Here is a 49538-nt window from a genome sequence, read left to right as displayed (position 1 = left end):
CATTAATAACTTCCAGTTTATTTGCAGCCCCGATTTCAAGAAACTCCCCAATAGATACTCGGTAGTAGTCTGATTTCCCATTAATCATCCTATATAGCGTAGTTACTTGTGGTTCCTCAACACCAAGTTTAGTTAGGTCCTTGACCATTGCCCTATGTGGTTCATCATCGATGTATATGGTTCCATCCTTAAGGCCAATAACCCTATCCACCATGCCAATAACCCTCTCAACCCTATGCTCACTCATGATTATTGTAAGCCCCTCATCATTAAGCCTCTTAACGAGGCTAAATATCTGCTCCGCACCAACGGAATCAAGCATTGACGTTGGTTCATCAAGGATTAGAATCCTGGGTTTAACCGCTAAAACACCAGCAATAACAAGCCTCTGCTTCTCACCACCACTTAGTAGGAATGTTGGATGCTTCATCTTATGGGCAAGATTAACCAATTTAAGGGATTCAATAACCCTCCTCCTCATTTCCTCAGGCTCAATAGCCCTATTCTCAAGCCCAAAGGCAACGTCATCATCAACGATCAGCGAGAATATTTGGCTCTCCGGTATTTGATATACAGTGCCAACTATTGTGGCCATTTCATGAACGGGGGTTTTCCTTGGATCACGATTAGCAACATTAATTGAACCCCTGACAGTGGCGCTTATTATGTTCGGTATAACACCGTTTATTACATTAAGTAATGTGGATTTCCCAGAGCCTGTCCTACCCACGAGAAGTATAAACTCACCCTCCTCGACCTCAAGTGATAGGCTCCTAAGGACAGGCTTATTATAACCAAAGTAACGAACAAAAAGATTATTAATTTTAATAATCTTAGCCATATATCCCCCTAAGCCAGTACCTTCTTAATGTAGTAAATGAATGGCGCCACAACAAGTCCAAGAACAACACCAGCACCTATACTGGTTATGGTTGTTATGAACCAGAAGCTTGGTGTGAATGATATACCCAAGACAAATGGACCCCAGAAGCCCCTCCACCAGAATGGATATGCAATTGAGATAGTAACGCCGCCCAATATAGCATCAACAATGAATAATAACCTAGCAGGCTTTAATTCCTCCTCCAACTCCTCACTAGCTATGGATCCATCTTCAGTAGCCTTGTAATCAGCTGAACTCTTAAAAATACCCTTAAATGGCATTAAATAATACTTCCCCCTATATATTAGCCATATGTCAATTATCGCTGCATATGATGTAACTTCATAGAGGAACCAGAAGGGTTCACCACCAAAACCGTAATGAATAATGTCGGAGAGGAGGGTGTAAGTGAATATTACTAAACCAGCGGAACCAGGTTTACCAACCAATGATGCAGCTAACATTACTAAGAACATTTCACCAATAATTGGGTAATAGAAGTACGTTGTTACTGTACCAACCTTAGGTATTAATGGCGATATGAAGAAATTGTACACGATAAGCAACGCAGCTATTAATGCTATATAAACGAAATCAATAGTCTTAAAATTACCGAAAGGCTTACCCTCCCTGGGCCTCCAGGCCCATGCTAATAGAGCGAAGTAAAGTAACGTCCATATGAAGATAACGTACCAGGGCATTATGGTGTTTAAGTTAAAGTGTACGCCATTCCAAACCATGTACTCACCAAGGGATACTGACGGGATTATTTAAAAAATTTACGTAGGTACTGCAACTATACTATTTAGAAGAATATATACCACGACAATATAATTTTAAAGTATGAAGACTCCAGTAATTTCATTATACTCATTAAGTGAAGGGGGTTAAATATAACTTCACTAGTGTACTTAAAGTCTCTCAATACTGGGATCTTTTACGCAACTTCAGGATAATTCATTTCAGCGGCCTTCTGAATATACATTAAATTCCTAATTAACCTTACCTAATTTATTAATTAAGATTTAAATATTAGGTGCTGAGCTGCCTACAGATCTCTCCGTAACAAAACACTTGAATAATCCTATTACACTAAATGCCTCTATCTCCTTTCCAAGCAATTGTAGTACTTGAGGTAGTGCATACTAGTATTATGCTTCTTCATTCAAGTTCACTATGAGGCTTTGCATAAGCTTATTACTGAAGGTCCGCCCTTTAGGGTGGAGGTCAAGTGAAGTATATTGAATACTCATTGCTTAAGCATCTTTAAGGCTATTTCCCTTAACCCAAGCTTCCTATCCTTAAATAATTCAGGCTCCATCTGCCTTATATCCCTAGATAACTGTGGCTTAAACTCCATCTTACTTAAAATATCCTTCTCAATGTCTACACCCGGTGCATATTCCTCAAGCAGTAACCCCCCTGGTGTTAACCTGAATACTGCCCTTTCAGTGATGTAAAGTACTTCCTTACCAGCCTTTAGGCCTAATTCAGCATTGAAGGCTATCTTATAGGGCTTCTTAACGAACTTAACAATATCCCCATCCTTCCCAATAATCAGCCTACCGTTCTCAACCCTAATATCCCTCTTACCTGCGGTGAAGGCTCCGGCGAAGTATATTCTGGGTGCACCATGAACTATTGATGGGAATCCACCCGGTCCAGGGAGCCTCTCAGGTAGGAAACTTGGATTAACGTCACCCCTCGGTCCAATCTGCATGAACCCCAGTGAAGTGGCGTTAATTGCCCCACCCTCATATATTGTGAATTGGTCAGGCATTGGTATTACGGCGAATGGAGCTATGGCTACCCCAAAGTCATCACCGTTTAAGGCTATTCCACCCCATGGGCCTGACTCAACGGTGGTGAAGATTAAATCCCCAAGCCCCTCCTCACTAATAACCCTAGCCACTGTTGATGGTATTCCAATGCCTAGGTTGACTATAAGTGGCTTACCCACCTTACCAAGTAGGTTAACTAACTCAACGGTAACCCTCCTGGCTATTACCTTCTCCAAGTCTAGTTTACCATCCTGCTGGAGGCAAATGTTACTTGGGGTAATGCGCCCACATACCCTTGGGTCATATTTTATTGATGCTGATTGAGGGTGGTACTCCATGGGTGCCTCAATCACGTAGTCTATTAATGGCCCTGGGACGTGAACAACCTTAGGCCTTATTGAACCAGCCTTAGTAACATACATTACCTGGGCTATTACCACGCCTGGGTTAGGCATTGCCTTAGTGGCTTGGGTTATGGCTAATACAGTGCCGTATATTGCCTCATCCTCCATGCTTAAGTTACCTAACTCATCAGCTGTTGAACCCCTTATTAAGGCGGCATTGGGCTTTGGGCAATCATACATTAAGTACTCCTCACCCTTAATCTCAATTAACTCAACCCTACACACTTTACGCTCCCTAGCTAATTCATTAAGGTAAATACCGTCATACCTAGGATCAAGGAAAGTACCTAAACCAACCTTAGTAATCACAGGTAAGCCAAGTGCCTTACTCCTAAACCAATGCGCTGATACGCCTATTGGCCAAGTGTACGCCTCAACCCTATTCTCAAGGGCTAAGCGTTGAAGCCACGGTGATTGACCTAGGAATGGAAGCATGAAGCCCCTAATGAAGTTGAAGTCACCCTCATCGTACATTGACTTAGCTACTAAGTCAAGGCCGCGATTATTAGCTGCAGGTAACGTGTCCGATATTACGAATAAACCACTGGGATGCCCGGTCCTCCTGTATATGTCAAAGAGCTTTACTATAAGGTATTCAGGCATTGTTGCCGCGTTGAAGCCTGAAATAGCCACCACTGAATTATCCTTAATACTACTTAATGCCTCCTCAGCATCAGTAATCTTAGCGATAGCCATTTAACCCCTAGCTGAGGTTAGATGTTCAAGCTTAAATCACCTATTTCATTTTATATTAACCAAGAATAAAACGCATATTAGGCAAATGTCGGATACTAAAAACCCCACTCACATTTACTCTAACCTAACACTTAATAAGAGTGCACTTTAAAAACCCTCCCATATGATTAAATCCCTATTACTCGAGTTTAACCTCATTAATATTAATCCTCTCCGGTATCCTAGCCCTCTCGAACCTCAAGGCATCCTTACTTAATGGCCTAGTGGCGTCAATACCCATCTTCGTTGTTAAGCCTATTGATTGATCAATCGCCGCTGGGTCAAGGCTTGAACCCCTAGCACCCTCAATTATCACTAAGTCCTCGTCAGCCCTAAACCTCGTTGCAATAGCCCACTCAACCTCGCTTAAATCATCAATGTTAATATCATCATCAACAACCACAACATGCTTTAAGCTTGGGTGAGCGGCGAAGGCGGCTAGTATTGCGTTCTTACCCTCACCCTCAATGGTCTTCCTAATAGCCACAATGGCGTGAAGCCAACCCCCACCACCCCTAGTTAACCTAACAGCCTTAACATCAGCCACAGCCCTAACAGCATTCCATATCCTAGCCTCCTTCTCAAAACCCATTAAAACTGAATTCTCCGCATCACCTGCAATAAGCACGTGGACTATTGGGTTAGGCTTAACGTAGACTGCGGTTATTTTAACAATGGGCTGCCTCCTAACTACATCATACGTACCCATTACGTCAACGCATGGCCCCTCATCATGCTCAGCATCCTTAAGAATGAAGCCCTCCATAACCACCTCAGCATCAACTGGAACTGGAATACCGTTACTCAGCCTAAAGACCCTTAATTCACCGTTCATGAGCCTATTAGCAACACCTAATTCACTGACGCCATATGGTGGTGAGGAGGCTGAAGCTAATAGGAAGGCTGGGTGAGTGCCCCAGACTATGGCTATTGGCGTATCACGACCCTTAGCCTTATTATCATTAAAGATCCTGTATAGGTGCCTTGGTACAAGCCTAATCACGAACTTATCCCTATCAATAACTGTGAGCCTATGAAAGGAGGCATTAACGTAATCGCCTAAGCCAAGAACCACACCACTGGTTAAGCATGGCCCAGGCTCCCTCTCAAAGAACCTTGGTATTGGGAGTTTACGTAAATCAACCTCACTTAACCTAGTGAGCGGGAAGTCGTTAACCTCCCTTGGTTCAAGGGGATTAGCCTCAGCGTTAAGGAGCTTAATATAAGCCTCCTCTGCACTGTTGGCTTTTAGGGCCATCATTAACTTAACCCTAGTATCCAGTATGTTAGCCACAGCCCTGAAGCCTGGGTGATCCTTAATATTGCTGAAGAGTAACGCTGGCCCCATGCCACTGAACCTATGGGCTATTAGCGGTATGTCAAACTCCACCGCCATGGGTGAATTAACAACCTTAAGTAAGCCGGCTCCCCTTAATTCACTAAGGTAATTGCTCAAGTCCATTAAACACGCATCTAAAGGATACTTAATTAAACATTAACCGCATTACGTAAATGATCAACTATACGTGCATTATTTGGGGCATGTAGAGGTTTAGCACGTAGTTAAGCGCCACAGCCATTATGGTCATTATTGATGAGTGCATTAAACCAACGCTGAGGTTCCTGTAAACCACCTTACCAATTATCATACCTGTGAAGAGCGATTGGATCATTATACTGTAGACGAATAAGGTGTTGATGACGTTAACGCTTAGGCTACCGAGTGATATTAGGCCAGTGGGTAGGGAGCTTGCTATTGTTGATGCAGTTGAAATTAACCTCGGTATTAATATGGCTAATATTACTGATCCTAGGAATACGTACACTACTATTATAGTATAGGCTAATGCAATGTAGGGTTTAAGGGCATTCACTTTATCAAGCTCATTAATGACAACATTATCCAACTCCCTATAGGCTAAGTCAAGAACATCAGTAGCCTTAGCGCCACTCCTTAGGGCTGATTCAAGAACTATCGAAACTAATTCAAGGTACCTATTGTTAAGCTCATGGGCGAGGCTCATTAAGGCATTACTTAATTCACTTGGCCCTATTACACTTAACCTAAGCCTACCACTAAGCTCCCTAACTAAGACGCTACCATGCCTAAAGGTTAAGTTAATAGTCTCTGTTATGGTTAAGCCAGTGCTTAACCCATCCCTAATCATCCTAATGAATGTGGGTAACTCACCTGTAATGTAATTATTAATCCTCCACCTATTGAATCCAGGCATTGATGCAACCAATATTACTAAGGCCGCTGAGATTACGTATACTGATACATAAATATAATTACTGGGTAATGCCAAGTTAAGTGAAATATTCATGGCGCTTAAAGTAACCACCACCTTAGGTGATGTTAAGTAACTGAGTACAATAATTACTAATACCACCAGTACAGTAATGGATCTAGTGATTGCACCTAGCTTAACCATTAATGTATTAACCCTTAAGCGCCTTATAAACGTAATACTCATTGGATCTAAAGTAAAGGATTAAAAATACTACTGTAGTATTAGTATACCTAATGTATGTTAATGATTACGCCATATTAGATGGGCTAGTGCATGTATCAATACTTGTGAATAAGGATGGGCAGCATGTCTACTGGGTGGAGGAGCCTAAGTTAAGTAAGGAGGAGGAGAATATACTCATGAGGGTAAGGGATGAATTAGGGAAATTAATGAGCGCTAGGAATGCCCCATCAATATACGATTATGGTAACGTTAGGGAGTACGTTAAGGGTATTGCTGAGTCATTGATTAGGCGCCACGCACCCAATATTAGTCCTGAGGGGGCTAGAAGAATAATGTACTACGTATTGAAGAATACGGTAGGCTTCGGCCCCATTGAGCCCCTTGTTAATGATCCCAGGGTTGAGGATGTCCACATTAATGGCCCAGGTAGGGGCGTTTACGTGTGGCATAATAAGTATGGCCACATTAAGACTAACATCAGCATTACTGATGATGAATTAAGTAGACTAGTAACCCTCCTCTCCCAGAGGATAAGGAGAAACCCCAGTTCAGCATCACCAATACTTGAGGGGCTACTAATGCCTGAGAACTTCAGGGTTGAGATGCTACTTAGGGATGTTGCCTCAATAGGCCCAATTCTAACTATTAGGAAGTTTAGGGAGATTCCATTAACCGTGGTGGAGATGATTAAGTTAGGCACATTAAGCAGTAAGTTGGCTGCCTACCTATGGTTCATGCTTGATCACAGCGTCAGCATACTCATAATAGGACCCACTGGTGCAGGGAAGACAACGCTACTTAATGCCCTACTCTTCCTTGTTAGGAATGGGTTTAGGATAATTACGATTGAGGACGCTAGGGAATTGTACCTACTTCACGACCATTGGGTGCCCTTAGTGGCTAGGACCTCAGAGATGCCTGGGGTCGCTAATGTTGATTTATACGAATTAGTTAAGGTATCCATGAGGCTTAGGCCGGATTACATTGTTGTTGGTGAATTAAGGGGTGAGGAATCATACGTCTTCTTCCAGGCATTGGCAAGTGGGCACACTGGCTTATCCACATTACACGCATACTCAGCTGAAATGGCCATTAGGAGGCTGTTATCTAAACCCATGGAGATACCTGCAACCCTATTAACATCACTGGGCGTTATTGTGCAGATAAGTGTCGTGGCTAAGGGTGATGAAATAACGAGGAGGGTTACTAGGGTTGAGGAGGTTATTGATGTTCAGGAGGATAGGCCAATACTTAATAGGGTTTTCGAATGGAGGAGGAGCGATGATAGTATAGTTAATGTTAATGATTCAGTACTGATAAATAGAATTATTGAGAACCATGCACTGCAACCCAATGAGGTTAAGGCTGAGTTGAGTAGGAGGGAGAAGCTCATAGAACTCATGGTTAAGAGTAATGTGTTATCCCCCAGCAGCGTCTTTGAGATTATTAACAAGTATTACGTGAACCCTGATGAAGCCTTCAATGAGTTAAATGAACGTAATGCCGGTGAAGGTAAGTGATGTTTAGTAACCCCATTACGGTGCTTAAGAATTGGCTTGACTCATACTCACACCAAGTCAGCATTAAGAGCGGGTACACTATATCATCTGACTTAATTAAATTTAGTATGCTTTACTTATCTGCCCAGGCAATAGCATCACTTACCTTAGCCATTATTCTAATTAGGCTGGGGCCTAGGGTTTCACTACTCTTTATCCTAATTTCAGCATCATCATTAACGGCAATAGGCATGATTAACGCCTACATTGTGATTAGGCTTAGGTCAAGGGCTAGGAAATTCGACAAATCAATGGTTACAATACTGTTAACAATTATACCATTAATGGCTAGTGGAGAACCATTAGTTAACGTATTCAATTACCTAGCCTCCATTAAAATTGAACCTGAGGTTAATGGTGAATTCAAAAGACTAGTAAGCGAAGTTTACAGCGGCTTCGACATAGTGAGCGCGGTTAAGAGGAGTATTGAGAGGGTTCCATCCAAGATGTATAATGACGTAATGGGCATAATTATTGAATCATATGGGGTAAGTAGCAGTATAGCTGATGTACTTATGCTTAAGTTAGATTCAATAATAAGGGGGGAGCAGTCAACGTTTAGGTCAAAGACGCAGGCATTATCATTAATGATGGAGGTTTACGTGGTTTCAGCTCAACTACTGCCAATACTGCTCATAATATTAACCATATCACTAGCCCCATTAGGCTCTATTCCAATAAGCCCAGAAGCTCTAATACTACTCATGTTCCTAATCTACATACCGGTAGTCGGCTCAGTATTCTACATAGTAATAAGTGGGCTACTGGATTAGTGAATAAGCCATTAGGGTAAAGCATAAATACTAAGCCTGGGAGCCATGAGTATGGCCTACTGGGGTGTATTGGCTGCTGTACTTTTCCTAGCATTCATAGGACTGGTGGTGGATGGGGTAATACTACTCATTAGGAGGATAATTAAGGTTAGGGTAACAAACCCAATTAAGGTCATGAGGTTTGAGGCTGGTAATGCACCGGTAGGTCCTGTGAGAAGTACCTTACCTATGCAGTACGTTGGCTTCCTACTCATGTTCCTAGCAGTAGAACCCATTGTGGCGCTTCTACTGGCCTTATCAATAGCCTTCACAAGCCCCTTAAACATGGGTTATGCACTGCTTTTCACAGCCTTCATTTTAACCTACTCACCATTAATCTATGTAGCCTACAGTGACGTTAAGTACATGGCCTACGAGGCTCCTCGTAGAGTTATTTTAAGTGGAAGCAGTGAATAGTAATTTTTAAAAACGTAACAAGTCCAATAGGTTGTGAGTAATTATGGGTAATACAACTGTTAACACGTTGAAGATAACGTTAAAGACCATTGGAATGGATATTAAGCTGCTGCCGGATTCATTAGCTAGTTGGGGTACTAAATTCTCAATATGGCCGGCCCACTTGGTTACAGCATGTTGTGGGGTGGAGTTTGCGCATACATCAGCCCCAGGCTATGATGCAGAGAGGTGGGGGTTCTTACCCATATTTGGACCTAGGCAAACAAACGCAATAGTAATAGAGGGTACTGTAACTAGGAAGATGGCTAAGGTTGTTAAGACCGCCTATGAGCAGATGCCTTACCCCAAGTTCGTCATAGCCATGGGTTCATGCGCAATGGAGGGTGGGGTATTCTGGAACTCATACCATGTTGTTAGAGTTAATGAGGTTATTCCCGTTGATGCATGGGTTATGGGTTGCCCACCAACTCCTGAAGCTGTGATTAAGGCTATTAGGATGGTTCAGAATAAGATTGAGGGTAAGGAGGTTAAACCCAACATAAGGCCTAACCCAGTTGACTTATCTAAGGTACTTAAGCCTGATAAACCCCAAAGGCCACCTAACCCACCCCACAGGATTGAGTTTGAATTAATTAAAGATATTAATGTCTGTAAACCAGCGGCCAGCGTTAAGTGGGAGCTTGGGCAGAAGCTTATTGATGGTGTTAAGGAGTCCTTGAAGGATGGCGTTAAGAATGCCGCCGTAAGGGGTGTTAATGACCTATGCATTATGCTAAGTAACCAGAATCACCTTAAGGATGCCGTACTCTCAGCCTTTAAACTGGGCTTCGACCACGTTAAGTCAATTAACGTAATAGACCTCATAAATTCTGGCGTCTTTAGGATGGAGTATGTGCTTGGCTCATACTCAAGTAAGGAACTGCAACCAGTCCTATTAACAATATACTTTGATGTACCTAGGGATGAGGCTAAGGTACCCTCAATAATTGATGTTTACCCTGGCGCTGATTACCAGGAGAGGGAGCTTCATGACTTATTCGGCGTCTGGTTTGATGGTAATCCATGGATGGGCAATAACTTTATCCTAGACCCAGACACGCCTGTTAAGTACCCACTTAGGAAGGAGTATAGGATCCCCTCACTTAAGGGAGTTGTGGTGGAGAGGTGATTAATATGGCTGAACGAGAAGTCTCAATTAACGTACCCGTGGAAGTGCCAACTGAGGTTAAGTCACTCTTCCTACCTATTCCCAAGAACCTGGTTGAGGAGGCTTATAAGTCGGATGAGTATCTAGTCCTCATTGGCCCAGCTCACCCAGGCAGTGGACACATGAGGATTATCTTAAGGTTAAAGGGCGATTACATTGTTGAGGCAATACCAGACCCAGGTTACGTGCATAGGGCTGTGGAGAAGCTTGCCGAGACGAGGCTCTTCGTACATAATATACCGCTTGTGGAGCGCCCTACAATAGCTGAGTCATCAATAATGGACCATGGTTACGTTAGGGCTATTGAGGAGTTAGGCCAACTAGATGTACCACCAAGGGCCCAGTACCTTAGGGTTATTATGGATGAGTTAAGTAGGATAGGTGACCACCTCTACGATACAGGGATACTGGCAGTATTCCTAGGCCACTCCACAGGCTACATGTGGGGTTTTGGGCTTAGGGAATTCATAACGGACGCCTTAGCTAGGATGACTGGAGCTAGGATAACGGTATCCTTTGTAATACCTAGTGGTGTGAGGTGGGATGTTCACCCAGATGCCTTAAGGTACATCTATAACATGACCTTCTTCATTGAGAAGAAGATTGATGAACTAGGAACAATATTCACCAAGAACCCAGTAACGGTAAGTAGGATGAAGGACGTGGGCGTCTTAACTAAGGACCAGTGCATTAAACTGGGGGCTGTTGGACCATTCCTAAGGGCCTGTGGCGTCGAGTATGATACTAGGAAGGCTAGGCCATACGCCGTTTATAATCAATTAGAGTGGGAGGTACCTGTGGCTGATGAATGCGACTCTTACTCAAGGTTCCTGGTTAGGGTTGAGGAGATTAGGCAAAGCCTTAACATAATAAGGCAGGCGGTTAAGAATATTCCCGAGGGGCCGGTGATAGGTAATAAGTTAATGGCTAGGGTACCGCCTAAGGAGAGGGAGAGGGTTGCTAAGGATATTAGGAATTACTTATTTAGGCTATTAATAGGGTTAACGCTACCTGAGGGGGAGGCCACCACATTAACTGAGGCAGCCAGGGGGACTCTACTCTACTCCCTTGTGAGTGATGGGAAATCCAACGTACCCTATAGGCTTAGGATGATTACACCATCATGGTATAACCTTAGGCCATTTATGGAGAGCCTAAGGGGCTATAGGTTAATGGACTTACCAGCCATATATGGTTCATGGGGTTACTTCCCACCTGAGGCTGATAGGTAACGTTAACTTTAACTTAAAACTAGTTCCTCCATCATGTGGAAACGCTTTAAAGGGGTATGGGTAATGGCGCCTTATGGCCATTGAGAGGACACTCGTAATAGTTAAACCTGATGGCGTGAGGAGGGGGTTAATAGGTGAGGTTGTTTCAAGGCTTGAGAAAGTTGGCCTTAAGATCGTGGCCATGAAGATGGTTTGGGCAAGTAAGGATAAGATTGAGGGATTTTACCCAAGTAGTGCTGATTGGCTCAGGAGTGTTGGTAATAAGACTCTTAATAGTTACAGGGAGATGGGTATTGATGCGAAGGCTGAGTTAGGTACTGATGATCCTGTGGAGATTGGTAAATTAGTTAAGAAGTGGCTAGTGGATTACATGACTGAGTCACCCATAGTCCTCATGGTTGTTGAGGGTAATCACGCTGTTGAGGTTGTTAGGAAGCTTGTAGGTAATACACTACCATATAAGGCTGAGCCAGGGACAATTAGGGGTGACTACTCAGTGGATAGCCCCGACCTAGCTAATAAGGAGAAGAGAGCTATAAGAAATATTGTACACGCCAGCGACAGCCCTGAGGAGGCTAAGAGGGAGATAAGCCATTGGTTTAGAGAAGACGAAGTGTATAATTACTAAGCCTGCTTTCAAATTCACTGAGCAGGTGAATGAAAATTGGCCTTAAGGGAAATATTAATTATGCTGAGGATGTTAAGTACATGAGAAAAGGAGGAAATAAGGGATTAGTTACTTGTGCTTTCATTATAAATAATTCATCTATGCCCGAAGACTGGTTTTGGTTTGTATGGTTCCTCAAGGTACTTTACCTCATCATCAGTTAGCTTAATGCTAATAGCACCTACAGCCTCCTCCACGTGTTCTGGTTTAGTAGTACCTATTATTGGTGCTGTAACACCCTTATGCAGCAGCCATGCGTATGCTATTTGAGCTGGTGTTGCCCCCTTATTCTTAGCAACCTCAATAACCCTCCTGAGGATCTCAGCATTCTCAGGAGGCTCCACGTAAATCCTATAGTCACCACTACCTGGCCTAACCCTAGTCTCAGTTTCAGGTACAATTATTTTACCATCCTTATAGTACTTACCTGACAATATGCCGGCCGCGGTTGGGCTCCATGGTATTATGCCAATACCATGGGCCTTACAGAATGGTATCATTTCCCTCTCCTCCTCCCTATAAAGTAGGTTGTAGACGTTCTGCATACTTATGAACTTCTCATAGCCCTTCATTTCAGCAATATATATGGCTTTTGCGAATTGCCATGTCCACATGCTTGATGCTCCAATGTACCTTACTTTTCCTTGGTGTACTAGGTCTGTTAGTGTGGATAATGTTTCCTCAATTGGCGCCTCGTAATCCCACCTATGAATCTGATACAAGTCAACGTAATCAGTATTAAGCCTCCTAAGCGAAGCATTAATCTGCCACATAATATGCTTCCTAGACAAACCCCTACCATTAGGATTATCACTCATCTGCCCAAAAACCTTAGTGGCAATAACAACATCATCCCTCATACCCTTAACCAATTCACCAACAATTTCCTCACTCCTACCCCTGGAATAGACATTAGCAGTATCAATGCAGTTTATACCCAGATCCCAGGCCTTCTTCCAAACCTTCCTAGCATCCTCAAGCTCAACCATCCATGGAGCAGTATTACCGAACTGCATGGCGCCAAGGCATATTCTCGATATTTTCAAACCTGTATTACCTAAGTTAACGTACTCCATACTAGTTCTAGGAGGGTTAATTAAGTTAATTTATAAAAGTTGCCGTTAATTAAAATTAATGAAGCAATACTTATAAGTAGTACTTAATTCAGGTCTTAGATAAGTATGTCATCAACATCCACCACGCCTCAGGTTGTGAAGGTTGGTTTCGTGGGTTGCGGTGGTATTGTTCAGGGTGCTCACGCACCTAGTTTGGCCCAATTACCTAATGTTAAGCTTGTGGCCTGTGCTGATGTTGATAAGGCACGTGTTGCTGAATTCCTTGATAAGTATAAGCTTAACTTCTACACTGATTATAAGGAGATGCTTGCTAAGGAGGTCCCTGATGCAGTGGTAATAGCTACACCCAATGCCCTACATGCCCCAGTAGCCATAGATGCCTTGGAGAGCGGGGCACATGTGTTGACTGAGAAGCCCATGGCCATTAATGTTGATGAGGCTGTTAAAATGGTTGAGGCTGCTAGGAGGAGGCAGAGGGTGCTTATGGTTGGGCACCACATGAGGTTTGAGAGGAGTATTCAAGTTGGTAGGAAGTTTATAACCAATGGTAGGTTAGGTAAAATATACCACATTAGGGCCCTTCACCTTAGGAGGAGGGGTATTCCATCAACAGTAACCTTCCTCCAGAGGAAGTACTCTGGGGGTGGGCCAATGTGGGATATTGGTGTTCACACTATTGATGCAACAATGTTCATGGCCAACTTCCCTAAGCCAGTGGCTGTGGTTGGTAAGGTTTACTCAGCCTTCTCGGATAAGGCTTACATGAGGATGAATTACCCAGTCCCAATGACCTCTCAATTCGCCTATACAGCACCAATGGATGTTGAGGACTTTGCAATGGGTTTAGTTAAGTTTGAGGATGGTTTAACAATGTACATTGAGGCTACTTGGGCAACATACATTAGGGAGGATAGGCATGAGATAGCCATAATGGGTACTGAGGGGGGCATTCATTATGAGGGTGGTTCATTAAGTTATATCCACAGCATTGATGAGGAGTTCATAACATCAACACCCCTAATAGGCCAACAGCAGTCAGCCTACGCCCAGGAGGATAAGGCATTCATAGACGCCATAACCAAGGGTGCTGTTAAGGCTCCTTACCCAGCATGCACTGGTGAGCAGGGTGTGTTAGATGTGGCTATTATTGAGGCTATTTACAAGTCCGCTGAAAGTGGTAGGGAGGAGGCTGTTAATATTCCTAAGTCAATCATTGAGGCAATGGGGTGGTGAGCATGGGTGGCTTTAGGATTGCCCTACAGCTTTACTCACTTAGGGATGACATGCCCAAGGACCCATTTGGCACCGTTAAGGCTGTTGCCGAAGCCGGCTTCGACGGTGTTGAGTTCGCAGGCTTCTACGGTAAGTCGGCATTAGAGTGGAGGGAATTCCTTGATAAGGTTGGTTTAGAGGTTGCTGGAGCCCACATTGGTGTGAACAGCTTCATTGGTGATGAATTAAATAAGACTATTGAGTACAATAGGCTGCTTTGGAATAGGAACCTAATCATACCGGGTGTACCCGAGGAGTGGAGGAGGGGTAAGGCTGGTTGGTTGAGGTTCGCCAGTATGCTTAATGACTGGTCTAGGGTATTAAGGGCCTATGGCATGAGGATTGGTTACCATAATCACTGGCTTGAATTCCAGCCTATTGAGGGGGAGTTACCCTTCCACTTAATCTTCAGTAACACTGATAGTAGCGTTATGGTTCAAATAGACATAGGCCACGCCTATAGGGCTGGCTTAAGTAATAATGATATTATTGAGTTAATTAAGAGGTATAGTGGTAGGGTAATTACAGTGCACATTAAGGATTACTCAAAGGAGAAGGGGTATAATTTAGCCGTGGGTGAGGGGGAGTTAAATTGGCCTGAAATACTGAGTGCATTAAGGAAGTATGGGGGGACTGAATGGTTAATAATTGAGAATGAGGAGTACCCGTATAAGCCACCCATTGAGACTGTGAAGGTTAGTATAAGGAACCTAAGAAGTGCATTAAGTACAGTTAGTTAATTTTAAACTATTCATTAAGACCCCTTATTTCCTTAAATTAAGCACCTTATCAGCAACCCCAAGTTCACTTAGAATACTCACAATACCCCTAAAGGACTCCCTAGTCCCCTCCTCCTTACTACCACTGGGTGGTACGTAATGTGTTTCCAGGGAGACCACACCACTGTAACCGCTACTTAGAAGTGCCTTGAATTGGCCACGGTAATCAACCATACCCCCACCCACTGGCTTCCAGGTGTAGTGGCCATTCTCCACTGCAGCATCCTTAACGTGAATATGCATTATTAAGTCCTTAACAGCATCATAACCATATGGGTAAGGCGTCTCACGGGCGAAGAAGGCGTTGCCTGGATCCCAAAGCACTCTAACATACTTGCTCCCAAGCCTATTAATGAATTCCCTAGCCTCCTTACCCGTACCCACTATGCAACTGTACTCATTCTCAACAACTAGGTGGAAGCCCTCCTGCTCCGCTAATTCAACCACTGGTTGGAAGCGTTCAATTAATTGATTCAAGTAATTACTCAACTCCCCCTGCCACCAGAATGTGAATATCCTAGTGTACTTTAAGTCAAGCTTCTTGGATAATTCAATAACTCTCCTTAAGGTATCAATATGCCTCCTATGGGATTCGGAGTCATTGATGTATGTTTTAAATATGAATGAGTCGAGGTTAGATATCTCTAAGCCATACTTCCTAACTAGGTTACTTACCTCATTAATCTCCGAATCTGATAATTGGGAAACATTACGCCCCCAAAGATCCCTAACCTCCACGTGGGTTGCCCCCAGTTCTGAAATAACCTTAAGTGAGTGCTCAAAGTCCTGGGAAACCTCATCTGAGATTACACCAAGCTTAAACATACTGACCTACTTTAAGTATACAGCCCTGTTTTAATAAGTATAGTCTAACAATTTTCCACAAGCATCATAATGCAAATGTCAAGTATTATAATTAAGTGAACTTTTAACCGCTGAATAATGCTTTAAAGTGAATACAGTAATTATCAGTATGCCCGGTAAGTTAGGTGTCGGTGTTGTTGGGCTGGGGGCTATTGGTGTGGTTCACGCAAGAGCAATTAAGGAACTGGAGCAGGAGGCTGGGTGGATTAAGCTTACTGCAGTTGTTGATCAGATTAAGGCTAGGGCTGATGAAATTGGTAGGCAATTTGGGGCTAAGTCATACTACACGCTGGATGAATTAGTGAAGGACCCTGACGTTGACGTAGTCACCATAGCTACCCCATCATACCTACACGCTCCCCAAGCCATGTATGCAATGGAGTATCATAAGCACGTTATCGTTGAGAAACCAATGGCAGTCACACTGGCTGGGGCTAGGGAAATGATTATGAAGGCTGAGAGGAATCACGTTAAGCTTGGCGTAATCTTCCAGGAGAGGTATGCTCCAGATATTATTAAGGCTAAGTCAATAATCAGTAGTGGGGGGTTAGGTAAAGTATTCCTAGTTGAGGCTAAAATGATGTGGTGGAGGGATGAGAGGAATTACTACAATAGGGATGAATTAGCCAGGAGTTGGAGGGGAATGTGGGAGACTGAGGGTGGGGGTGCCTTAACTAACCAAGGTATACACACAGTGGACTTAATGTACTGGTTAGGCGGTGAGGTTAGTGATGTCATGGGCTTCTACATAAACGCCTCACACCCCACAATAACTGTTGAGGATACTGCAGTTGCAGCCTTAAAGTACAGGAATGGTGCCCTGGGTTCCTTAGCCGCATCAGTGTCAACTCAGCCAAGCGACTTCCAATTCAGGGTGATTAGGATTTATGGAACTGAGGGGCAGTTGGAGATAAATGATAGAACCATTACGCTACTGGCAACAAACCAAAGTGGGGTTCAGAGGATTAGCCCTGAGGCTAAGAGGGATACCTTAACCCAAACTGAGAACCTCCATAAGACCCTCCTAAGGGACTTCCTGAACGCACTGCGTGAGGATAGGGACTTCCCGATAAATGGCTATGAGGGTATGAAGAGCCTTGAAGTAATTAAGGCAATATACTTATCCTCAAACACTGGTCAAGCCATTAAGCTACCACTTAACCAGGTGTACGTGGTATGAAATTAGCCTTCACCAGCCTAGCCTACCCTGAATTAACGCTAAGCGAGGTTCTAGAGAGGGTTAGGAGGTTTGGCTTCGATGGACTTGAGTTAAGGGTTGCTGAGGATGGGCAGCACTTGAAGCCAATATACCCAGTGCCTAGGCAGGAACTTGAGTTAATTAAATCCTCTGGAGTTAAGTTAAGTAACCTATCTGGCTACGCCTCCTTCGCCATGCCTAATGACCAGGAGAGGGCTAGGAATGAGGAGTTATTGAGGGTGCTCATATTGATTGCCAGGGAATTAGAGGCCCCTGGGGTTAGGGTTTATGGGGGTAGGGTTACTGATGATGTCGATAAGGCTGCTGAGAGGATAATTACCTCACTTAATAGGGTTGTTAAGTTCGCTGAGGATAATGGAGTTGCCATAATGATGGAGACGCATGATGATTGGGTTAAGGCAAGTAACCTTAGGAAACTTCTAAGAGGCCTTGATGAGGGCGTGGGGATCTTACTTGACTTCGCCAATGTGGTTGCCGCTGGGGAGGACCTTGATAATGTACTTGAGTTGGTTAAGGGGAGGGTTAAGCATGTTCACGTTAAGAACTTTAAACTGGTTAACGGTAAGATTAGGTACACTATACCGGATGACCCAGCTGGGTTAGTGCCGATTAGGAAGGTTGTTGACTACTTGAGGGGAATCGGCTTCCAAGGTTACTTATCGGTTGAGTGGGAGAAGAAGTGGCACCCTGAATTAGAACCTGGTGATGAAATACTACCCAAGTACTTAAGCTACCTGAGGAGTATAATTAAAACTTAGGCATTGCCTAATCCTTATAAGTTTAAAATAGGCGGAGCCGTGGATTCAAATGAAGGTTGGCGTTTATGTGGGGGTATCGTATGGTGTGGACTCCATTAGGCAATTCCTAAGTAAGCTTATTTCATTAACTCAGGGGATCCAATGGTTCTCAGTGGATAATTCAGTGGAGGCATTAAGTGGTTTAGAGGGTAGTGATGTGGATATGATTATTGTGTTTGGTGGTGATGGATCGTTATTGAGATTCATTCACACTCACCCTGAGTTAATGGGAAAGCCCATACTTCACGTTGGGGCAGGTAGAATTAACTTCCTCAGTGAGATATTAGTAACTGAGGAACCCTCAAACATTTTAAGGGCATTTAAGGGTGACTACTACATTGATGAGAGGTACCTACTATCAGCCTCATTTAATGGCTCAAAATGCTACGCATTGAATGAAATAGTAGTTAGGTGTACTGACCCTGGGCGCATGGCTACAATAAGCGTCACTGAGGAGCATGGTGAGGAATTAATGAGCGGTAGAATGGATGGCTTAATAGTGGCTACACCAACAGGCTCAACAGCATATAGCCTAGCTTTAGGCGGGCCTGTGGTGGATTATAGGGTTAAGTCTAAGTTAATAGTACCTATAGCGCCATTCTCAAGAACCCTAGTGCCGATAGTTCACCCATATGATGTTAAAGTTAAGGTTACTTCAATGGATGAATCCTACATCATTTGTGACGGATTTATAAAGGGTAAGGCGGTAAGCCTACTGATTGAGCCATGGCCAGAGAAAGTGAGGCTGGTGAGGTTAAGGAGAATCATGATGTACGAAAAACTGAGGACAAGGCTGCTAAGGCCATGATACTGGACTCAAGCGGCTTATTCCATATAAGGAACGCATACATTATAAGTGAAATCGCTAATGCAGGCTACAGGCTGGTTACAACAAGCCTAATCGCCAATGAGGTTAAGGACATTAGATCCAAGGCACTACTGGATTTAATAAACATTGAAATCATTGACCCAGACCCAAACACCATTAACTCAATTAAACTAAATAATCCTAAGTTAAGTGATGCAGATGCTTCAATAGTAGCCCTGGCATCCTTAATGGCCACCAGCGGTGTGGAGGTTGGCGTAGTAACTGATGATGTAGGCCTTATAAGGGCCTTAAGGAGGTACGTGAAGGATATTAAGGTCATTACAATTAACGTTAAGGGAAGGGGCAAACAGAAGTAAATTTACTTTACTACACTCCTCAAGCCTAAAGTACCGTTAAGTGCAGAGTAATTAATCTTATACACCAACACCCATCCATATGGCCTTGAAACGTAAACCAACTGGAAGCCTGGCGGTGGGGTTAACCAATTACCGTAGAACCACGTGAAGTAAAGCTGATTCAACAGCGTAGTATTAGTGCCAACGAAGGGTGGTGGTATTAGACTTTGACCCAGTATTGGCTGGAACGTCAAAATTAAGTGAACTGCTGAGGATGATGAGGAAGATGACTGAGAGTAGGTTGGCCAAGTATTAAATAACCATAGGGGTAATGTTAATGGTGTTGCCGTAGTAGTTGTCCTTATTTGAGTTAAGCATTGATCAACAGTAATTGAGTAGGCTGGGGCCTCTAAATCAAAGAGGAGGCGGTAAAGCGTGGTGTTGGTTAAGGGTACGTACAGGTTGTACGTCGCAGTTCCACCACTAGGCGTGCTACTAATTATTTCAGCTGCACTAAGTATATGGGTATTAGTGTATTCTGGGGAATTACCAGCTATGGTGCTCATCCAGTAACTCTTAACGAAATCACCACCAGTCGGGTACTCTGGGTAAAGTGCACATAGAGCCACCATACTTTGGGATGATGAGCCAACACTTAAGGCCGACATGGGTGAGGGGACTGTTATAGGGAATGGGTAGTAGGGTAGGAAGACTACAACATAATCAGCGCCAACACTACGCAGTAACTCAAGGGACTTGGTTACATTGGTTGAAGTGAAGGCTGACGCTATTAGCGCGATTTGGGTACCATTAACCGTTGAGTTATCAGCTAGGCTAGTCCTATTACCCATTATCGCTAACCAGTACCCGTAATCCCACCAGGAGGCTAGGACTGAATTATGTGGGGTATTGTATTGAATCCAGTAGAGGGCATCAAGCCAATCACTGGATGGTATTGCTGGTTCCGTGGTTGAGACAATCTGCTGCGGTGCAGCAGCAATGGGTACACCTGACTGTGCAATAACTATGACCGAGGCAGCAAACAATGCAGCCACAACAGCCACGGTTAATAATCCTACTACATCAATACCACGCCTAGCCACGAACCTAATTATTAAGTAAAGGCCATAGGCGGCCACTGGGAGCCAGGCAAACATGAGCATTGTTAACCAAGCCTCACTGGAAGCGAAGTACACTGACATTACTGATGTAATTGATAGTAGTAAGCCAGCTACATCCACTGTGGATAAGGCGTAGGTTAATCCAGTGACCTCGAAGGGAAGCGTGTACCCTGTTGTTGAAAGTAATTGATGGGCAGTTGATGGAGAATGCTCAGCAACACTCTGAACCAAGGCGCTGCGGGCTGTTGGGAATAAGGCAGCCAGGTACTTACCGCCAGGTATATGTATGAAGACGGGTACACCTGATAATGCTAATGCAAGAACAATCACTAGGAATACCACTGCAGCAGCTATAATGTATTTGGACGCTGTAACTAGCTTACGTGCACCAAGCCTCTCCAGTAAAACAACTATAATCGTCACAACCGCCAGTAAAACTGCTAATGTGCCTAATGCACCAAGGCCAAGCACAGCATGTAGCCTATACCTAGGCGTCATGGCTAGGAAAGCTGCGAAACCAAGGTAAGTTAACGTGTAGGTGCCTAAGGCGTTTACAGGGTCGACTGAAATACCGTCAGTAATGCGGAGTGGAATAACCCTACCCCTATAGAGCCTGTAAAGCACATATATTGAGAGCAGTATGGCGTATGCACCATACGCATTCAACACGAAAGTGAATGAACCCCAGAACCATACTAGTGAACCATTCACTATGGCGGCCAAGACCGCATAGGGGATCCAATTCCTCTGCCTAAGAGCCTCAATGAATAAGGCCATGCCGAGCGGCGCTACGAATTGAAATAATGTTGCATCAGCATACCAACTGGCCTCACCCCTCTGTAGGAATATTAGGGAGAAGGCCGCCATTAATGCTGTTAACAGGCCCACATACCTACCTCCAAACCTTGAACCCAGGTAATACATGGATAAGACCGCTAATGCATTCACTATTCCCGGCGTGTAGACTGCTATTGATAGTAGGGTTAAGTGAAGGTGAAGGTGCTTAACTAAAATATCATAGAGTATTAACCCAGTGAAGGATACGCCTGGAGATAGGGTTGTGGCCCAGTTAACTCCCCATGGGTACCAGAAGTGGGTGTTTATGTAAAGGTGCCCATTAATTAAACCCCCACTAAGCCACCACTCAATACCCTTAATGGCCCCCATTTTAAGCATGAATTCCGTTAGGTAGTACCTAATATATGGGTCAAACTCATTAATGTAATTACCCCATAGGAATGCTGGGTAAAGCCTAATGTAAAGCCCAGCGGTGAAGGCTGCGGCTAATGCCGCCAATAGGCCAAACCACTGTGTTGACCTTAATTCCTTTAATTCAGCTTCAGTAAGACTTATCCTAACCTTACCTGGCGCCTTAGCAGCACCACTCCTCTTCCCTCCTCCTGCCTTAACCATGTGGACGGCCCACGGCGCATTTTAATAAAGATTTCCCAAACGATGCTAATTAACTAAGTCAACGCCTCCTCTCCTTAATCTTCCTGGTTAAGGCCGGGAGGAGCCTGTATAGGTCCTCAACAACACCGTAATCACAATACTTGAAGAATGGGGCATTCTTATCAATATTAATCACAACCACCACCCCAGACTCCATCATTCCAGCTAAATGCTGTGGTTGGCCGCTTATCCCAACCGCTATGTATAATCTTGGCTTAACCCTATGCCCACTTAACCCAACCCAATGCTCCTCACTCAACCACTTAAGGTCAGCCGCCAGCGGCCTTGAGCAGCCCAATTGGGCACCCAAGGCCTCAGCCAAGTCAATGGCAAGCTTCAAATCATCCTTACTCTTAAACCCCCTACCAACAGCCACTATTATGTCGGCTTCCTCAATCCTAACATTACTTATTGACTTACCTTCAACGTTAATTAGCTTTAATGAACCTGGTTCAACACTTACATTAGTGACCATAGCCTTATTACCTTGACTATACTGCTTAGGCTTAAACCTAGCAGCCTGTGCAACAATTATTACTGGCCGTTGAACCTCCAATTCCATAATAGCCCTATTCCCAACTGCATTAACTTTAAATGAGGGCGGCTTAAAGTCAGTGGGGTTAATTATGACGGGTATATTCATTAATCCACTTAAGTAACCACTAAGCGTCCTATACACCTTATTATCCGGCATTATTATGTACTTAGCGTCATTAAAATTATTAGTTATGAACCTAGCTAATGGAGCCGGGTCAATTAGCCCACTACCATTAATAGCGTAAACCTTTGATACACCATAATCACCTAGGTTAATCCCTTCATGATTGCCTAAGAGGAGCGCATTTATGGTTAAGCCAGTGGCCTCCATTACTTCTTGGGCTACACCTATGATGCCTAAGTTTCCTTTATCAAGAATTACTAGAATCATTAACCTCACCTCAATACGTTATCCTTAGTTAGGTATTCAATGAGTTTTTCAGCCTTCTCCTCAACACTACCCGAATCAATGATAATACCCCTCCTACTTACTTGAATGGCCTTAATACCCTTAACGTTAATCACCTTATTAATCCTCACATTAATGTCATTAAGCGTTAATAACTTAATAGGCTTCTTAATAGCTAACCTTATTTGAATAACAGTGGGTATCCTGGGCATATTAATCTCCCTGGTCACTGAAACAACTAGTGGTGCTCTTGAATCCACCACCTGCGTTTCATTATCTAAATCCCTCCTAACCGTTACAATACCATTATCAACCTTAAGCTCCTTAACATAAGTCACCACTGGTATTCCTAACCTAGCCGCAATCATTGCTGGAACCTGACCACTATAGCCATCGATTGATGCTTCACCAGTGATTATAATGTCGTAGCCATTAGCCTTAAGCACCTCTGAGGCCACTATGGATGTTACCATTGGGTCCGTTAGGATTAAGGCATCATCAGCAACCACGTAGGCTTCATCAGCACCCATGGCTAGTAACTGCCTAATTAATCCATCAGCCTCCTTAACCCTATCCTTGAGTGGAGGATACTTGAGCACTGTAAGTATGCTTACTTGCTTAGCAATACCTCTTTCCTTAAGTCTCACAGCCTCCTCTACGGCATTCCTATCAATATCATTTATCCTCAGGGGTGTTTCCTCAATTAGTATCCTATCCCCACTGAACCTAAGCTGGGACGTATCTAGGGATAGCTTAACCAGTACCCAAACCCTCATTACTATATACTCCTATTTAGTGCTTTTTAAACAATATGCCTTATTTACTGAAAGATGCATTAAGCAGTGGACTGTAATACTTAATTAACCAAACGCAGTAATCCCCTAATGCTTAGCGTTAACGATAGTAGGGTTAAGGAGGTACTGAAGAAGTATGAACCAATCTGGGCCCTTGACCACGCCTTAGCATTAATGGGTTGGGATCTTGAAACCTACATGCCCAGAAACGGTGTTGAGTATAGGGGTTTTGCAACATCTCAATTAATGCTAATGAGGCAGAAGTTAATGCTTGAGCTAGAAGGCTTAGTTAACAGTATAGATGAGGGAAAGTTGAATGATTATGAGAAGGGTATTGTGAGGGTGCTTAAGCATGAGTTAAAGTTCTACACTAGAGTCCCACCAAGCCTAATAGAGGAGTTAAGTAAAACCACTACTAAGGCTTCTGTGGTTTGGAGGGAGGCTAAGGCTAAGGCTGACTTCAACATGTTTAAACCCCACTTAGGTAAAATAATTGACTTAACAAGGCAAGTTGCAGATAAGTTAGGCTACAGCGGCCATCCTTACAATGCGTTGCTTGACCTATATGAAGAGAATTTAACCACCAATGACTTAGACCCACTCTTCAATAGGCTTGTCGGGGGTATTAAGCAGTTATTGAGTAGGATTGATAGGGGAATTTACCCCATTAAGCATGAGTTGGAGGAAATTAAGTATAATGTTGATGAAATGAGGATCATTAATGAGGAGGTGGCCTTCAGTGTGCTTGGAATGCCTAGGGAGAGGTTCCGGATAGATACCTCAGCTCACCCATTCACCATAGGTATGGCACCTGGGGATGTCAGGATAACCACTAGGTATGAGGGGATTGACTTTAAATCAACACTATTCTCAGTAATACATGAGTCAGGGCATGCCCTCTATGAGCTTCAAATAGATGAGTCACTAGCCTACACGCCATTAGCTAGAGGGGCGTCAACTGGTTTCCATGAGTCCCAGTCAAGGTTCATGGAGAACATAGTAGGTAGGAGTAGGTACTTCGTTAGGTTAATTTACCCAATCCTTAAATCAAGGTTAAGCATACTTGGGAAGTTTAATGAAGATGACGTGTACAGTTACTTTAATGTTGTTAGGCCAAGTTTAATAAGGGTTGATGCTGATGAAGTAACGTACAACCTCCACATTGCTATTAGGTATGAGTTGGAGAAGAGGATCCTTGAGGGATCCATGGAGGTAGGTGATTTACCTGAGGCTTGGAACACATTAATGGAGAATTACCTAGGTGTGAGGCCGAGAAATGATAGTGAGGGGGTTTTACAGGATATTCACTGGAGCCAGGGTTCAATAGGCTACTTCCCAACCTACACCCTCGGTAACGTGATTGCCGCAATAATACTGAGTAGGATTGAGAAGGAGCTTGACTTCAGGAATCTGGTGGAGCATGGGCACTTAGATCCAATTAAGGATTGGTTAAGGGACAGGATTCATAAGTGGGGTGCAGTCTATGAACCTAAGGAGCTCCTTAGGAGGAGCTTAAATGAAGGTTATAACCCGGAGTACCTGCTTAATTACTTGGAGAGCAAGTACGTTAAGCAAACCTATTAGTAGCATATATGCCTTAAATTAAAATAAAAAATAATAATTACTCCTTAAAATTTCTTAATGCCAAGCGACTACTTATTAGCCACAATACCTTTAACCTCATTAAGTATTGCACTTAACGCCTCAGAGGCACTGCAGTGTAGTACTATGTCTGCGTAATCATCGTAATCAGTGGGCTCCAGGTTAATGATTATTAATTTACCACCATGTTCCTTAACCATAAGGGGTATGTAGGCTGCAGGGTATACTGTTAATGATGAACCAACCACAAGGACTACGTCACTTAAGGCAGCCACCTCAAGGGCCCTGTTAATTTCATTAACAGGCTCACCGAAGAGCACTACGTTAGGTCTAAGGATTCCACCGCATTTTAAGCATCTTGGGGGGTTCTCACCCTCCTCATACTTCCTTAAGGCTAAGGTGAACGGGTACTGGGCTCCACACCTCATACAGTACACTGTAGTGTAATTACCGTGAAGTTCAATTACGTTGATTGACCCAGCTGACTGATGGAGGTTATCAATGTTCTGAGTTATCACGTACTTAATAATACCTAACCTCTCCAATTCAGCTAACGCCAAGTGCGCCTTATTGGGTTTCGCACTATTAAGTACACGAAACCTCTCAATGTAGAATTCCCAGAAGCCCTTGGGGTTAGTGTTGAGGTAATCAATTGATGCTAATGATGGATCAAACCTCCTCCAAAGGCCCTGAGGACCCCTGAAGTCAGGTATACCGCTTTCAGTACTTATGCCGGCGCCCGTGAAGGCTATTGCATGCCTACTGCCAGTGAGTATTAAAGCAGCCTCCCTACTGCCTTCTAGGCACTCCCCACTGTTCATTATTATGAGGTGCAGGCGCCTTGATTTAAGCGTTTAATGGTTTAGGTAATACTTTAATACAGTATAGTTTACCTAGACTCATGGCTAAGGCCACTTTTAATTCAGGTGATAGATTAGTCTTCATAGGTGATAGTATAACTGATAGTGGTAGGAGGGATGTAGCCCCTCCCCTGGGTAATGGCTACGTAGCCTTCTTTAAGGATATTGTTGATTCACAGCACCCTGAATTAATGCTTAACGTAATTAATAAGGGAATTAGTGGCAATACTATACGTGACCTTAAGGAGAGGTGGGAGGATGATGTGGTTTCACTTAAGCCAAGGCTTGTTTCAGTGCTAATAGGCATTAATGATGCTCACAGGTTCCTGGGAGGTGACTTAGGGTTATCCCCTGATGATTACTATAAAATGTACAGTGAGGTGCTTGACTTAACCATTAGGAGGATTAACCCTGTGATACTGCTAATGTCACCATTCTATGTAAGCAAGGCTAATGACTTAGACACCTTCAGGAGGAAAGTGCTTCAACTAGTGCCTGAGTACGTTAAGAGGGTTGAGAAGCTTAGTGCCGAGTATTCGGCATTATTCATTAATCTTCATGAGGAGTTCCAGGCAAGGTTAAGTTACATTGAGCCGGAGGCTCTGGCTCCTGATGCGGTTCACCCTACTAGGAAGGGGCATATGCTTATTGCGTTGAGGATTTACGATAAGCTTCTTGGCTAACGCCCTCACCAGTTAACCTTAGTCCTCTCCTCAATGATTGCTTTATAAAGCTCATAAGTCCTCTTAGCTATTATATCCCAAGTGTACCCCTTCATTATTGTTCCCTTAGCCTCATTGGCTAACCTATGGGCTAGGCCCTCATCCTTAAGCAGCATTTCAGCGTAGTAGGCTATTTCATCAGGGTTATCTGGGTTAATTAGCACTCCATTCTCCATATGCCTAATGAAGTCTGTTGGCCCACCCCTATTTGTTGCTATTAATGGCTTACCAAGCGCCATGGCCTCAAGTGCACTTATGCCGAATGGCTCATACCTACTTGGTAATATAACTAGGTTTGAGTGGGCTATTATGCTGTATAACTCATCATCACTCACCTTACCTGTGAAGTAAACCTTACTACCTAACCCAAGTTGATTAGCCAGGTTAACTAAATACTCCCTCATTGGCCCATCGCCAATTATTATGAGCTTAATATTGCTAATTCTACCCAGTAACTTAGCGAAGGCCCTAATTACTGAATCAGGCCCCTTCTCGTAGACTAATCTACCGTAGAAGACTATTAATAGCTCCCAGGGGTAAGCGTACCTGGAGCGGTCATACTTAGGCTTAAAGCTGAGTAACGCCTTATCTATGCCGTTAGGTATCATAACTATCTTATCACCAGGCACACCAAGCACACTCTTCACCTCATTAGCCATATAGCTACTGCACACTATAACCTTCCAGGCCTCGTAGGCAAGTAACCACTCCCACTCATGAATGTGCCTTGACTCAAGGCTATGTAACCCACCCCTCCTACCGTACTCTGTGGCGTGTATTGTGGCTATTAAGGGTACCTTAAACCTATGCTTAAGCACTATACCCGCTGGTGCCGTTAACCAGTCATGCACGTGGATTGCATCAACATCACTTATGTGGCTTAAATCCATCATCATGAATATGTTGAATGAGTGTACCCATGATGTGAAGTCAGGTACCCTGACCTTGAATGCATCAATCAAGTGTACGTTAACACCCTCATCAATAACATGGGTGTCCTCATAACCCACTGTGGCTACGTCAATCTTAACACCCAGCCTAATGAGTTCATGAGTTATATAGTATACGTGCCTACCTAAGCCACCAACTATGTGTGGTGGGTACTCCCAGGAGAGGTGTAGAACCCTCATTTCGTTATCACCCTAGCTAACTCATCGATTGCTGGTACGTAATCAGCACTTATATTGAATCTGCTCTTAAAATCATCCACTGTCCTCTGTTTAAGTCCATAAACCCTATCGCACTGCCTGAAAACCCACCCCTCAATGCTTGCTATTGATGAACCAATAATATCGCTGTCAGGGTCACCACGCTCATACTCAGTGGAAAGTGCTATGCAATTCACCTCAGCGTTTAGGCAGCATGGTTGAGTCGCCTTAGCCAATAACCCCATTATACATCCACCCCACTCGAAGCATACTATTTTATTGAATTCACCATTAACCTTATACCTCATATTAGCGACAACCTGTATTGATGAACTGAGGCCATATGACACAACATTTGGGTAATCCTTAATGGGTAAGCCAACACTAATGACCTTGACTCTATCAAAGTCAGGAGTTTGGCTACTTCCCTGTGTAATAATAATTACCTCATGCCCCAGCGCCTTAAGTGCTGATGAGAGTGATGCTACTAGGTATTGAAGGTCAGTTAACGGTGAACCTATCCTAGGATACTCCCATGAGAATCCTATAATGCGCATTCATTAGCAGAATCTATAGCCCTTTTTAAAGGTTTAAGCAAAATAAATATCATCATAAGGCTTTGCCAGCGGCATTAAAGTACTAGTTTAAGTAATGAACATTAGCTCTATAATTAATTAATTATTCAATAGCAACCTCAGCTGTATTATAACCTGGTAACTTAGTTAAGTGAACCTGCAGTACACCATCCTTGTAATACGCCTTAACATCATCAAGCTTCACGTTAAATGGTAACTCAACCCTTCTACGTAGCTTATAGTTACTAAACCTCTCGAGTAGTACTGGCTTACCTGTTGCTATGTAAGCTGCGGGCTCAACATTAACCTCAATATAATTCATACCAATCCTCAACTTAATCTGCTCCTTACGTACACCAGGCATATCGAAGAGCACTATAACCTTATCCCCATCTTCATATATATCTATGGGCGGTTCCCTATCAATATCCTTACTACCTGTTATCACTAGGCTACTTATTATCCTCCTTAAGGACTTCTCGAGCTCAGTGATTTCCCTACCTATATTAGGTGGATTATTAACTACCTGCTGCTCCTCCTTAACAATCTGAACCTCCATGTGTTTATTTAAACAGTGGTGGTAATAACCTCCTCGTTTAAAATAGGGCGCTGTGGTGTAATGTGTAATATTTAGGTGTAAGTTTTTAATATAAGTGAATGTTAATTATCGATTAGCAATTGATTTAGAGTATTAAGCATAAAATATTTATAGGTGAGTGAAGTAGGTAATGTGACCTATAGTGGCGCTGGAGTCCGAGTCCAGGAGGATACAATTAACAGGTGGTTCAACCTTAATAGTGTCGTTACCTAAGGAGTGGGCTAGGCAACTAAACCTTCAACCGGGTGATGAGGTTGTGCTACTACCCCAGAGGGATATGTCACTCCTACTTGTTCCTAAGAAGGCTATTAAGCCATCCTACACTGAGGCTAAGATCGAAGTCACTGAGGAATTAGCTAAGGGTGATAGGTTAACTAGGGTAACCCTAGGCTACTACCTCGCTGGTTATGATGTGTTTAAGCTATTCTTTAACCAAAACACCATAGGATTAAAGAAGGATATTAAGGATGTTGCAAGGAGGAAGTTAACCGGGGTTGAGATAGTTGATGAGGGTAGGAATACGTTAACACTCCAGAACCTCATTAACATACCTGGTGACATAAGCATAAGTGATATAGTGTTGAAGATTATTAGGGTTATTGAGAGCATGCTGGATGACATTAAGGTTGCGTTAAGTACTGTGGATAAGAACATCCTAGTTGACATAGTGGAGAGGGATAATGAGGTTGATAGATTCTACTGGCTCCTTAATAGGATACTTAAGAAGCTGACTACAAGCAGTTACTACGCCTCAATGTCTGGGATTAAGGACCCAAGGACAATACTTGACTACGCTCTAATAAATAAGTCGCTTGAGAGGCTTTCAGACCACATAGTTCAGATAGCTAATGAACTACTACAGGTGGGTCAGCAATACATTATGGGTATTCCTAAGGAGCAGAGGGATAAGGTGATTGAATACGTGGATAAGGTAATGGAGTTAATAGGCGTGTTAAGTAAGACGATTTCATCCCAAATGACTAATAATATTAATGAAATCAATAACCTAATAGACTTAGCTAGGGAGAAGGCGCGTGAGGTTCGTGGACTTCAGGGAAGTTTAAGGGAATATGAAACATCACCAACAATAATAGCTTCATTCGACTCAGTCCTATATAGCATAGCCAGGATGCTTGAGTATATTTCAGATATTGGGGAAGCGCTGTTAAACATCATGGTTGAGGTTGCTTAATCCCAGGGATTAAATGCAGTGTTACAACATCTTCAAAAAACATGTGGCTATTGAAGAGGGCGTCAATGAAGTATAATGGCTCAATACCCCTAATTAAAGATGACAAGAACTCTAACCCATCACCACTAACTGTGAGGATGAATTCGCAGCATCCTGTCTTAATAATGTTAAATAAGTCCGCTAAGACATCACCCCTGTAGTTCCTGCAAATTGACACGTAGGCTGGGTCACCGCTACTTAACTCATCATTACTGCAGGTTAAGTATGGTGTGTTGAATACTATTAATGAATTACTAAGACTCCTTAAGCAGTCAGTAAGGTTGCAGCAGGCTGCATCAATATAAATACCCTCATCCTCAGCACGCTTAATTGTCTCCCTAACGGCAGTGCAGTTGATATCAGTTGCAATTAATTTCTTAAATGAATTAAACCTCTTGGCTACATTAATTATTATGTAGCCTGAACCACTCCCCACCTCAATGAAGTAGTCGTACCTACTCCTTAATTTAAGTAAGGCTAGGGTAACGTTGAGTGTTTGATGAGTGTCGTCTGATGGGCTATAGGTGAAGTTTGGGAAGTAGCCCATTACCCTATTGGCTCAGAGAGCTTAAGCCTTGGGTATATGCCTAGGCTTATTAACTCCTGTAGCAGTAGCTTGAAGGCGTAGGGTACAATGACCTTAGCTATCCTCCCCTTATCACCGTGTATTGGGCATATTGGCCTCTTCTTAAAGTCATCCCACCAAGCCATCATGCCGCAGTCCTCACACACATACATCGTGTACTTATCACTTGACTCAACCATCCTCTCATGAAGCAGCGCAGCAGCTCCATGGGCTATTAAAACATCCCTCTCCATTTCACCAAGCCTCAACCCACCCTCCCTCGACCTACCCTCCGTTGGCTGCCTAGTAAGTATCTGCATTGGTCCAGTTGCCCTGGCGTGTATCTTATCGGCAACCATGTGGTGTAGCTTCTGGTAGTACACCACCCCAATGAATATGTCTGCGTCAAGCCTAGTGCCCATTAATCCACTGTACATTGTCTCCCTACCACTCCACCTGTACCCTGCCTTCATCAACATGCTCCTAATCGTACTCTCAGGAACACCCTCAAAGGGCGTTGCATCAACAAGTGTACCGTATAGTGCAGCGGTTTTGCCTGCTATGGCTTCAAGCAATTGCCCAATAGTCATCCTGCTTGGTAAGGCATGAGGATTAATCACCACATCCGGCGTTATACCATTCTCAGTGAAGGGCATGTCCTCCATAGGCACTATCATACCCACCACACCCTTCTGCCCATGCCTCGAAGCGAACTTATCACCTAACTCAGGTATCCTAAGTTCCCTAACCTTAACCTTAATTAGCTTAAAGCCCTCACTGCTTTCAGTTATTAGCACTTGGTCAACAATACCCTTCTCACCCCTCCTCACTGTTATTGAATTATCCTTCCACTCACCGGCAAGTTGGCTCTCGGCTAATGCACTATAGAACCTTGGTGGGCTTATCTTACCTATTAAAACCTCCTTACTTGAAACGAAGACCTCCGGCGGCACTATGCCATCCTCATCCAGGTGAGCGTAGGCCTCAGCACCCCTATAATCTCTAACAGTGGGTGGTGGTATTGTTATCCTATCGTTCTCACCCATGGGGTACCTCATGGCCTCAGTTTCATATGATCTGTAGAAGATGCTTCTAAACATACCCCTCTCTATGGCTGCCTTATTAATCATGACCGCGTCCTCTATACTATAGCCCATGAATGATACTAACGCAAGCACTGCGTTTTGGCCTGATGGCCTCATACTGTAGCCTATTAACTCAAGGCCCCTTGTGGTTACTAGAGGCCTCTCAGGGTAGAGTAATAAATGCCCTCTACTATCAATCCTATACCTGTAGTTTGAGTAGGGGAATCCGAGGGATTGCTTAGCCATGGCTGCCTCGTAAATGTTCCTGGGCGATTGATTATGCTCAGAGTAAGGTATTATGTGAGCCACGGCACCCAGCATTATGCTTGGTATAATCTCCATGTGGGTGTACTTGCTTAAGTCAACATCCTTAGTATCACCTATGGTTACAATGGCGTTCTCCTCCTCATCAGCATCAAGGTACTCCACTATACCATTCTTAACCAAGTCATCCCAAGTCCACTCCCCACTCCTCAACTTCTCAATATGCTCCTTAGTTAACCTTAACTTACCATTACTTATAATTAATAATGGCCTCCTTAACCTACCACCATCGCAGTTAACCCTAACTTCATTAAGCTTCTCAATGTAGCCAACATTAATCTCACCATTAATATCTCCCCTCCTCCTAGCCTCCCTAATGGCATTCACAAGCGCCTGCGGATCCCTATGAACGCCTATTAACCTACCATTGAGTATAACGTTAGCTCCCTTAATCTCATTCCTCCTGGCGTCAAGAACATTAATAACACCCATTTCCCTCAACATAGCCTCCACACTGGCCTCATCAACACCCACGGTTACGGTAGCCATAAGGGCCATGTTCTTAACTAAACCACAGTTCTGCCCCTCAGGGGTCTCTATGGCACATAACCTACCCCATTGGGTTGGATGAAGGTCCCTTGCCTCAAAGTGCGGCTGCGTCCTACTTAGTGAGGATACAACCCTCCTTAGGTGGCTTATTGTTGAAATGTAATTAGTCCTATCAAGCATCTGAGTAACCCCAGTCTTACCGCCAACCCAATTACCTGTTGATAAGGCGTGCTTAAGCCTATCACTAATTATATCAGCCCTAACTATTGTTCTTAACTCAGGTATCTTACCCCTTGAATACTGCTTCTCCAATTGATTCCTAAGATCCTGAACAAACTGCGCAAATATTGACCTAAATAATTGCGCCAGTAGGTCACCCACTAACCTAACCCTCTTATTAGACATGTGGTCCTTATCATCAGGCTGCCTCCAACCCTTGTAAAGCTCGATGACACCTGCCACCGCTTGGCCAAGTTCAATAGCCTTACTTAACCTAACCTTATCATCAGGTGTGGTGCCTAGGTGGGGGAGGAAGTACTTATCAAGGTACTCAAGGGCCCTCTGAATCCTTATCTCCCTTGGGTGGCCAAGCACAATCCTCCTACCTATGTAATCCCTAGCCTCATCAACCGTTGGCGCTATTTGAATAGCCATCTCAAATGATGCAAGCAACTCCCTCTGTACCTCATCATTATCGCTTACGGCTAGGGCAATGTCCTGGTCCTTCTCAAGGCCGAGGGCCCTCATAACCACTGGGAATGGCATCCTAGTGGGTATCTTAGGTATCTGGACGTAAATCACACCATCCTTATGATACTCAACCACCACAGTAGTCCTGTAGCCTGGACCCATGGATATTATCTTAGCCCTAGGTATCCTAGTGGCTCCCCTCTCATCGTAATCATATATTGGCTTATTAAGGGCTAGATCCTCCTGGGAAACCACAACCCTCTCACTACCGTTAATTATGAAGTAGCCACCTGGGTCATTTGGGTCCTCAAGCTTCCTAACTATGGCCTGTGGCTTTAGGCCATATAGGTTACAGTACTTTGACTTAACCATTATGGGTAAGTCACCTAGGGGGACAGTCTCAGTGTATTCCTCACCATTTATGTAAAGCATGACTTTAAGCCGCATGGGTGCTGCGTAGGTTATGTTCCTTAACCTAGCCTCCATTGGGTATATTACGTTCTCCACCCCAGTGGGCTCCTTAAACCTCGGCTTCCCCACCTCAACATCAATGAACTTAACCTTAACATCACCTAAATCTATGTTGAATTCCTGGACTATCTCCTTAAGCTTCCTATCTACGAAATCATTGAATGAATCTATCTGATGCCTAGCTAACCCGTAACTCCTCACGTATGATTCAACGAGAGCCCACCTATCCTCACTGGCTATGTATCCTCCTGAATCCTCCGCTCGTAGTATCGGTAATGGCAGTAATGATGTTTGAGAATCCCTCCTAGCACTACTCACAAGCCTACATCATCACTGAGTAGGTTTATAAACTTTCATCTCCAGTGTAGCCGGCTTGGCGTGTAAGGTAATGAGGCAATCCTCTATGCAGTCTGAGAGGCAGCTCTCATTAACCCCAATGTCATTATCGTAGCACTCAGCTACGCAGTGTCGAACACATTCCTTATTCATAGACTTCTACATTAAGCTTTAGTGTTTTTATATTTTTCTCCCCAGAATGACCAGTATGATACTGAGATCACTGCACGGGGGCTGTGCACTCAATGCGCTACCGGTGATTCATTAGTTAACTGAATTTGAGGCTTCATTCCCTATGCGGATACTTTTAAATAATTAACACTTATGTGAACCGCTAAATGAGTAGGAGGTTTGAACGCGGCTATGGGATACTCTTCGGCATGCATGCAGGCAGCTTAATTAGGTTAATAGGCCTAGTACTAATGATAATTACCCCACCGTTAATCCTAAGCAGAATAGGATTGAATCCACTATACTCCCTCCTAGTCTCAACCTTCTATATCCTGGCTTCAATAGCGTTAGCGTTAATAACAATGAGGATGACTGGCGTAGGTTCATTTAGAATATATTACACAACAGTATTAATAATAATGATTGAGTCAATAATAATAGACTCAGCAATGAGTATTATTGAAGGTAAACCAGTGGTTATGGCTGGTGCCTTAGCCGCACTGGCACCATTATCATTAATGGTATCCCTACTTAAGGACCCAGTTGGATCAAGGTCAACAGTAGGTTACTTAACGGACTTGGCATTACTCCTAGTCATAGTAATAATTATTCAATTACCCACCTACTTAATCATAGGTACCTTAACCCATGACGCCATAAGCATGCCCAGGGTGCTGCTACTTGACCTAGTGCTCTTCTTAATATCCATACTAATAATGCTCTCCATGATAATCATACATAAGGTTAAGGGGACATTATACTACTTGAAAATGTTCGGCGCATTCATATACACCATGATAACCGGTGATGGATCATTCATGGAGTTTCACCTCCTAAGATCATCTAAAGATTCTGACATTAGGATCCACGTAATTCACGTAACTGAGGATAATGGCAATGATTCATTCATAGTCGTACCCTACATCCATGCAGGGCCAGTGAGCCACGTGGGTGGGGCTGACTTAATACCCATTCTAGTTAAGGTTGCTAAGTCAATGAAGACGAAGTTAGTGTACCTACATGGTGTTGGTGGTCATGAAGTTGACCCTGCATCATACGACGACACCATGATTGTAGTTAATAGTGTTAAGCAAGCCATGGCTAAGCTTAGATCCAGTAACCACACTGAAGTAATTAGGGCTAAGCCAATCATAAGGGTGGAGTCGGGGGATATTAGGCTAGTAGTTTTACCAATAGCCAACGGTAAGAACCTAGTCCTGGTATCCCGCATAAGGAAGTCCATGGATGATATACCAACCTATGTTTATAATAAGGCCGCTGAGGAATTGGGTAATGATATTAATAGATTCATAATCGTTGATTCACAGAACAGCTTCAGTAGTGATAATTCCTGGAGTGATGATGATGTGCAGGATTTAATTAATGGATTAAGGAAGGTACTGAATACTCCTGACGCTGAGGGTGAGTTAAGGCTAAGGGTTATTCACATACCTAGGAGTAAGGTTCCTGGCTCATTCATGGAGATTGGGGATAATGGGGTATACATACTGTTAATGGGATTCAATAACGCTTCATTAGCTCTAGTGGTTATTGATGGCAATAACATTAAGCCTGACCTAGCTAATGAAATTAGGAGGAGGCTGGAGGAAATGGGTTACTTGGCTGAAGTAGTAACCACTGATAACCATCAGTACACTGGCTTCTTCGGTAAGGTTGGTTACCACGTGGTTGGTGATTGGGTTAGTAAGGATGAGTTAATAAGGCTAATACTGAATGCAGTTAATAATCCTAAAATCCCAGTGGTTAAGGTCAGTTACACCGAAGTTTCAAGTAGAATACGCGTAGTAGGGTCTGATGGATTTTACGGTATGGTTAGAGCCGCCTCCAGTGCAGTTAGTTTAACGCCAATACTCGCATCACTACTGTTCATAGCCCCAATAGTATTATCAATAATAGCCACATACATCATACTTTAATCCTTAATTACACCCAGTTGTGGTGATGACCTTAACCACATGATGAGTGGCAGTGAAGAATATTGAGCATTATTTTAAGAATGGGAAAGCATGAGGAAGAGGAAAAATATAGGTGTTTAGTTTTGTTTAACGAATTTAATTACAGCAACCTCACTTACTACTCCTATCTACAATAGTCTTAGTAAAGGTCTTGGGGTTAAGTTGCCTTATTATGTAATCATAGGCATCCCAAGGCCTTGAGTGCTCACCACACGTGTAGACATCAATGGTGGCGTAGTTGTATGCTGGCCAAGTGTGTATTGCTATGTGAGACTCCAACACTAAAGCTATTACCGATACCCCACCCTTATCCCCACCTCCAAAGCGCCAAACCTTAACATCAACTAAGTGCATATTAGCGACCTCCGCCGCCTTAATTACAAGGTTCTTTAAGTATTCATCATCCTGAAGTAACTTATCATTAACCCCCCATACTTCACCAAACACATGCCGACCAACCACACCCTCTTCCCCAACCCCCAATCGGGGGATTGGACTTTCCTGCTGTTGCAACATTTTTCCAATTGCCCAATTAATCAAGGAACTGGTCTGTTTTTAAATATTTCCCATCATTAACCACCGCTGCATATATCAATTTATTAATGAACATAGTTGAGTTAATTCTCGTCGAATATAAGAAGCATAATTATTACGAGTGAAGGAGTATATAGACAGCTCATAAATGAGTAGGATAATATGAAAGACTACTTACCCATGTAGAATTCCCTATTGATTTTCCTGAATTACCTGTAATCCATTATATTCCAGAAATACTGGAAAACTTAGTTAACTTTCCCTTAATTTAAAGAATGAAGCCTCCTGTACGCTGCAGCATTAACGTTGAGTTAACCATATTAACCACTCCCTGAGGATTAAGCCTTAGTGATGAGGAGGCATTTGCATGATGAGTGATTACTGCTGGAACTGCTGATCTAACCTTAATGCATGTGTTATAATTACGTTATAGGTAACCTATAGTAGTGTTTATTAAGGTGATTAAACTCCCTATGAAGTATGGTGGTTAAGTTACCTAAGGCACTAACAATAGCTGGCCTCGACTCAGGCGGTGGAGCTGGTATTACGGCTGACTTAAAGACATTCCACGCCATGGGGGTCTACGGCATGGTTGCATTAACCGCCGTTACAGCTCAGAATACACTTGGCGTTAGGGCGATTCAGGAGGTTGAACCAAGCATTGTTGAAGCCCAGGTAAATGCCGTTGCCGAGGATATTGGTGTTGATGCAGCTAAGACCGGGATGTTAAGTAGTTCACCCATAATGGAGAGCGTAGCTAAGGTGGTTAAGAAGTGGGGATTCCCACTAGTTGTAGACCCTGTAATGTACGCTAAGAGCGGGGACCCGTTAATGAGGAGGGATGCCATGGACACCTTAAGGAGAACCATAATCCCCCTGGCCAAGGTAGTAACCCCAAATGTCCCTGAGGCTGAGGAACTTTCAGGAATCAGAATCAGGAACCTTGATGATGCCAAGGCAGCGGCTAAGAGGATTGCTGAGGAGTTTCACCCTGAGATTATTATTGTTAAGGGTGGGCACCTTACAGGGGCTGAGAGCATTGATGTAGTTTACTTTAGGGATAATGGTGAATACAGGGAGTTGAGTGCACCTAGGATTAATACAGGGAACACACACGGTACTGGATGCAGCTTCTCAGCAGCCATAGCTGCTGGTTTAGCTAAGGGTATGAATGCTTGGGACTCCATTAGGCAGGCTAAGGAATTAATAACAATGGCCATTCAATACTCCCTACCCCTAGGTCATGGTCATGGCCCAGTTAACCCAATGTCATGGGTTGAGTTAAGGGCCTACAGGTATGATGCCGTGGTGGATTTAAATAATGCAATGGGTGTTATTAAAAACAAGGTGGGTGAGTTAATTGACCCCCAGGATAATGGCGGCATCGCCATAACTCCACCGCAGCCCTACGCCACTGATCCCCGTAATGTAATTGCAGTAACCTGGAGGAGCATTAAGGATGGATTGCCGATTAGTCTAATTATGCGTAGTGGGAGCAGCCGCCTAGTTAAGTACGCCTTAGGCATGGTTAGTAGTAATCCTGAGTTAAGGGCGCTGATACTTATAAGTGGTTTAAGTGATTTAATAAGTGGGGTTAAGAGGGGGTTAAGTACGTATGACTATGATTTAAGTGGAGATGAGTCAATGCTCATTAGTGGTGCTCTTAACAATGCTTTAAGGTCATTGAATAGGGTACCTGATGCCATTCACTTAACCAGCGTTAATGACCTCGTAATAATGGGTGAATCAGCCACCTCTGTGGTTAATAAGCTAATTAAGGCGCTTGGTTAATAATACTTAAGTAAAAATCCATGACTCAGTAATTTATTAAACCAGAAGCCGTGAATTAGGCTGGTGAATGTATAGAAGTAGAGACTATAAGGATGTTAGGAGATTATTGGTTTGGCTACTCTACGCATCCAGGGGTGGGGAGACTAGACTTAAGATACTTACCCTGCTTAAGCAGAGTGGTCAATTAAACGCAAGTCAATTAGCTAAGGCGCTTAAGGTTAATTACAGAACCATTACATACCACTTAGATATTCTTGAGGCGCATAATTTAATTGAAAGAGTCCAGACAAGCCATGGAATATACTATAGGTTAAGTAACGCCGGGTTAACTAACTGGGATTTAATAAGTAAATTACTTAAGTATAGTAAGGATAACAGGTTGAATAAGAATCAGCATTAGGATCAAGGCATTAGAGCCTTAGTTAAGAATTACCCATTAGCCTCCTCATTATAGAGTTAAGCATCCTCAACGTTCCCTTATCCAACACGGTTGATCCAGCACTCTCAATGAACACCTTCAATGCATTAACATCATTCCTATAATTCCCTGTGAACTCATCCCTATAACTCAAAACAGCGGCTCCATTCCATCCTAATGCAGCCAGTATTCTAGCTATCTTCAAGTAATCAATGGGGCCATTCATTATTGGGTAACCGCCTTTACCATTCTTAATATTATGAGCGTACATGAAGCTCACAATATTGAGGTTAGGTAGGAGAAACTCAAGCAGCCTCCTTAAACCCTTAAATGACGGTATATCCACTGTTAAACTAACCCTATGGGGTGGAGGAATAGGGGGTATGCCTGCTTCAGCATTTATGAACCATGATAACACAATATTGTATTCAGCAGCCACATTAAGGAACTCATCCAGGTTACTTCCCGGGGGCCTTATTATCACTTTACTTAAGTTTAGGTAATTAGCTAACTCCATTATTCTAGTGAAATCCTTAATCCTCCTTGGGGTTGGTACCCTGATCGTGACTGGTTCGTATTCCTCCAATTCAATGGCTAATTCAAGTAATGACTTACCCCAATTACCCTTAATGTAATCCACAGTATTCAAGGTTACCTGCAGCCCACTAACCTCCTCAGGCTTAATCCTTAATGGATTAACCTCAATTAACACATCCATTAATACTTAATTCAAGTCAACATTAATTAACATTTCCCTAAACTAACCTAATTGTCTCAAGGTGGTTAAGCATGACTGTATCTATCTTATACTTCAACTCTATGCTTAATGCCAGGTTCATTAACTTACCTGGTTCACCGTGAACAAGCATAACCTTATGCGGCTTAGGCTCAATCCTACCCACATAATTCATTAACTGCTTCCTATCACTATGGCCTGAGAAGCCTGGTTCATGGAAAACATTCATGTTTACGTTAACCGTAATGTCTTGGTCATAGTACTTTAAGTTAACCTTACGTTCACCTTGAATAAGCCTTCTACCCAGAGTCCCCTCCCCCTGGTATGATACGAATATTAAGCTGTTCTTAGCGTCATCAGCCATATGCACGAAGTAATCCATCGCAGGTCCACCATTAAGCATACCATGCGGCGCCAGTATTATTGATGGTGGGCCCTGCAGTATATCCATGACCTGCTCCTGCCTCTTATCAGGATTCCTAGCCCTCTCCACTGGTTTAACGTACTCTGAGATGAATGGGTTAACGCCATCGTATATTAATTCCTTAACATTATTGTTTAAGTAATCTGGGAACATTAAGTGGACATTAAGTGTTTGAAGAACCATGCCGTCAACGTATATTGGGGCCTTAGCCAACTTACCTACCTGCATTGAGTCATTAAGTAGGAATAATATTTCCTGAGCCCTACCGGTACTGAAGACTGGTATAAGCACCTTACCGCCGTTTTCAATGGTCTTATTAATTAGTTGAATTAACTCAGCCTCAGCCTCCTCCCTAGGCTTCTGAACATCATCCTTACCCCCGTAGGTTGACTCCATTATGAGCAACTCCACACGCTTAAAGATGCTGTGGGCTGGGTTAAGTAACCTGGATGGCCCATACTTGAAGTCACCGGTGTAAACTATGTTATATAATCCATTACCAATGTGGAGGTGGGATAGGGCTGAGCCAATCTCATGCCCAGCATCATAGAGGGTTAACTTAATGTCAGGTGAAATATCAGTAACATCACCGTAATCCACAGTGATGCTATGGTATAGGCTTGAGGCTAATTCACTTAACCCATAGTACGAGTAACCACGCTCAGAGGATAAGTCTATGTAATCCGTTAGGAGAATCTCCATTAGGTACTTGGTTGGCTCAGTCATGTATACTGGGCCCTTATAACCATACTTATAGAGGTAAGGTAACATGCCTATGTGATCCAGGTGAGCGTGGGAGATCACCACAGCATCCAAATTATCCACATCTATTACGTCAAAAAATGGGGCCTCATCCATACCCCCACTGGGCTTAACACCAGCATCAAGCAGGACCCTGCTTTCACTGGTCTCAATAAGTAATGCGCTCCTACCAACTTCGAAGCATGCACCTAGGCAAGTTACCTTAACGTACTCATTCTTATACACCGGTAGCCTATGTATCCTTAAGCCAATGCTCTTCAGGAACTCAGCCCTCTCCTTACTCATCAACATATCCACATTATTGACAGCATCTATGTCATCCCTAGGTAAACCCTTAGACATGTCTAGGGCTGTTGAAACTATTACTGGCCTCCAACCTGTTTGAGATAATATAGCCTTATCAAGCCCCTTAATAACCTGGGGCTTCCTTAGGAATATGTAGACATCACCCAATTGATCATTAAAGTAAACCTTATCAACCTCATTACCGCCATCAGTTATCATCTTCCTAATAACCTTCTCAACCTCCTCCTTAGGCGCCCTAGCCTTCTCATCACCCTTAATTATAATGTGCTTCTTAAGCTCCTTAGCAAGCATTTTTATTAACTCACTATTATTCATGATGTAGCCTGGGTTAATGGAGTACACTGTTACGTGAGGGCCCTCAAACTCAATCCTAGTTACCTTAGCCTCCTCAGGCAGCATCTTAATAATCTTCTCCTCTATATCAGGTCTAAGCGCCATTCCATAAACACCCTCAAGACATGTCTCATTACCCTAAGGTGTTTATAAACGTTATGCAAAAGCTAATTCAATACCCTCATTTAATCAGAGGCACGCTTCATCATTGATCCCACCTATTTAAGTGATTAGCCATTAATTAAATCTCACCTTAAGGTTAAGTGCAGCCACTGCTTATTCATTATGTTGATTAAACAATAATTGTAAATGATGATAAGAAATTAATTGAAATAATGTTTTCTGCGTCTATTTTTAGTGAGAATTAAGGCCTTGATTAATCTGAGTTATGTATTTTCATGAAGTTAAATACTTAAATACCCATTATGGTTAAGCTAATGCCGCGGTGAAATAATGCTCGATTTCTCAGATACGCCGTGGATTAACAGTAATCAGCTTGTTGTAGCTCATAGGCTAAGGATGTGGTATACTATGCGTGCTAGCTTATTTTCAAAACCTAGGTACGTTAAGGCTGTTGATGATGTGAGCATTAGTATTGGCCGTGGTGAAACCATGGCAATAGTGGGTGAGTCAGGTAGTGGTAAGACGACATTGGGTAGGGTCCTCATTAGGCTTCTTAAGCCCACTGGGGGTGAATTATTCTTCGATGGTAAGGACATTACCCACGAGGAGGACAGTAACCTGCTTTGGTTCAGGAGGAGAACTGCCATTGTTCTCCAAGATCCATTCTCAAGCCTTAACCCTTACCACAACGTTAAGTTCATTGTTGAGGAACCACTGATAGTTAATGGTGTTGATTCAAGGGAGAGGGATGAATTGGTTCATAAGGCCCTTGAGGAGGTTAAGTTGACTCCGGTTAATGACTACCTATACAAGTATCCTCATCAACTTTCAGGGGGTCAGAGGCAGAGGGTTTCCATAGCCAGGGCTATTGTCACTAGGCCAGACTTCATAGTTGCTGATGAACCAGTCTCAATGCTTGATGCCTCAGTGAGGGTTGAGATTCTCACTATACTTAAGGGCATTCAGGAGAGGGATAAGATTGCCTTCGCCTACATTACTCATGATATCTCCACAGCCAAGTACTTCAGTGATAAGATTCTGGTAATGTACGCTGGCAAGATGGCTGAGATTGGGCCCTATAGGGATGTGATAAAGGAACCCCACCACCCATATACTCAGGCCTTAATTGAGGCTATACCTGACCCAGACCCTAAGAATAGGTTTAGTGAGAGGAAGGTTGTTGCAGGTGAGCCGCCTAATTTAGCTAACCCACCCAGTGGCTGTAGGTTTCATCCAAGGTGCCCGTATGCCATGGATATTTGCCGTAGGGAGGAGCCTCCTATGGTTGAGGTTAAGAAGGGTATATACGTGGCATGCTGGCTATACGTGAAGAGGTGAATGAGCGTTCATTGGGCTTGAGCCTTCCATGTGCTTCTAAGCTTCATGAATTCCTCAAGCACCTCAACCTCATCACTGCTTAAATGATCCTTATACTGCATTATTAACTTAACAGCATGCTCAAGGGGTACGTTAACGTAGAGTACGTCACCCTCCTTAATGTGCCTACCAATGATTACATTACCCTCTATTGAGATTGCCACGCTCATACCCTTCTTAGCCACTTGAATTGGCTTACCCTTATCCTGAATCTGCATAATAACACCAACCTCCTTCCCATTAGCCTTAACTAACTTGTAACCCGGCTTAATTAAACCACCCAACACTTCAACACCCACTATTGCTGGATTACTCCTCCTGAATACGTAGCCTGGTATTATGGCTATTTTACCAGGCCTAACATACTTACTTAACTCACTTTCAATAAGCCTACTCTTCTCCTCATTAAACCACTTGGTGAATTCCTCAACAAGCCTGTAAAGTATGTTGTTTTGAAATATTGTGACTAATTGAACCTTAGCCTCCTCCTCAACCTCCTTAGGGACCTTAACGTTAAACGCCAGTACTACACCGTAGAGTGGGTTCTTCCTCCTAACCACTGAGGCGTCTATTATATCCCTCCTGGTTACTGGACCAATATCAGCCTTCCTAACTGGTATCCCCTGTGACCTTAGGTAAAGCACCATGGCCTCAAGTGTACCTAAGGTGTCTGCCTTAGCCACAACACCCACTTGATCAGTCTCAATCTTAACTGATGCAGCATCCTTAATGATCTCATCAATGTATGGCTTAGGGTCACCCTGCACCACGTACATTAATGAACCTGGGACAACCTCATCCAACCCATCGGCAATCACCTTAACTCCAGCCGCCGCCTCAACCTCATTAACATGCATGTACTTGTCCTCAGGATCCCTCATTTCATCAAGTGGCTTAGGCATAACCATCATCCTAACCTTAGTCACCACAGGGCCGTTGAGGCCCATGGCAACTATGGTGTCCCCCCTCCTCAAGATACCGTCGTAAAGTACAACATCCATTGTTGTGCCAAGCCCCTTCTCCTCCTTAACCTCCATTACGACACCTTTACCTGGACCACCCATTAGCCTTAACCTATCCTTAACAAGCCTTTGGGTTAAACCAGCCATTAGGACCAGTAAATCCGGGATACCCTCACCTGTGACTGCACTGGTGGGCACTATGGGTACTTGCCTACTGAAGTCAGTTATCCTATCGAACCTCTCAGCCTCAAAGCCCTGCCTATTGAAGTCCTCAATTATCCTAGCTAAAGCCTCCTCAAGCCTACCCTGGGTATCCTCATCCTGGGCATTGTAGGAGTCCAGTATTGAGGCGTTGGGCATAGGCTTCCACCCATATATCCTATCAACCTTATTAGCAGCAACGACAAAGGGTATGTTCCTACTCTTAAGCAGTATTAGGCTCTCATAAGTCTGCTCCTCAAAGCCCCTGGTTAAGTCAATTACAAGTATGGCTAAGTCAGCCACTGAACCACCCCTACGCCTAAGGTTGGAGAAGGCTGCGTGGCCTGGGGTATCAACCATTAGGAAGCCCTTAACCCAAACCTTACCCCTCAACCTATACCTCTCAATAACTGGGGCCGCATACTTCTCAATAATAGGCCAGGGTAAGTAGGATAAGCCAATATGCTGAGTAATCATACCTGGTTCCCTGTAAGCTACCATAGTGTTCCTAATCTTATCCAACAGTAGAGTCTTCCCAACATCCACATGCCCAACAACAACCACTATGGGTGCCCTATAATTCTCAGACATGGTATCAGGAGCAAAAATTAATCCTATTTAATAAGCTTTTCACTCCAGGAAGCATACATGAGTATTCAGCAATAAGCTACATAATGTACCTTTCATAATCAGCGTTAAAGTATTTCTCAATATAATCCTCACTTAAATACCTATACTGCGATTCATGCTTAATCCCCCTATATTGAGCAGTATTAATCATTAGAGCCCTCCTTCTAGATAACTTATATTTAATCAGCTTAATAAGTACATAAACCCTCTTAAGCCTACGTAACCTACTCACCGACAGTTCATAATTCAAGTAAGAATATCCCTTAACCCTTAAACCCAATTCCCTAAGAACCCTAATGATTATTACCACTGAGGCCCAGCAGCCTAGGTGAACCTCATACACTGATGGATAGACAACCTCATCTGACTTAATTCTAGTAAAATACCCTTAAGCTTAACCACAGCCTCATCAATGAATTTACTGCCATCGAATAAATTATTCAAAGTCCCCTTAGCCAGCGCCTCACTAGCCCTCTTAACCATTGCCTCATCACCAATAGCCTCAGCAATCTTAACCATAGCCATTAGTGAAGCCGCTTGAAGTGAGGCTATGTAGCTTGGTAAGCCACTTATAGGCGTTACATCAAATTCAGTATCCCCATTACCATTTAACTCCGGTACGCTGCCACTATCCTTAAGTAGCCTCTCAAGAATGCCAGGAATTAAGTCAAATCCAATAGCCTTAGGGAAGTTATAAATGTAGATTGGTAGTGATGTTAACTCCATTAGCTTAAGCAAATACCTCCTTAGCGCCTCATAGTCAGGCTTATAGTATATTGGAGGTATTGTGGCTATTTACATTATACTTTCTCAGCATCCCTTATGGTGGCTACTATTGCTCTCTAATCAGTGCTACCCACGAGTATCCTAAAATCTTTAAGAGCGAAGTTAAATATATTTAAGTTGCAGCCAAGGTAGTAAAAATACCGTGGAGGTACCCGTGGAAATTCTTAGAGAAGCCGAAAAGAGGGGACTAGATATTATCGATATACTAGTAAATGCTATCGATAAAAGTGACCCATCAAGTGGTATTAAAATAAGGATTGAATTAGCTAAGAAGTACCTAAGCGAAAGTAAAGATTACTTAGGGAGGAATGATGCTGTTCAAGCCAGTGAGAAGGCGTATAAGGCTGTTGAGGAAGTTATAAAGGCGCTTACGGAGAAGTATAATACGCCTGAGTACTTAGAGGCCATTAAAGCTGGTAAATGGTTCACTTACCTGCTGCAGAAGGCTAGTAATACATTAGCATTAACGCTAGGTGATTGGGTGGCTGCTGGTTGGGCTGCTGCATATTCACTACATGTTTGGGGTTTTCATGAGGCTAAGTTAACGGTTAATGATATGGTAGCTTACATGAGGGTGATTGAGGATACTGTGAATAAGGCTATTGAACTTTTATCCAAGTGAAATTACTTAACCAATGATGGAATTCAACTTAAACCTGAACCTCCCTATACCCGGCCTCCTTAGTTATGGTTATTACATCAATGCCTTCACCGCTTCCTGGATCATGAAGCATTGCCGCCCTAACAGCCCTAGCAGCCAACTTAACTGCATCATCAAGGCTCATGCCATCCCTATAGCCATCCTCAAGGACACCGAAGGCTGTTGGTGAACCACTACCAGTTGACATGAAGCGTTCCTCCCTTGTGAAGCTACCATACCAGTCAACTGCATATAATACTGGCCCCTCCTCATTATCCACTCCACCAATTATCATGTGAGCTATGTATATCATCGGCCTACTGTAGAACATTACCACTGAAGCGTAGTTGGCTAATGTCTTAATGGGTACTGGGGCCTGGTGCGTTATCCTATAGTCCATTGCTAAGTGCGTTAATTCATTAAGTATCATTTGTACATCAGCAACCGCTCCACTCATTGTTGCCGCCGCATGATTATCAATCTTCCATATCTTCCTACCCTTCCTATGCGCTATGTAGTAGCCTGCAGTAACCCTCCTGTCTGTGGCTAATACAACACCCTCCTTAGTAACAATACCCACTGTTGTTGTACCGGTTAATAGGACCTTTGGGTCATTATGAGTACTACTCACTTGAACCACCTTGAGCCTGCTGCGGCTGCGCCTCCGTAGCCTGCGGCTGTTGGGGCTGCTGAGCCCCCTGTGTAGCCTGCTGTAGTTGCTGGGCCTGCTGTTCCTCCCTTGTTACCTCAAGCTCCTCCACGTAAATTATCTTCTTAACGTCAGTGAACCTCTGTGCTAATTCCTCAGCTATCCTGAATTTAATTGTGCCAATGCCCTCAATGAAGAGTACCTCTGAGGGTAGCTTTACTGTTACTTGGCCATTCTCATGCTTAGTCTCAACCCTACTCATGTCTAACCTAGGTAAGTACTGCCTAACAATCTCCTTAACCTTATCCTCATCATTGGTGAGCTTCTTAACAACCTTAGCGTTAACCACAATCACCTTACCCGCCAATGGGTGGTTGAAGTCTAGGATAACCCTACCACTTGAAACCGAGATAACCCTAGCCCTCTGATTATTGTACTCAACAATGTCGCCAACCCTAGGTACCTTACCAGTCCTGTAGAATTCTCTAATTGAAATAACCTTAACCTTACCCTGGTCCCTTAAGCCAAAGGCCTTCTCAGGGGGTACCTCCACGGTAACCTCAGACCCCTCGTCACTCTTCAGTAAAGCCTCCTCAAGGGGTTCGAAGATCTTTGTTTCACCAAGTATTATTAACCTTGGTCCATAGGCCTGGTTAGGATCATATATGTTAGCTTCCTTAGCCTTCTCCTCAATGGTAGTCTCAATAACCTTACCATCATCCTTCGTCAACATGGTGTAGTCCAGTAGTATGTAGTCGCCCTTCTGCAGAACCATTAGGAACCACCCTCAGCACTGGTTTTTACACTTTCACTTTCCCCCAACTCCTCCTCACCTGCAGCCTTAATGCGCTTAACCTGTGATGTTATGTAACCTGCAATTCTATTCCTAATCCTCTTCGAAGCACCCTCCACCAACTGACCTACCACCTGCTTATTGTGCTCAAAGTCCTCAGTAAACCTATCAGGGTACTGCTCCATAAGCATCCTACCAACCCTCTTAATGTAAGCTGGCCTAACCTTACCCATTAAGCAACGATGTTGAGCCAGCGGTTTTAAGCGTTTCTTAGCATGAGAATTGACCCTAAATATGCGTAAACCTTAGTCATCATCAATGATGTTAAGGCACCATTAAGGTTACTGGTAAGTGAAGTTAAGTGGACCTTAGGGCAATGAGTACTTGGGTTAGGGTATTTCCACTACTTCACTTAAAAGTTCATTAACGTCCTTACCCCTATACTTACCTATTACGTCACTGACGTAGCTTATTAACCTCCCGTAGAGCCAGTGATTACTGCAGGCTGATGAGTCGAAGGCTACACTAGTTACGCTAACCTTACCGTTATCAACCACAACATAGCCACCCCTCCTCAACTCCTCAACAGTATCCAGGAAGTCCTGGCTGACTGGAAAGTAATCCTCAATACTCCAGGTGAATACCGAGAAACCACTCTGCTTATCCACTATGTACATTAATAGGGCTAGCTTATCTATACTGCATGAACCATTAAGCATCCTAATTGAGTCAAGCAGTATGCACTTCCTTATATCCTCCATTACTGTAAAGATGCTTAACTCCCTTTAATAGTTATCCTCATAATACCCTCATTAACGCACTCGTGGGTAAAGGCCCCTTAGGGATTGTGTAGTTAAGTTTATAAAGGGCTTATTTATTGAAGACAGGCATGTCAACGATTGACGAATTATACTCTTTAATTAGGAATGGTAAATTACCTTACCCACCCCGAATAACTAAGTACGAGTTCGCTAAGATAATTGCAGTTAGGACTAGGCAATTAATGGATGGTGCACCACCATTAGTTAACCCAAAGGAGATAGGTACCTCAGACCCAGTGGCAATAGCCTTCGAGGAATTTAAGAGGGGTTTACTACCCTTCATAATAATAAGGAGGTTACCCAATGGGAAGAGGGTTGAGTACACGCTTAAGGAGCTGCAGGAACTTGAAAGGAACGTCATGGCGTATTAATCACTGATACGTCATGCCTTAAACCACTTACCAGGAATCTTACCCATAATTTAAATTACGCATATTCACTAGTTCATGAATAGTAAGCCTAATTAGCTGAATAATTTACTTAACCTTAGCCCTAGCAATTAATGCAACCACTACAATTAATACAATGATGCTTACTGTAATGGTTAATGCCATGGACTCGGGAATAATGCTCTTAACTATGGTTGAAGTTAACGTGCTTACCTCAGTACTTACCACCGTACTCACCACTGTGGTTGTTACCACTGTGGTCACTGTGGTGGTTAAGTTAACTGGAATAGTGACTGTTGTGGTGGTTACTGGGGGAGGCTTAACCGTTACTAATGCTGTATACTTAGTCACATTAACTCCAG

Annotated in this window: 47 protein-coding genes and 1 pseudogene; 21 read left to right on the top strand and 27 right to left on the bottom strand. The window is 43.4% G+C overall.

Annotated elements, in window-relative coordinates; genetic code table 11:
• The 5 genes from BP896_RS01460 to BP896_RS01440 form a co-directional block, all read right to left on the bottom strand.
• Positions 1 to 841: energy-coupling factor ABC transporter ATP-binding protein (locus BP896_RS01460; RefSeq protein WP_291764900.1), on the bottom strand; the 841-nt coding region annotated here is incomplete at its 3' end.
• 8 nt (positions 842 to 849) lie between these two features.
• The gene (locus BP896_RS01455) at positions 850 to 1623 is read right to left on the bottom strand and encodes a hypothetical protein (protein WP_291764899.1); all 774 of its coding nucleotides are present in this window, start codon (positions 1621 to 1623) and stop codon (positions 850 to 852) included.
• Positions 1624 to 2132: 509 nt separating this feature from the next.
• Positions 2133 to 3764: an acyl CoA:acetate/3-ketoacid CoA transferase gene (locus tag BP896_RS01450; protein WP_291764897.1), complete on the bottom strand. Its 1632-nt coding sequence runs from the start codon at positions 3762 to 3764 to the stop codon at positions 2133 to 2135.
• 178 nt (positions 3765 to 3942) lie between these two features.
• Positions 3943 to 5265 (bottom strand): UbiD family decarboxylase, encoded by a 1323-nt coding sequence (locus tag BP896_RS01445; protein WP_291764896.1) that lies wholly within the window; start codon positions 5263 to 5265, stop codon positions 3943 to 3945.
• A gap of 58 nt (positions 5266 to 5323) precedes the next feature.
• Positions 5324 to 6238 (bottom strand): hypothetical protein, encoded by a 915-nt coding sequence (locus BP896_RS01440; RefSeq protein ID WP_291764895.1) that lies wholly within the window; start codon positions 6236 to 6238, stop codon positions 5324 to 5326.
• Positions 6239 to 6330: 92 nt separating this feature from the next.
• Between BP896_RS01440 and BP896_RS01435 the strand changes: the two genes are divergently transcribed.
• The 6 genes from BP896_RS01435 to BP896_RS01410 all read left to right on the top strand — a co-directional run bounded on the left by BP896_RS01435 (position 6331) and on the right by BP896_RS01410 (position 12135).
• Positions 6331 to 7800, top strand: a complete 1470-nt coding sequence (locus BP896_RS01435) for a type II/IV secretion system ATPase subunit (RefSeq protein WP_291764894.1) — start codon at positions 6331 to 6333, stop codon at positions 7798 to 7800.
• Positions 7800 to 8612: a type II secretion system F family protein gene (locus BP896_RS01430; RefSeq protein WP_291764905.1), complete on the top strand. Its 813-nt coding sequence runs from the start codon at positions 7800 to 7802 to the stop codon at positions 8610 to 8612. Before BP896_RS01435 ends, BP896_RS01430 begins: the two co-directional genes overlap by 1 nt.
• 51 nt (positions 8613 to 8663) lie before the next feature.
• Entirely contained in the window at positions 8664 to 9068 is a 405-nt protein-coding gene (ndhC, locus tag BP896_RS01425) for an NADH-quinone oxidoreductase subunit A (protein ID WP_291764893.1), read from the top strand.
• A 43-nt stretch (positions 9069 to 9111) separates the two neighbouring features.
• Entirely contained in the window at positions 9112 to 10236 is a 1125-nt protein-coding gene (nuoB, locus tag BP896_RS01420) for an NADH-quinone oxidoreductase subunit NuoB (protein WP_291764892.1), read from the top strand.
• Between the two features lie 5 nt (positions 10237 to 10241).
• Positions 10242 to 11507, top strand: a complete 1266-nt coding sequence (locus tag BP896_RS01415; protein WP_291764891.1) for an NADH-quinone oxidoreductase subunit D — start codon at positions 10242 to 10244, stop codon at positions 11505 to 11507.
• 73 nt (positions 11508 to 11580) lie between these two features.
• A complete protein-coding gene (locus tag BP896_RS01410; protein ID WP_291764890.1) occupies positions 11581 to 12135 on the top strand; it encodes a nucleoside-diphosphate kinase in 555 nt (184 codons plus the stop codon).
• A 134-nt stretch (positions 12136 to 12269) separates the two neighbouring features.
• On the opposite strand, the gene BP896_RS01405 is transcribed toward BP896_RS01410, so the two are convergent.
• A complete protein-coding gene (locus tag BP896_RS01405; RefSeq protein WP_291764889.1) occupies positions 12270 to 13250 on the bottom strand; it encodes an aldo/keto reductase in 981 nt (326 codons plus the stop codon).
• A gap of 105 nt (positions 13251 to 13355) precedes the next feature.
• On the opposite strand from BP896_RS01405, the gene BP896_RS01400 reads away from it, so the two are divergent.
• The gene (locus BP896_RS01400; RefSeq protein ID WP_291764888.1) at positions 13356 to 14483 is read left to right on the top strand and encodes a Gfo/Idh/MocA family protein; all 1128 of its coding nucleotides are present in this window, start codon (positions 13356 to 13358) and stop codon (positions 14481 to 14483) included.
• A gap of 2 nt (positions 14484 to 14485) precedes the next feature.
• A complete protein-coding gene (locus BP896_RS01395; RefSeq protein WP_291764887.1) occupies positions 14486 to 15262 on the top strand; it encodes a sugar phosphate isomerase/epimerase family protein in 777 nt (258 codons plus the stop codon).
• Between the two features lie 24 nt (positions 15263 to 15286).
• Here the strand turns inward: BP896_RS01395 and BP896_RS01390 are convergent, their stop codons facing one another.
• Positions 15287 to 16126, bottom strand: coding sequence for a sugar phosphate isomerase/epimerase family protein (locus tag BP896_RS01390; protein ID WP_291764885.1), 840 nt, complete (start codon positions 16124 to 16126; stop codon positions 15287 to 15289).
• Positions 16127 to 16274: 148 nt separating this feature from the next.
• On the opposite strand from BP896_RS01390, the gene BP896_RS01385 reads away from it, so the two are divergent.
• The 4 genes from BP896_RS01385 to BP896_RS01370 are packed head-to-tail and all read left to right on the top strand — an operon-like array spanning position 16275 to position 19366.
• The gene (locus BP896_RS01385) at positions 16275 to 17345 is read left to right on the top strand and encodes a Gfo/Idh/MocA family protein (RefSeq protein ID WP_291764883.1); all 1071 of its coding nucleotides are present in this window, start codon (positions 16275 to 16277) and stop codon (positions 17343 to 17345) included.
• Positions 17342 to 18142 (top strand): sugar phosphate isomerase/epimerase family protein, encoded by an 801-nt coding sequence (locus BP896_RS01380; protein ID WP_291764881.1) that lies wholly within the window; start codon positions 17342 to 17344, stop codon positions 18140 to 18142. Before BP896_RS01385 ends, BP896_RS01380 begins: the two co-directional genes overlap by 4 nt.
• Before the next feature lie 49 nt (positions 18143 to 18191).
• Positions 18192 to 18989, top strand: coding sequence for an NAD(+)/NADH kinase (locus BP896_RS01375; RefSeq protein WP_291764879.1), 798 nt, complete (start codon positions 18192 to 18194; stop codon positions 18987 to 18989).
• Complete coding sequence (locus tag BP896_RS01370) at positions 18908 to 19366, top strand: hypothetical protein (protein WP_291764877.1); 459 nt, start codon at positions 18908 to 18910, stop codon at positions 19364 to 19366. The genes BP896_RS01375 and BP896_RS01370 overlap by 82 nt, the downstream gene beginning before the upstream one ends.
• Before the next feature lie 2 nt (positions 19367 to 19368).
• On the opposite strand, the gene BP896_RS01365 is transcribed toward BP896_RS01370, so the two are convergent.
• From BP896_RS01365 to BP896_RS01355, 3 genes are read right to left on the bottom strand one after another with little or no spacing between them, the layout of a single operon-like run.
• Positions 19369 to 21879 (bottom strand): STT3 domain-containing protein, encoded by a 2511-nt coding sequence (locus BP896_RS01365; protein WP_291764875.1) that lies wholly within the window; start codon positions 21877 to 21879, stop codon positions 19369 to 19371.
• A gap of 58 nt (positions 21880 to 21937) precedes the next feature.
• Positions 21938 to 22846, bottom strand: coding sequence for an electron transfer flavoprotein subunit alpha/FixB family protein (locus tag BP896_RS01360; protein WP_291764873.1), 909 nt, complete (start codon positions 22844 to 22846; stop codon positions 21938 to 21940).
• 5 nt (positions 22847 to 22851) lie between these two features.
• A complete protein-coding gene (locus tag BP896_RS01355; protein ID WP_291764871.1) occupies positions 22852 to 23640 on the bottom strand; it encodes an electron transfer flavoprotein subunit beta/FixA family protein in 789 nt (262 codons plus the stop codon).
• 108 nt (positions 23641 to 23748) lie between these two features.
• On the opposite strand from BP896_RS01355, the gene BP896_RS01350 reads away from it, so the two are divergent.
• A complete protein-coding gene (locus tag BP896_RS01350; protein WP_291764869.1) occupies positions 23749 to 25242 on the top strand; it encodes a carboxypeptidase M32 in 1494 nt (497 codons plus the stop codon).
• A gap of 68 nt (positions 25243 to 25310) precedes the next feature.
• On the opposite strand, the gene cobB is transcribed toward BP896_RS01350, so the two are convergent.
• Positions 25311 to 26081, bottom strand: coding sequence for an NAD-dependent protein deacetylase (gene cobB, locus BP896_RS01345; protein WP_291764867.1), 771 nt, complete (start codon positions 26079 to 26081; stop codon positions 25311 to 25313).
• Positions 26082 to 26161: 80 nt separating this feature from the next.
• On the opposite strand from cobB, the gene BP896_RS01340 reads away from it, so the two are divergent.
• Complete coding sequence (locus tag BP896_RS01340) at positions 26162 to 26803, top strand: SGNH/GDSL hydrolase family protein (RefSeq protein WP_291764864.1); 642 nt, start codon at positions 26162 to 26164, stop codon at positions 26801 to 26803.
• 5 nt (positions 26804 to 26808) lie between these two features.
• Here BP896_RS01340 and BP896_RS01335 read toward each other — a convergent pair whose 3' ends face one another.
• From BP896_RS01335 to BP896_RS01325, 3 genes are all read right to left on the bottom strand, one after another.
• Positions 26809 to 27972 (bottom strand): glycosyltransferase family 4 protein, encoded by a 1164-nt coding sequence (locus tag BP896_RS01335; RefSeq protein ID WP_291764862.1) that lies wholly within the window; start codon positions 27970 to 27972, stop codon positions 26809 to 26811.
• On the bottom strand, positions 27969 to 28547 hold the full coding sequence (locus BP896_RS01330; protein WP_291764860.1) for a hypothetical protein: 579 nt from the start codon (positions 28545 to 28547) through the stop codon (positions 27969 to 27971). Before BP896_RS01330 ends, BP896_RS01335 begins: the two co-directional genes overlap by 4 nt.
• Before the next feature lie 121 nt (positions 28548 to 28668).
• Complete coding sequence (locus tag BP896_RS01325) at positions 28669 to 29124, bottom strand: Hsp20/alpha crystallin family protein (RefSeq protein WP_291764857.1); 456 nt, start codon at positions 29122 to 29124, stop codon at positions 28669 to 28671.
• A gap of 181 nt (positions 29125 to 29305) precedes the next feature.
• Between BP896_RS01325 and BP896_RS01320 the strand changes: the two genes are divergently transcribed.
• Positions 29306 to 30355, top strand: a complete 1050-nt coding sequence (locus BP896_RS01320) for a phosphate signaling complex PhoU family protein (RefSeq protein ID WP_291764856.1) — start codon at positions 29306 to 29308, stop codon at positions 30353 to 30355.
• Here BP896_RS01320 and BP896_RS01315 read toward each other — a convergent pair.
• Both BP896_RS01315 and BP896_RS01310 read right to left on the bottom strand, forming a co-directional pair.
• Positions 30336 to 30941 carry a hypothetical protein gene (locus BP896_RS01315; protein WP_291764853.1) on the bottom strand — a complete coding sequence of 202 codons (606 nt, stop codon included), beginning with the start codon at positions 30939 to 30941 and terminating at the stop codon, positions 30336 to 30338. The two genes, BP896_RS01320 and BP896_RS01315, sit on opposite strands and share 20 nt — an antisense overlap.
• Complete coding sequence (locus BP896_RS01310; RefSeq protein ID WP_291764851.1) at positions 30941 to 34336, bottom strand: DNA-directed RNA polymerase subunit B; 3396 nt, start codon at positions 34334 to 34336, stop codon at positions 30941 to 30943. The genes BP896_RS01315 and BP896_RS01310 overlap by 1 nt, the downstream gene beginning before the upstream one ends.
• Before the next feature lie 356 nt (positions 34337 to 34692).
• Here BP896_RS01310 and BP896_RS01305 point away from each other — a divergent pair, with 356 nt between their 5' ends.
• Complete coding sequence (locus BP896_RS01305; protein ID WP_291764850.1) at positions 34693 to 36462, top strand: DUF2070 family protein; 1770 nt, start codon at positions 34693 to 34695, stop codon at positions 36460 to 36462.
• Positions 36463 to 36612: 150 nt separating this feature from the next.
• Here BP896_RS01305 and speD read toward each other — a convergent pair whose 3' ends face one another.
• Complete coding sequence (speD, locus tag BP896_RS01300) at positions 36613 to 37017, bottom strand: adenosylmethionine decarboxylase (protein ID WP_291764903.1); 405 nt, start codon at positions 37015 to 37017, stop codon at positions 36613 to 36615.
• Positions 37018 to 37515: 498 nt separating this feature from the next.
• Between speD and thiD the strand changes: the two genes are divergently transcribed.
• Both thiD and BP896_RS01290 read left to right on the top strand, forming a co-directional pair.
• Positions 37516 to 38826 (top strand): bifunctional hydroxymethylpyrimidine kinase/phosphomethylpyrimidine kinase, encoded by a 1311-nt coding sequence (gene thiD / locus BP896_RS01295; RefSeq protein ID WP_291764848.1) that lies wholly within the window; start codon positions 37516 to 37518, stop codon positions 38824 to 38826.
• Positions 38827 to 38893: 67 nt separating this feature from the next.
• On the top strand, positions 38894 to 39226 hold the full coding sequence (locus tag BP896_RS01290; RefSeq protein WP_291764844.1) for a MarR family transcriptional regulator: 333 nt from the start codon (positions 38894 to 38896) through the stop codon (positions 39224 to 39226).
• A gap of 22 nt (positions 39227 to 39248) precedes the next feature.
• On the opposite strand, the gene BP896_RS01285 is transcribed toward BP896_RS01290, so the two are convergent.
• Complete coding sequence (locus BP896_RS01285; protein ID WP_291764842.1) at positions 39249 to 39962, bottom strand: hypothetical protein; 714 nt, start codon at positions 39960 to 39962, stop codon at positions 39249 to 39251.
• A gap of 37 nt (positions 39963 to 39999) precedes the next feature.
• Positions 40000 to 41910: a beta-CASP ribonuclease aCPSF1 gene (locus BP896_RS01280; RefSeq protein ID WP_291764840.1), complete on the bottom strand. Its 1911-nt coding sequence runs from the start codon at positions 41908 to 41910 to the stop codon at positions 40000 to 40002.
• 348 nt (positions 41911 to 42258) lie between these two features.
• On the opposite strand from BP896_RS01280, the gene BP896_RS01275 reads away from it, so the two are divergent.
• Complete coding sequence (locus BP896_RS01275) at positions 42259 to 43266, top strand: ABC transporter ATP-binding protein (RefSeq protein ID WP_291764839.1); 1008 nt, start codon at positions 42259 to 42261, stop codon at positions 43264 to 43266.
• Positions 43267 to 43274: 8 nt separating this feature from the next.
• On the opposite strand, the gene infB is transcribed toward BP896_RS01275, so the two are convergent.
• The 3 genes from infB to BP896_RS01260 form a co-directional block, all read right to left on the bottom strand.
• Positions 43275 to 45059 (bottom strand): translation initiation factor IF-2, encoded by a 1785-nt coding sequence (gene infB / locus BP896_RS01270; RefSeq protein ID WP_291764836.1) that lies wholly within the window; start codon positions 45057 to 45059, stop codon positions 43275 to 43277.
• A gap of 76 nt (positions 45060 to 45135) precedes the next feature.
• Positions 45136 to 45441, bottom strand: coding sequence for a hypothetical protein (locus BP896_RS01265; RefSeq protein ID WP_291764835.1), 306 nt, complete (start codon positions 45439 to 45441; stop codon positions 45136 to 45138).
• Positions 45423 to 45836, bottom strand: a complete 414-nt coding sequence (locus BP896_RS01260) for a GH116 family glycosyl hydrolase (protein WP_414633174.1) — start codon at positions 45834 to 45836, stop codon at positions 45423 to 45425. The genes BP896_RS01265 and BP896_RS01260 overlap by 19 nt, the downstream gene beginning before the upstream one ends.
• A gap of 190 nt (positions 45837 to 46026) precedes the next feature.
• Between BP896_RS01260 and BP896_RS01255 the strand changes: the two genes are divergently transcribed.
• Positions 46027 to 46506, top strand: a complete 480-nt coding sequence (locus BP896_RS01255; protein WP_291764834.1) for a PaREP1 family protein — start codon at positions 46027 to 46029, stop codon at positions 46504 to 46506.
• Between the two features lie 28 nt (positions 46507 to 46534).
• Here the strand turns inward: BP896_RS01255 and BP896_RS01250 are convergent, their stop codons facing one another.
• From BP896_RS01250 to BP896_RS01235, 4 genes are all read right to left on the bottom strand, one after another.
• Positions 46535 to 47155: a proteasome subunit beta gene (locus tag BP896_RS01250; protein ID WP_291764830.1), complete on the bottom strand. Its 621-nt coding sequence runs from the start codon at positions 47153 to 47155 to the stop codon at positions 46535 to 46537.
• Entirely contained in the window at positions 47148 to 47948 is an 801-nt protein-coding gene (locus tag BP896_RS01245) for a peptidylprolyl isomerase (RefSeq protein ID WP_291764829.1), read from the bottom strand. The genes BP896_RS01250 and BP896_RS01245 overlap by 8 nt, the downstream gene beginning before the upstream one ends.
• On the bottom strand, positions 47948 to 48199 hold the full coding sequence (locus BP896_RS01240) for a 30S ribosomal protein S17e (protein ID WP_291764828.1): 252 nt from the start codon (positions 48197 to 48199) through the stop codon (positions 47948 to 47950). Before BP896_RS01240 ends, BP896_RS01245 begins: the two co-directional genes overlap by 1 nt.
• 156 nt (positions 48200 to 48355) lie before the next feature.
• Positions 48356 to 48727 (bottom strand): hypothetical protein, encoded by a 372-nt coding sequence (locus tag BP896_RS01235; RefSeq protein WP_291764826.1) that lies wholly within the window; start codon positions 48725 to 48727, stop codon positions 48356 to 48358.
• 128 nt (positions 48728 to 48855) lie between these two features.
• Between BP896_RS01235 and BP896_RS01230 the strand changes: the two genes are divergently transcribed.
• Positions 48856 to 49158: a DNA-directed RNA polymerase subunit K gene (locus BP896_RS01230; protein WP_291764824.1), complete on the top strand. Its 303-nt coding sequence runs from the start codon at positions 48856 to 48858 to the stop codon at positions 49156 to 49158.
• Between the two features lie 105 nt (positions 49159 to 49263).
• On the opposite strand, the pseudogene BP896_RS01225 reads toward BP896_RS01230, so the two are convergent.
• Positions 49264 to 49538 (bottom strand): annotated as a pseudogene (locus tag BP896_RS01225) (hypothetical protein); the annotation flags it as partial.

Source organism: Caldivirga sp. UBA161, from assembly GCF_002506515.1.
Taxonomy (GTDB): Archaea; Thermoproteota; Thermoprotei; order Thermoproteales; family Thermocladiaceae; genus Caldivirga.
The sequence above is the reverse complement of the archived record's forward strand: the minus strand, read 5'-3'. Positions and strand labels throughout refer to the sequence as shown.

Bases quoted from the DNA above. Each gene is read 5' to 3' on its own strand.
- BP896_RS01455 (WP_291764899.1), bottom strand. From the start codon at position 1,623: ATGGTTTGGAATGGCGTACACTTTAACTTAAACACCATAATGCCCTGG.
- BP896_RS01450 (WP_291764897.1), bottom strand. From the start codon at position 3,764: ATGGCTATCGCTAAGATTACTGATGCTGAGGAGGCATTAAGTAGTATT.
- BP896_RS01445 (WP_291764896.1), bottom strand. From the start codon at position 5,265: ATGGACTTGAGCAATTACCTTAGTGAATTAAGGGGAGCCGGCTTACTT.
- BP896_RS01440 (WP_291764895.1), bottom strand. From the start codon at position 6,238: ATGGTTAAGCTAGGTGCAATCACTAGATCCATTACTGTACTGGTGGTA.
- BP896_RS01435 (WP_291764894.1), top strand. From the start codon at position 6,331: ATGTATGTTAATGATTACGCCATATTAGATGGGCTAGTGCATGTATCA.
- BP896_RS01430 (WP_291764905.1), top strand. From the start codon at position 7,800: ATGTTTAGTAACCCCATTACGGTGCTTAAGAATTGGCTTGACTCATAC.
- ndhC (WP_291764893.1), top strand. From the start codon at position 8,664: ATGGCCTACTGGGGTGTATTGGCTGCTGTACTTTTCCTAGCATTCATA.
- nuoB (WP_291764892.1), top strand. From the start codon at position 9,112: ATGGGTAATACAACTGTTAACACGTTGAAGATAACGTTAAAGACCATT.
- BP896_RS01415 (WP_291764891.1), top strand. From the start codon at position 10,242: ATGGCTGAACGAGAAGTCTCAATTAACGTACCCGTGGAAGTGCCAACT.
- BP896_RS01410 (WP_291764890.1), top strand. From the start codon at position 11,581: ATGGCCATTGAGAGGACACTCGTAATAGTTAAACCTGATGGCGTGAGG.
- BP896_RS01405 (WP_291764889.1), bottom strand. From the start codon at position 13,250: ATGGAGTACGTTAACTTAGGTAATACAGGTTTGAAAATATCGAGAATA.
- BP896_RS01400 (WP_291764888.1), top strand. From the start codon at position 13,356: ATGTCATCAACATCCACCACGCCTCAGGTTGTGAAGGTTGGTTTCGTG.
- BP896_RS01395 (WP_291764887.1), top strand. From the start codon at position 14,486: ATGGGTGGCTTTAGGATTGCCCTACAGCTTTACTCACTTAGGGATGAC.
- BP896_RS01390 (WP_291764885.1), bottom strand. From the start codon at position 16,126: ATGTTTAAGCTTGGTGTAATCTCAGATGAGGTTTCCCAGGACTTTGAG.
- BP896_RS01385 (WP_291764883.1), top strand. From the start codon at position 16,275: ATGCCCGGTAAGTTAGGTGTCGGTGTTGTTGGGCTGGGGGCTATTGGT.
- BP896_RS01380 (WP_291764881.1), top strand. From the start codon at position 17,342: ATGAAATTAGCCTTCACCAGCCTAGCCTACCCTGAATTAACGCTAAGC.
- BP896_RS01375 (WP_291764879.1), top strand. From the start codon at position 18,192: ATGAAGGTTGGCGTTTATGTGGGGGTATCGTATGGTGTGGACTCCATT.
- BP896_RS01370 (WP_291764877.1), top strand. From the start codon at position 18,908: ATGGCCAGAGAAAGTGAGGCTGGTGAGGTTAAGGAGAATCATGATGTA.
- BP896_RS01365 (WP_291764875.1), bottom strand. From the start codon at position 21,879: ATGGTTAAGGCAGGAGGAGGGAAGAGGAGTGGTGCTGCTAAGGCGCCA.
- BP896_RS01360 (WP_291764873.1), bottom strand. From the start codon at position 22,846: ATGATTCTAGTAATTCTTGATAAAGGAAACTTAGGCATCATAGGTGTA.
- BP896_RS01355 (WP_291764871.1), bottom strand. From the start codon at position 23,640: ATGAGGGTTTGGGTACTGGTTAAGCTATCCCTAGATACGTCCCAGCTT.
- BP896_RS01350 (WP_291764869.1), top strand. From the start codon at position 23,749: ATGCTTAGCGTTAACGATAGTAGGGTTAAGGAGGTACTGAAGAAGTAT.
- cobB (WP_291764867.1), bottom strand. From the start codon at position 26,081: ATGAACAGTGGGGAGTGCCTAGAAGGCAGTAGGGAGGCTGCTTTAATA.
- BP896_RS01340 (WP_291764864.1), top strand. From the start codon at position 26,162: ATGGCTAAGGCCACTTTTAATTCAGGTGATAGATTAGTCTTCATAGGT.
- BP896_RS01335 (WP_291764862.1), bottom strand. From the start codon at position 27,972: ATGAGGGTTCTACACCTCTCCTGGGAGTACCCACCACACATAGTTGGT.
- BP896_RS01330 (WP_291764860.1), bottom strand. From the start codon at position 28,547: ATGCGCATTATAGGATTCTCATGGGAGTATCCTAGGATAGGTTCACCG.
- BP896_RS01325 (WP_291764857.1), bottom strand. From the start codon at position 29,124: ATGGAGGTTCAGATTGTTAAGGAGGAGCAGCAGGTAGTTAATAATCCA.
- BP896_RS01315 (WP_291764853.1), bottom strand. From the start codon at position 30,941: ATGGGCTACTTCCCAAACTTCACCTATAGCCCATCAGACGACACTCAT.
- BP896_RS01305 (WP_291764850.1), top strand. From the start codon at position 34,693: ATGAGTAGGAGGTTTGAACGCGGCTATGGGATACTCTTCGGCATGCAT.
- speD (WP_291764903.1), bottom strand. From the start codon at position 37,017: ATGTTGCAACAGCAGGAAAGTCCAATCCCCCGATTGGGGGTTGGGGAA.
- thiD (WP_291764848.1), top strand. From the start codon at position 37,516: ATGGTGGTTAAGTTACCTAAGGCACTAACAATAGCTGGCCTCGACTCA.
- BP896_RS01290 (WP_291764844.1), top strand. From the start codon at position 38,894: ATGTATAGAAGTAGAGACTATAAGGATGTTAGGAGATTATTGGTTTGG.
- BP896_RS01285 (WP_291764842.1), bottom strand. From the start codon at position 39,962: ATGGATGTGTTAATTGAGGTTAATCCATTAAGGATTAAGCCTGAGGAG.
- BP896_RS01280 (WP_291764840.1), bottom strand. From the start codon at position 41,910: ATGGCGCTTAGACCTGATATAGAGGAGAAGATTATTAAGATGCTGCCT.
- BP896_RS01275 (WP_291764839.1), top strand. From the start codon at position 42,259: ATGCTCGATTTCTCAGATACGCCGTGGATTAACAGTAATCAGCTTGTT.
- infB (WP_291764836.1), bottom strand. From the start codon at position 45,059: ATGTCTGAGAATTATAGGGCACCCATAGTGGTTGTTGTTGGGCATGTG.
- BP896_RS01245 (WP_291764829.1), bottom strand. From the start codon at position 47,948: ATGGTTCTGCAGAAGGGCGACTACATACTACTGGACTACACCATGTTG.
- BP896_RS01240 (WP_291764828.1), bottom strand. From the start codon at position 48,199: ATGGGTAAGGTTAGGCCAGCTTACATTAAGAGGGTTGGTAGGATGCTT.
- BP896_RS01235 (WP_291764826.1), bottom strand. From the start codon at position 48,727: ATGGAGGATATAAGGAAGTGCATACTGCTTGACTCAATTAGGATGCTT.
- BP896_RS01230 (WP_291764824.1), top strand. From the start codon at position 48,856: ATGTCAACGATTGACGAATTATACTCTTTAATTAGGAATGGTAAATTA.